Below are 49,469 nucleotides of genomic sequence, written 5' to 3'. Positions count from 1 at the left end.
TGAGTGGTTTAAACGTAATGGTATGTTTGTTAATGATATTCCTGCCGATGATACGATTGCTCGCATTATCTCTAAGATAGAACCAGAGCCCTTTCATACTTGCTTTATAAACTGGATGTCAGCAGTACATTCCCTTACTGAGGGGCAAGTCGTTGCGATTGATGGTAAAACACTTCGGGGCTCCTACAACCGAGATGACCGATCTAGTACTATCCATATGATTAGCGCCTACGCTTCGTCCAATAAGCTCGTACTTGGACAGCTCAAAACAGAAGAAAAGAGCAACGAGATCACAGCAATACCTGAGCTCATCAAACTTCTTGATATCAAAGGCGCTCTAGTCACAATTGATGCGATGGCATGCCAAACGGAAATAGCCAAAACTATCATCGAACAAGATGCTAACTACTTACTTGCGGTTAAAAATAATCAAGGAAAGTTACGCAAAGCAATAGAGCAGGCTTTTGCAAAACAACGAGTATCAAAGCCCAAAAATATCAAAATCGAGCAGGGTCACGGCCGTATTGAAGTCCGTCAAAGCTATGTGTTAAGCAGTGAAACGCTCGAAGGTAACTTCTCTCGTTGGAAAGGATTAAAATCGGTCATTATGGTGGAAAACTTCCGTTACCATAAAGGCAAAGTAGCAGAGCTAGAGTATCGATACTACATCAGCTCAAAGCAATTGAGTGCGGAGCAAGCGGCAAGCGCAGTAAGGGAGCACTGGGGTATCGAGTCAATGCACTGGGTCTTAGATGTGACGATGGCTGAGGATGCCTGCCAAATCAATAAAGACCACGGAGCCGAAAACCTAGCTTGTCTGCGCCATATAGGGTTGAATATGTTGCGCACAGAGCCGACTAAACTCAGTATCGTTGGAAAACAGAAGCGTTGTATGATGAACACAGCGATGCTAGAGGCGGTCTTGAGTGAAGGCCTAAACGCGGTGGGTAAAAATCAAACACTCATGCGGTCGCCCTGATACTCCTGCCCCTTTAAAATTCGCGGCTCTTGATTTTGGGCTAAAGCCAGCTTGCATTGCTTTAAATGAGTTGAGCGGGTATTTTTTCCGTTCATGTTGATACGAGTACCATTCACAAACGCATATTTGAGGACTCTTCCATTCTGATCTGTGCCGTTAAACGCCACAAACGTTTTGCCTTTGCTCTCAACCAAATCCGCTTTAACGCCCATATCACCAAACTGCTTGGCAATTGAAACTAGTTGGCGTTCCAACGGTGACGGCATTGTTAAACATGTGCTTACCAACTTGAAGAAACGTTCGACGTACTCGCAAGCATAAGCAATTGATTTGTTATCAACAAACTCAACGGACAAACCCTAGGCAAAAGGTCACATAATCGACAATTGAGGAAAGTTCGACTATTTACCCAATGAGAGCGACTGAATCGCTTCTGCAACAGATGAAAACTGAATTTTTGTAAGACACATTTCCGCTTTCGAAAATTCATGCTCTTGAACCAATTTGGTAACTTCCGGCAAAGTTAGCGGAGCTCCTTGAGCTTCAAACACATAACCATCACCTTCTACGCTGAGCACGAAGCACTGCCCACTACTATCTATCAGAAGGTCTGAAGCATCCCAGATTAACCCCTCCAACTCAGCGACTAAATACGGCTCAGAGTCCAAATATATTAGTTCCGAATCACCCTCTAATTTGAACAAACAAGGCCAAATAACCATTTTCCATCCCGTAAACATAACCAATGATATGGACTCCCTCTCCTCTCCCTGACACTCCGCGTGCCATACTGATTCAGTACACCGCGAAGAACTGGAGGTTATCACGCCCTACATTTAAACTATCGGCGTCGCTCTCTGAGAGTAAAGCTCATTAATCTTCTTTCCATATAAAAGTGCTTTAGGGGTCATAACCAAAAGTACGCGAAGTAGCTAAGGTTAATGCCCCGTTTTGTTAGTGCGAGTCACGTCTATTGCCACCAATGATGATGTTCAACTTTATCACCAATTTTGCTGTTAACGAATAGAACGGACGCTGGTCGTCATTAACCAAAATGCTGTTAATAGTTGTGTGGCAAAGCATCCGACGAACAACCACTCAATACCAATCAATGATGTTATATAGCCCGAACCAGCAAGGCCAAATGGCATTAGAAGTTTGAAGAGCGAGCCCGTTATACCGTTTACTCGGCCGAGAATGCTGATATCAAAGGCTTCTTGGCGGTAACTCCAAACACAGATGCTGCTATATAAACCCACAGCGGATACCCAAAAGAACCCAGCAATAAGCGCTGTTTGATTCTCCATTACCAGTGGAATAACAAACCCGATCGATTCAAGTACAATCGAGATAATGAGAAGCCATCCCAACCCCCATTTCTTACGTAGTTTATCGGCACTGAATGTACCAATGAGACCACCAAGACCAGAAGCAACGATCAGATAACTCACTCCTACAGCATTCAACCCTAAATCTGCCTTGGCATAATAGATAGCTTGAATCCAAAATACCGCGCCTGTTGTGTTAATGACCATTACAGCAAGAGTGATCAGCCACATATTCTGTTCATTACGTAGTGCTTGCCAACCTTCTTTTATGGCACTGAAAGTGCTTTGTTGGTCTTTGTTGATGGGTGTTTTTACCTCGAGTCTTTTGACCTGCCAAAAAGCCAGTAACATCAAAAGTGCTACGCCGATGAAGACGTTATGAATGGCCGCCAATAACATGATGGCTCCCGAGAGTACAGGCCCTACGGTTTCCATAAAACTGCCCAAGGAGCTCATTCGAGCTGTTGCTACATTCTGAGTGTCATGTGAAAGCGCGCTTTTCTGAATCGACATCCGCGCATTATGGTAGCCGTAGTTAAATGCCATCATTAAGAACGCGCACGGGAACAGAACCCATAATGGATCTTCAAGGAACTCAACTGCGAAGAAGGACGTGAGCACCGTTACCGCTTGACCGAGTAACATCGCCAGCGACCACTGCTTTTTATCACAGCGATCGACCCACACGCCAATAAAAAGAGCCAGTAATAGATTGGGTAGAAACTCAACGGCTCTCATCCAACCCATCCACTCAGAAGATTGGGTCAGTTCATACACCAACAACGGTAATGCAAGTGCGTAGATTTGGCTCGCAAAGCTCACAAACAGAGCACTGCTAAACAGTGTAACAAAGGTTTTATTCTTCCAGATGGAGCCATGAGACTCAGCTAACGTATTCATCTAAATGTCCTTTTTATTTTCGGTAACGCGGCTATTATTTGAAAATAAAAGATGAAGAAAAATAGAAATATAATTTTAGGATTTCACCTTTATGCGTTATTGGTTAGCTTTGGTATTTTTGCGAGACTTTGGGTTTGAGATAGGTCGATGGACACCGATTTCATTGAATGACGTAACGAAAGCGTTGAACTGCACACGTCGCAATGCTCAGTTGGTCATCAAAAGGCTGGTGGAAGAATCGATCATTGATTGGAAGTCGGGTGTTGGAAGAGGTAATTTGCCTCAGCTTCTCCTTAAAGAGCCGGTACATACAACATTAAGCGTACAAGCTAAGTTTTGGATGAATGAGGGAAAAACCGAACAGGCGTTGAAGCTAATCAGAAGCAAAGATCGTGATCAGTTTATTGCCGATTACGTTAGTCAATATCAACAGCAAGATAACGATCAGGACATTCTCCAAATCCCTTTTTATCGAGCGACACATAGTTTGATCCCCTATGAAATATCAAGGCGTACTGAGCAACATATCGCGAATTACCTCTATGCCAATCTGCTACGTTTCAATAAGGACACTGGCCAGTTGGAGGGGGATCTAGGGCAAACTTGGGAGCATACAGGAGATACGCTGAAGGTCCGACTGCGTAAATCACTTAAGTTCTGGGACGGCTCAGCACTTACTGCATTTGATGTGAAGGAATCCTTTGAGTCGATCATCTCGTCAAACTCGGTGAGTCGAGGTCTGTTCAAGCTCATTGATGAGTTTTCTGTGGTCGACGAGTACACCTTACGAATTCGTTCCAAACGTTTGTCTCACTATCTGCCAAAGTTGATGGCGAATAGTGCGTTGTCGGTTTCCAAATTGAACAGCGACGGCTCGATAGTCGGAAGTGGATCGTTTCGATTAGCAGAGCAAACCAACTACCGAACGCTAATGACTGCTTCCACTCATTATCATGGTTATCGACCTTGGTTAGATGGCGTAGAAATCTGGAACATGGGCTTGTCTGCAAAGGACTTTCAAATGAATTGCGATATTGTGCATGGCAGTTCAGCTGCGGATATTTCCGATGCATTCACACAGGTACAACAGTGGGAAGAGGGCTGTATCTACGTCTGTTTAAACAGTGCAAACAACGCATGGATGAGGTTAACAAAACATCGTCGATACATCCAAAAGTTGCTGCAATCTTTGCCAATGAACGGTGTGAGAGACACTGTGATTTATCGTCGAGCCTCAGGTATGACAAGCCTTGAGCCCTTTAAATTAGGCAAAAAAGTGGACTTATCTTCCGTAAATCAGGTGCCGCTTGAGGTGTTAACTTATCAGTTGCCTGGGCATATTGAAGCTGCTGAAAACATCACTGAGCTGCTGTGTCAGCATGGTTTAGATTCATACCTTACCGTGCTTCCATACCCTGAGTTTGACCAAGTAGCGCGACAATCGAAAGCGGATATTATTGTTTCTGGTGAGGTGTTTGATGAACATAAAGAGAGTTCTTGGCTTGGATGGCTGTTGTGCACAAACACCTTGACGGCGAGCCTGAATAAGCAATCAAAGCCTTGGTTCGAACAACAAGTATTTGATAATTTGGCTCAATCAGATGAAAGTAAGCGTGTTCAAGGTTATCAGCGAATTGAACGCGAGTTGATTCGAAAAGCGATTTATATGCCCCTGTTTCAATGCGCACAAGACATGAGAATCTCTGATAAAGTGAATGCGATGGATCTTCTTACTAATGGCTGGATCGACTTCAATCAGGTTGTTTTTAGGGGCGAACAACGCAACGACCTTACCTAACGCACTTCTTTTGGATAGCCAAAGTTAACCCATTGAGAGGGAAAGTAAAAACGAGAATAGTAGGTAGAATTACAATTTCGAAAAATGTACATCGTGACACCTTGTCGTATCACTGCCAATTGGAATTGCTAAAAATTGATGTAAATCTTTGAAATTATTGAAATTATTGAAGAATTTTGGAGCGTACTGCGGGAATCGAACCCGCATCATCAGCTTGGAAGGCTGAGGTAATAGCCATTATACGAAGTACGCTTTGCGTCGAAGACCTAGTTAATATGCCACATCTGACTGAAAAGAAAACCTTTTTTTTGGAGTTTGCGTTCAAGTGGACAGTTAAGCATCAATGTGAGTGGTTTTTCCTCATTTTTGTCTCTTCAAGCGGTTATCCAGTCCAGAAATAATCACATTTGATTATAGAAACCTTTACTCATTTCATCGCTTCTTTGCTAATGTTAAACCTTAGTAAACAGCGATTTAAAGGGATCTTCTATGCGCGTTTTTGTTCTATTGCTTTTTGGATTGTTGAGCCTGTCTCTACCAGTACAGGCTGAAAAACCCGCTTATTCAGACTCGGAGTTATTAGACCGCCCGCTCATGGAGCGTTATATTCTCGATGAATTAAAAGCCCTGCGTCAGGATCAGCAAGATTTAGAGCGTAAACTTGTTATTCAAATGACTGACCGCGAGCTGGCCGTTGCAGATAAGTCCCTCAACTACGCCAACGTCACCGTCACCTATTTCTTTTATATCATCGCCGGTGTCGCCTCACTGATCGCCTTTGTGGGCTGGCAATCGCTGCGCGAGTTTAAGCAAAACACCAAACAGATGGCCGATAAACGTCTGGAATCAATTGCCGAAGAGTACGAAAAGAAATTCAGTGCCCTTGAGCGAGATTTAAAACGCAAAACTCGTATCATTAGTGAAAACAACAAAGAAATTGAGCGCATCAATGAAATTCATAACCTGTGGCTGCGCGCACAAAGTATGCCTACCGCCGAACAGCGAATCGATGTCTATGATGAGATCCTGACCATCCGTCCTGGAGACTTGGAAGCACTAACCTATAAAGCGGATGCGGCGATGGAGATCAAGGAGTACAACTGGGCACTGAGTTTATGTAATCGAGTTCTGGAATTGGATACCAGTAACGGCCCGGCGCTGTATCAACGTGCCTGTGCGTTTTCTCGTTTAAGCATTGAGGAACAGGCAATTGAAGATTTGGAGCATGCTATCAACGCGAGTCCATCAATTCGAGAACTGATCAATACTGAGCCTGATCTGGAAGGGCTACACGGTAACCCACGTTTCGATGCCCTGCTCAATCAGTCATCAGAATAATCCTATCTATCATAGAGGCTAGAATGTCGCTTATGGGTAACAGATCGCGGTGACGCGGTCTTTACCTTCAATCTTTGACTGATACATCAGATGATCTGCATCCGATAGGGTGATTTCACCATTGTTGGTTGAATAGTGGGCACAACCTAAGCTCACTGAAGTCTGGAGCTCACCCTCGTCAAGAACCGATAACTCGCGCACGCTGGCGCAGATATTTTCCGCAATATCAACGACTTTGCCGAACTCCAACTCACATATCACAACGGCGAACTCCTCTCCGCCAATACGACCAATCAGTCCCTGCTCAGGGACAATGGCATTAGCGGCCAACGCGACCTTTCGGATCACCTCATCTCCGGTAGAATGTCCGTATCTATCATTGACCTTTTTGAAGTCATCAATATCAAAAATCATCAAGGTTACGGGTCCTTCACATGCCAGACGTTGCTTTAACTCGGAGACAAAGTGACGGCGGTTACTTAACCCCGTCAGCTGGTCCGTCTCTGATAATGTCTTTAACTCGCGGTTTGCTTGCTCCAGAGCTTTCGTTTTCACCTTCACCGTAATATTGAGTGCAACAATATAGCCGAAGGTAAAGATCCCAATGGCCAAAGCGGCGAGTGGGACTAAATAGTCAGGATAGACGGTACTGATGTACATCCAGCGATTGAAGATCTTCTGTTTATCTTCAACACCAAACGAGTTGATACCTTGTGAAATTCGTTGTTGTAGCGCTGTATTCCCTTCAGCCACTGCCGCCCTTAACTCGCCAGAATAGAGATGGCGAACCCCAATAAATTTCGGGGCTTTTTGAGATGTGTGGATATAGAAGTTAGCCACTTGTAGGTCTGCAACAAACGCATCAAGATCACCCGCAAACGCAGATTCGATCATCTGTTTGTTATTGGCAAAGCTAACCAGATTGAGATTCGGAAAATGCAGTTTGGTGAACTCTTCCTCATAACCGCCCGCAACAACCCCTACCTTATTGTCGTGCTTAGAGAGCATGAATTCATCTAGACTAGAGCCTATATGCTCTTGACTGATAAAAAGCTGAGTGTCGATAGACATAATGCCAGCGGTAAAGTCTAGGTAGCTGTCTCGTCCTTCGGACCATAGCAAACCCGCATGTACATCTGCGCGGCCATCCTTTACGGCTTCGAGTGATGATTGCCAGTCCAACAAAAGAAACTCAACGTCTATATTGTTCTTGTGACCAAACTCCTGCCAATACTCAATCAATATACCGTCAGGCTGACCTTCTTGATTAATAAATGAGAAGGGTTTCCATGCTTTTGAGTTAGCCACAACAAGCTTTTGCGGCGATTCAGCTTGCCCCCAAGAAGTAAAACTCACTAGAACCAATACACTAATAAAAAATCGAAGCACTTCCATCCTTACCATTAAGCTGACTGTTACGACTATTAAGCTATAGACCATATATCGAGGTTGGTATAGATAGTACTTTGATCAATTTCATCAATTATGATTATTGTTAAGTAATTCGCGTCAAATCTCACTAATTCAACAAATTAGCTTATTTTAAACTGTCCCATCTCATTGTTAAGTTCGTTCACTTGAGTCCGAACCTGACTCGATATATCGGAAGAGGAATTGGATATCTTCGCGACGTCCTCAACGGATAAGATGACCTCTTCCATTAAGCTCTGTATTTCGTCGGTCGCTAACGACTGTTGCTGAGCAGAACTCAATAACTCTTTCATCTGTTGGTTAAGCACTTCAATTTGATCCGTGGTTGAGTTGAGTGTCCCATACGCCAGTTCGGTATGTTCCGCACCTTCGCGAGCTAAATCCTTACTCTTGTCAATTTCGTTGACAACGGCTCTCGTCGAAGTTTGGATCGCGTTAACGATGTTGTTGATTTCTGTAGTCGATTCTGTGGTGCGCATAGCGAGTAATCGAACTTCGTCGGCAACCACAGCAAAACCTCGACCATATTCCCCTGCCCTTGCAGCTTCAATCGCCGCATTTAGCGCGAGCAAATTCGTTTGTTCCGCTAAACCTTCAATCACCTCGGTAACCCGGCCAATCGCTTCACTTTCTTTGCTGAGCTCATCCACCTGATCACTCGCTTTTTCTATTGTTGTGTGCAGCAAACCTACAGTATTTTTATTGAGATCCAACGCTTGTGAACCACGTTCGATCTGTTGTTTCGATTGAAGCAAATTAGTCACCGACTGCTCTGCTTGTATTGCAGTGTCGTTGGCAGACTGGCTCACGTCACTCACTTGCTGGCCAACTAGTGCCATAGTCGCCTTCTGACGTTCGACCTGAGAAACCGTCGCGTCGTTGGCGTCGAGCAATGACTTCATACTATCGCTGACGGTGTTCGCTTTAGTCATGACACCTTTTACTATACTGGCGAGCTCATCATTCATTCGATTGATCGAATGCATCAAACTGGCCAGCTCGTCGCTACCTTCAATTTCTAGCGAAGCTTGAGATACATCACCATCAGCGATGGACTCGGCACGTTTGGACACAATCGACACACGACGACCGATGTTTTTGCCCATGAGGTGGGCAGTCGTTACCGATACGATCACGACCAGAGCAATCGAGCCAACCAGCAAACGAATGACATTCGTGACTGAGCTAAAGATCCCTTGCCCACTCGCATCAGCTTGAGCTTGCTGCTGGTTGATCACCGCCTCGAGGCTAGCATCAAGTTGCTGTACAGCAGGAACCAGCTCGTTTGCCATCTTCTGATTTGCGATGTTCCAGTCGTTCGATTTACGAAGATTCACTACCTGATCCGCTAAGGGAAAATAGAGCTGTTGCATCTCTTTGAACAGTGACCATAGTCCTTGGTCACTGCTAGATAGCAAATCGGTCTTAGACTCGATTTCATCTACAGATTTGGCGTGGATGTTTAGAAATTCTTGATACTTGTCGAGATGGTCTTGGCTACCGTATTGAAGAAAATCTCGCATTGATGAAAGCGCGTTTGCTAACGAGGTATAGCTATCTGCATAGAGCCTGAATAGACGCTTACGCTCCCCACCCTCTTTATTCCCTGCTTCGTCATTGATTAAACCTTGCAGTTGATCGAGTGCGACCTCTGCGATAGGGGCGGCTTCAAAGATAAACAGTGAGTGAGCAGGAAGGTTTTCATCGCTATGGCTGAGCTCGGCGATTTCATTCAATGATTTGGTTACCACTGTCCATTGTGACATGACTCTTTGGTAGCTCTCTGCAACTAACAGCGTTTCTAATTGGGGGAGCGCTTCATCAACCTTGAGTATCGCTTGGGCTAAGTTGTCTCTCTGCTCAGCCCCCGTCATTTCATCCCCTCCAAGCAGCATGTACGCTCGTAGAGAAGAGACTGTAGCTTGGATAGATTGCTGAATGGAACGACCGGCATCTACGGTCGACAGATCACTCTCTAGCAACGAACGAGTCTGCGTATCGACAGTATTAATGCTGCGGAAGATTAAAAATGCGGAAACGATAAAAAGTACTGCAAGTGACAGAAAACTTAGCTGTAACTTCCCTGATATCGTGAGTTTCATCCATTAACTCCTATAGTAAGTTCAATGCTTACTATAGCGTCTTGCTCAATGTTGTTAAATAAATGTGTATCAATAAATTAAACTTTTGTATGAGCCGGTCGGTAAGTGCAAAAAAAAAGTCCCCGCTAAGCGAGGACTTCGAAATACGATATAACAGGGCTATTAAATATTTGCCGCTGCTACGTAATTCGTTAGCTCATCATTAGAGACTGTCGTGATGTACTGGTCATCTAGGTAGAAGGCTACGCTATCTTGCGACTTTTCACCACGAAGTACTTGTTGAGTACCATCAATGTATGAAATGTCCATCTGCATTGTGTTTTCGTCGATTTGCTGCATCGTTGCTTTTTCGATGTTTGCGTTGTTCGACAAAGGAACATCTTTAAGTGAGCTGTCTAAATGGCCATTCACTTTGATGTAGTTTTTGGTCGGAGTGTCTACTACCGCTGGTGATTTACCAGAAATTGGGTTGGTACCTGTCCAAAACTCAATCGCGTTGAAGACGAATAGATCGACAGTACCAGCGATACCATAGACAGGTGAAAGAAGCAGGAACATACCTTCACGACCGTAGCGGTTATCTACCACTTCTAGGTTGAATTTTGACACAAGACCCGTCGTCGCCATTTGTCCCATACAACCAGTAAGAGAAGAAACTCCTAAGCCTACTACAATAGCCATTTTTAATACGTTAGTTTTCATGTATACCACCACTTAATCAAGAAGGCGCGCATCGTACTCTTGTTTTCGGCTAAATCAATCCATCACAATAGATATTTGACACAAAATTTACTATGTTAATCTTTTGTTTTAAATAGGTTATTTCCTATAGCACAATCTATATATAGTGGTGTGGCAATACCCAACCCGCCCTCTATAGTGATCGCGCTGCTCAGATTTAGGCTCGATAACATTTTGTTTCAGAATGCAGTACAAATAATCTGCAAAATCGGGGGTTAGCCTCATCTACCACTGTTCAAATAGTAATCAGACAGTTTTATATATTCGCCCAAACCGCAAAATATCCGACCAAAATAGCCAATTATATCTTTATATAAAATCCAGATTTTTACCAAAAGCAGTGAATAAGTTCAAAATAAGCCTAACTGGTTAGTAAAAATCAGAATTGTTTGCTAGATCAACTTTTCCGTCAAAGATGTTGCGTGCTTATTTATTAAATGAATAATAGGCAACGTTACACAAATGTAACAAAACACAACACAATATAAGTATTATTTATAAAAACACCCATTTCACAGGCAGGAAAAGCATGACAAAGCGTATTTCGCTAGCCATATTGGCGAGTATATTTGCAGGTAGCGCTGCAGCATCCAACTTGGATGACAAAATCAACGAAGTCGTTGCACCTATCGTTAACCCTTTTGTAGGAATGATCTTCTCGACTATTCCGTTCCCTTTTAGTGACGTACAGGTGCCGTGGATTGTTCTTTGGTTAGTTGTTGCAGCAACTTTCTTCACAGTCTACTTAGGCTTCATTAACGTGCGTGGTTTTAAACACGCTATCGACTTGGTATCTGGTAAGTTCTCAGATCCAAAATCAAAACAAGATGGTGAGGTGTCTCACTTCCAAGCACTGACAACGGCTCTTTCGGGCACCGTAGGTTTAGGTAACATCGCTGGTGTTGCTGTGGCGGTGTCTATCGGTGGCGCTGGTGCGACATTCTGGATGATCCTTGCAGGCCTACTTGGTATGTCGAGCAAGTTTGTAGAGTGTGCACTTGGTGTTAAATACCGTAACACAAACCCAGACGGTTCTGTTTCTGGTGGCCCAATGTACTACCTAAGCAAAGGTCTGGCTAAACGTGGTAACGCCGCATTCGGTCGTACTCTTGCCGTTCTGTTCTCTGTGTTCGCAATCGGCGGTTCACTTGGTGGCGGTAACATGTTCCAAGCAAACCAAGCGTTCAAACAGGTTGTAAGTGTTACTGGTGGCGATGCTTCATTCTTTGCAGATAAAGGTTGGTTGTTTGGCCTAATCCTCGCTGTGGTCGTTGGTATCGTTATCATCGGTGGTATTAAGTCTATCGCTAAAGTGACTGAGAAGGTTGTTCCATTCATGGCAACCATCTACGTTGGTGCTGCTATCATCATTATCTTGATGAACTTTGATCGCATCGATGACGCATTCTCAGCAATCTTTAACGGCGCATTCACTGGTGAAGGTATTGCTGGTGGTGTAATCGGTGTTCTAATTCAAGGCTTCAAACGTGCGGCGTTCTCGAACGAAGCGGGTGTTGGTTCGGCGGCTATCGCTCACTCAGCGGTAAAAACAAAAGAACCAATGTCAGAAGGCTTTGTGTCGTTACTAGAACCTTTCATTGATACTGTTGTTATCTGTACTATGACGGCACTAGTTATCATCATCACAGGTTACCTAGACACAGATACAGGTCTAGCGGGTGTTGAACTAACGTCTGCGGCATTTGGTAGCGCAATTAGCTGGTTCCCTTACCTACTTGCTGTAGCAGTAATCCTATTTGCTTTCTCTACGATGATCTCTTGGTCATACTACGGTCTAAAAGCTTGGACTTACTTGTTCGGTGAGAGCAAAACTGCAGAAATCATCTTCAAAGTTAAGTTCTGTATCTTTGTTGTCATTGGTGCGGCAATGAACCTTGGTCCAGTTATCGACTTCTCAGATGCAATGATCTTTGCAATGGCTCTAGTGAACATTGTTGGTCTTTACATCCTAGTACCAGAAGTGAAACGTGACCTAGCGGATTACCTAGAACGTTTCAACGCAGGTAAAGTGTACAAAGCACAGCAACCAAAACAAAACCTAGCAGAGCAACCAGAATAATCTGACATTTCGCTCTAACTCGTTAAACAGCAGGCTTCGGTCTGCTGTTTTCGTTTAGATACACGGCTAAAAAACAGATATTTTGTATCTAAACTTGCAAACCAATCCTCTAGATCAAGCTCAATCACAAGTATAAATAACTAACTATTCATCCCGTCTTTGTTAATAAACGCGATTTTTCGCCACAACTCACGCAAGTGTAAGCCCAGCTTTACTACACAATAATCATTCTCAACACGCAACTTTTAACATCTTTGTTACACTTACCTTAAAGTGTAATGATTGAAATTGATCGCTGTTTTCATCTTTGTTTACAGGTGAAAAATACGCAGGTGGTGAATTCATCAGCAGGTTGTTTTAGTCACTAACTTAGAGATGTATGAAACTTAAGTATCTATCTGGGCTTTGATGTGCCGAAACATGGTCACTGAGTCAGACACCGTTGCTCCAAGTGCGATCCACTAATGAGTAACATAAAGGAGATAGTAATGAATGTTCAGACACTACCCATGTTACGCTTCATCGATCACGAAGGTAACGCGGTCAACCAACTTCCCGCATGGGCAGACTTAGCGACCCTAACCGATTTTTATAAAGATATGCTGCTCACCCGAACTTATGACAATAAAGCGGTGGCGCTTCAACGGACGGGGAAACTGGGGACTTACCCTTCCCATCTGGGTTCTGAGGCTTATGGTGTGGCAATTGGCCATGCGATGCATCCAAGAGATGTCTTTATTCCCTATTATCGCGATATGCCCGCAATGTGGGCACGAGGCATCGCGATGGAAAAGAACCTTCAATATTGGGGAGGCGATGAACGAGGCAGTGACTTTCATGTTGCGCCCCAAAGTGATACCCCAGAACCATGCCATGACTTACCTTTCTGCGTACCTATTGCGACTCAGTGCACCCATGCTGTTGGTGTTGCGGCAGCGCTGAAAATAGACAATCAACACCACGCAGCCCTCGTCACCTGTGGCGATGGCGCGACTTCGAAAGGTGATTTTCTTGAAAGCATCAATTGCGCTGGTGCTTGGAACCTGCCACTTGTGTTCGTCGTGAACAATAATCAATGGGCGATATCGGTACCCCGTGCGCTGCAATGTGCCGCTGATTTTCTCTCTGATAAAGCGCAAGGAGCTGGGATCCGTGGAATTACCGTCGATGGGAACGATGTTGTTGCTGTGCATGACACGGTTCTAGCGGCGTTAGATCGCGCTCGCAAAGGTAAGGGAGCGACACTAATCGAAGCCGTCAGTTACCGACTTAGTGATCATACCACCGCCGATGATGCGACGCGTTACCGGAGCGGTGACGAACTGAACCAAGCCTGGCTATATGAACCTGTTAAACGTCTCAAGACCTATCTGACTAGCCATGGCGCATGGAACGATAACCTTGAACAGGAGTGGCTCGTCTCGTGCAAACAGCAAGTCGAATTAGCAGTCGAACATTACCTATCTCTGCCACCTCAAGCGCCTGAAACTGCGTTTGATTTTCTTTATGAGCAAGCCCCCGTCGAACTGAATCAACAACGCGATGAGCTAATAAATAAAGCAATGCGCATGCAAGGAGGTAAACATGGCTGAACTCACCCTAGTCGAAGCGGTTAACCTTGCACTGCACTATGAAATGAGTCACGACTCTAGCGTCGTGGTTCTGGGCGAAGACGTCGGCGATAACGGTGGTGTATTCCGTGCCACCGTTGGCTTAAAAGAAAAATTCGGTCTTCGTCGTGTGATTGATTCCCCGCTTGCTGAAGCGCTTATTGGAGGTGTCGCAGTTGGCATGGCGAGTCAGGGCTTGCGGCCCGTTGCAGAATTCCAGTTCCAAGGGTTTGTCTTTCCTGCGTTGGAGCACCTTATGTGTCACGCGGCTCGCATGAGAAATCGAACACGTGGTCGCCTAACCTGTCCCGCCGTATTTAGGGCACCGTTTGGCGGTGGTATTCACGCTCCGGAACATCACTCTGAAAGTGTTGAAGCCCTGTTTGCTCACACTGCTGGGTTTAAAGTTGTCATCCCGTCTTCCCCACAACGCGCATATGGATTGCTATTAGCGGCGATTAGAAGCAACGATCCCGTTATGTTTTTCGAGCCAAAACGCATCTATCGTATTGTCAAATCTGATGTGATTGATAATGGAGAAGCGCTTCCCCTAGATACTTGCTTTACTCTGCGTAGAGGCAGAGACATTACTTTAGTGACATGGGGCGCTTGCGTTGTTGAGTCATTGCAAGCGGCACAAACCTTATCCTCGCAAGGAATTGAAGCGGAAGTCATTGATCTCGCCTCCATCAAACCTATTGATATGGATACCATACTATCATCGTTAGAAAAAACTGGCCGATTGCTCGTTGTGCATGAGGCCAGCAAAACGTGTGGCGTTGGGGCGGAGATTCTTGCTCGCACCGCGGAAAAAGCGATGTGTCTACTAAAAGCACCACCTAAACGTGTCACGGGATTCGATACCATAATGCCTTACTACCGTAACGAAGACTATTTTATGATTCATGAGCAAGACATCGTCTTAGCTGCACGTGAGCTTGTGGAGGGTTGGAAATGAAAACGTTTTTATTACCAGATCTTGGCGAAGGTCTAGCAGAATCCGAAATTGTCGAATGGCACATTAATGTTGGCGATTCGGTCGAGCTAGATCAAGTGGTGCTTACCGTTGAAACAGCAAAGGCGGTGGTGGAAGTACCGGCCCCCTACTCAGGCGTTGTGGTCAGTCGCCATGGTGAAGCGGGTGATGTGATAAACATCGGTGCACTGTTGCTCGAAATTGAAGAGCAACCTGAGTTAGTTGGCACCGTTGCGTCAAAACAGAAGCAACAAGACGCGGCCACTGTGGTTGGTAATGTATCGCAAACTACACACCATGTAGACGTTGACGATTTTTGGATCGGCAGCACTCACAGCCCTTCCACAGACGGACTGGTTACGGCGCTACCTTCAACACGCCTGCTGGCTAAAAAGCTCGGCGTAGACTTAAACACCGTCAGCGGTACCGGGCCGAATGGAATAATCACCGATAATGACATTTATGCCGAAGCGCGTAAGCAGAGTCCTGGCACTGAAGTGTTAAAAGGTGCACGTAGAACCATGGTGTCAACCATGTCTGAGTCGCATCACAGTGTCGCGGCAGTGACGATTACCGAAGAAGCGTCTCTGGCAAATTGGACAGCAGCGGAGGATATATCAGGGCGATTGATTCGTGCCGTTGTCTATGCCTGTCAGGAAGAACCGGCTCTGAATGCGTGGTTCGACGCAGAAACCATGACCCGCTGTGTCCATAGCCGAGTCAATATCGGTATTGCCGTTGACAGCAGTCACGGGCTCTACGTCCCCGTGTTGAAACACGCTGAGAGTTATGACGATAACGACATCCGAACATGGTTAAACGAAACCGTCCAAGGAATTAGAGAACGTAAAATTGGCCGAGACAGTTTACAGCATGCAACCATCACCCTCTCTAATTTTGGTGCCATTGCTGGCATTTTCGCCACGCCCGTTGTCTCACCACCTCAGGTCGCGATTGTTGGTGCTGGGCGTATCATCGAACGAGTGGTGATAAAAGATGGCGTTCCAGTTGCGGTTAAAGTCATGCCGCTATCGATTACTTTTGACCACCGTGCATGTACAGGCGGCGAAGCAGCAAGATTCACCAAGAAACTGGTTGAGCATTTGCAAAGTTAAACCATTAACTAACGCCGAATCTTTCGATTCGGCGTTTTTTTGGTTAAGCATTCGAATTAAGCGTCTATCTTTTCTATCAGTTCCGGTAATAGAGTAAACAAATCCCCCACCAGCCCATAGTCCGAAATTTCGAAAATAGGCGCATCAGGGTCGCTGTTAATCGCAACAATCACCTTGGAGTCTTTCATGCCTGCTAAATGCTGTATCGCCCCCGAAATGCCCACTGCGATATAGAGACGCGGTGCGACAATTTTGCCCGTCTGACCGACCTGTAAATCGTTAATAACAAAGCCCGCATCAACAGCCGCTCGTGAGGCTCCTATCGCCCCACCGAGCTTATCAGCCAAAGCTTCTACCATGGCAAAATTTTCCTTGCTGCCGACACCACGCCCACCAGAAACCACCACATCCGCATTGGATAATTCGGGGCGTTCACTTTGAATGTTGTCTCGGCTGATAAGCTCTGTTCCCTGACAATCTATCGTTAGGTCTAGATGCACAATTTCGACCGTGTTTGCCCCCTGAAGGGATATTTTTTCAAACGCAGTGCTTCTCACCGTCATGACTTTTAGATCATCATGGCTTTGTACTCGCGCTAACGCATTACCTGCGTATATCGGGCGCACTATCGTATCGCCACTTTCAATAGCAACCACGTCAGACATCATTCCAACCCCGAGCAGAGCCGCGATCCGAGGCATTATGTCTTTGCCAAAGCTCGACGACGAACAGAGCAAATAGCCATATTCAGAGGCACGACTCATCACCAATTGTGCGAGATTTTCACTTAGCTGAGATTGATACACTGGGCTATCTGCCACTAGCAACTCGTCGATTCCTTCACAACCACTGAGTTGATTGCAAATCTCATCACAAGGGTTCCCCGCCACCAATACGCTGATTTTTGCACCGGAAGAAAATCCTTTTAATTGCATCGCAGCAGTCAGCACAGATAATGTCGCCGCCGAGAGCGCATTATGATCATGCTCTGCGATAACTAATATATTGGCTTCGCTCATCACACACTCCTTATTCAATCACTTTGGCTTCATTTCTAAGTTTGTCGACCAAATCGGCGACGGTCGCAACCATGATTCCGGCTTCACGCTTAGGAGGAGCAAAAACCTCCAGCACAGTCTGAGTCGGCGAACAGTCAACATTCAAACTTTCAACGTTGACGATCTCTAATGGTTTACGCTTCGCCTTCATGATATTGGGTAGCGATGCATAACGTGGCTCGTTGAGTCTTAAGTCGGTACTTATGACGGCAGGCAGGGTTAACTTAAGCGTTTCCAGTCCACCATCCACTTCACGAATGACCGTCAGCTCATCATGAACAAGATCGATTTTGGATGCGAACGTCGCCTGAGGACACGCCATAAGACCGGCTAACATTTGCGCCACTTGGTTGTTGTCAGTATCAATAGACTGCTTGCCAACAATAACCAGCGGGGTCTGCTCTTTTTCTGCAAGCCGTTTGAGAATTCTTGCTACCGCGAGTGGCTGAAGCATCGTCTCACTGCTGACATGTATCGCTCTATCCGCGCCTAATGCGAGCGCACTGCGCAGCTGCTCTTGGCAATCATCAGTACCGATAGAGGTGACTATCACTTCACTTACCTTATCCACTTCTTTCATTCGAATCGCTTCTTCAACGGCGATCTCGCAGAAAGGATTCATTGCCATTTTAACGTTGTCGGTTTCTACACCCGATCCGTCAGCTTTGATACGTACCTTCGTGTACGGGTCAATTACGCGTTTAATCGCTACCAGAACTTTCATCGCAATCTCCGAAAAGCAAAGTGATAAATTGAGCTTAGTAAAGTTTACGTTTACGTCAACTGTAACTATATTTATTGCATGATGTTGAATCGCCGTGAAGGTTATGCAAGATGGAAAGAGAGAGTATGGACTTTGATGTCGTGATTGTCGGCGCTGGCCCCGCGGGACTTTCTGCCGCCTGTAGGCTGGCGCAATTAGCCTTGCAACATCAACAAACGCTGTCAATTTGTGTGGTAGAAAAAGGCGCTGAAGTCGGAGCACATATACTTTCTGGTGCGGTATTCGAGACCAGAGCGCTCGACGAACTCTTCCCAGACTGGCAGGTACAAGGTGCGCCTGTGACAACTCGCGTCTCCTCGGATCAATTTATCTACTGTACCAGCAAGGCAAACCATATCTCAGTACCACATTGGTTGACCCCACTTTCTTTGCGCAATGACCACAACAACTATGTGATTAGCCTAAGCAAGCTTTGCCGCTGGCTAGCGACTCAAGCAGAGAAGCTTGGGGTTGAGATTTTTCCGGGCTTTCCTGCGAGAGAAGTTTGCTACGACGAACAAGGGAATGTAACTGGCATTATCACGTCAGATATGGGACTCAACAAACAGCGAGAGCAAAAAAGCACTTTTCAAGCGGGGATTCAACTTAACGCCAAACAGACCATCTTTGCCGAAGGCGCGAGAGGCAGCTTAGGAAAAGAACTGATTAGCCACTTTAAGCTTGATAGAGTGAGTCAGCCACAACACTACGCGCTCGGTATCAAAGAGCTGTGGCGTCTAAAGGCCGATGACTCTCGTTTTAGTGCGGGCAAGGTAATTCACTCGACTGGATGGCCATTGAGCGAGTCAGATTCAAGCGGTGGCGGCTTTCTCTATCATCTCGAGGATCATTTAGTCGCCGTCGGTCTTATCACTGACCTCAACTATACCAACCCCTTTCTAAGTCCATTTGATGAATTTCAACGCATCAAACACCATCCTCAGTTTGCTCAGTTCTTGCAAGGAGCGGAGCGCATTGCCTATGGTGCAAGAGCCATTGCCAAAGGTGGGTTACTCTCTTTGCCCAAACAACAGTTCTGCGGTGGGCTACTGATTGGCTGTGAAGCAGGCACCCTTAACGCTGCCAAAATCAAAGGATGTCATACCGCCATGAAATCAGGCTTACTTGCCGCTGAAGCCGTGTTTGAAGCGATAGAACAGCAGCAGCAAGAAGCAAATTACGCACAACGGTTTACTGAGTCCTGGTTGTATGAGGAGTTGAACCAGAACCGTAACTTCTCTGGTGCCATTCATCGTTATGGAACATTATTTGGTGGCGCACTGACGCTGTTTGAGCAAAACATCTGGCAACGTCTAACGGGCACAGCACTGAGTTGGGATATTGGCGACCCACAAGCTGACTATGTCACCTTATACGAACGCTCTCGTTGTCATCCTATTCATTACGATAAACCCGACGGTCAGTTAAGCTTTGATAAGCCCTCTTCTGTGTATCTCTCTGCAACCATTCATGAAGAAGATCAGCCTTGCCATCTACTGCTGTCGGATCAACACATTCCAATAACCCATCATATGACCTTGTTCGATGAACCGAGTCAACGCTATTGCCCTGCGGGGGTCTACGAAATCGTCAATGTTGAAGGCCAGAGAAGACTACAAATCAACGCAGCCAACTGCGTTCACTGCAAAACCTGCGACATAAAGGACCCATCGCAAAACATTACGTGGGTTCCGCCCGAAAGTGGTGGTCCAAACTACACAGAGATGTGAATCGATTCCCTCACTTCCGTGTGTTGACTAACGTTCGTGGATGGCAAAGTCCATTGTCACTTTATCGTGGAAGATGCCGATTCGATTGAGGACATTGGTTAGGTTTTGTACCTCCAGCGGCGTAAGATCGTTAACAGCCAGTACATCGTTTACTCTGCGCAAATCACTGTATTCAACGATCTGGTTCATAAAACGTAGGTGCCAAATATGGTCGAAGATGTAGACCATTTCTCGATAGGTTTTTGAATCAATCTCCTGCGCATTGAGCAAGCCTTGTAATCTAATACGTGTATTGCACTCTCTGATGTCGTGCTTCAAAGCGTAGAGTCGACAGAAGATCTCCATCGGTCTTAGACACTCTTTGAGATTGATCGACATACATCCCTGCTTGCTCTCTGGATCATCATTGTAGGCAGGCAAAGGCACTTTATGCGAGAGGCAGTTTTGCGCATAGATGGGTAAAAACTCCGGATGTAAGACCAACAGCTGTTGAATATGTGACTGAATATCATCGACTAATGATGCGTCACCATACGTGGCCCGAATATCGAAAAAGACGTTCAACTCTAAAATGGTTTCTGGGGAGGCTTGCTCCACCCAACGGGTAAAGTTGTCCTGCCACTCTCTCTTACTCAGACACCACTGATGATTTGATGCCATGATCAATCCATCGCAGTAGCTATATCCTGCCTGATTGAGCATCGCGCAAACACTTTCACCTAAATGGAGGAAATAACGTCGTATCGCTTTCAGATCCTCATCGTCTGGTGTCTCAAACACGATGGCATTGTCCTGATCCGAAAACAGTGTCATATCGTGACGAGCATTGCTGCCAAACGAAACAAACGAGAATGGCACTGGCGGCGGCCCGATATCTTTAATTGTCAGTTCGACAAAACGACAAATAGCGGCATCGTAGGTACAACCAATCAAGCTACGCAAATGATCGGAGCGTGTGCCTGCGGCAATCATTTCACGAATCAGGTCTGTTAGCCTGTTCAAAGATTCAACCACATGGCTATGACTGTCACTACTCTCTATATCAGTAATGATACTGTTGCTCGTTTTACGATAATCACAACTCGGGTTTACCGAGCCGAAACTCGCCCCATACACTTTACGCACAATCGGGCGGAACGAAACAACATGACCAAGTTTTTCTGATAGGAAGATGCGTGAGGTACTCAAAATGATATCGATAGTACGGCCACTCTTCGTCACGATTTGGGCATCGAACTCGGCAGGCTCACTGTGATGATTGAACAGTTGTAGCAAGTGATTTAACACACGACGATTTTGTGGATGGTCGGAAAACAGCTCTTGCCAAATAGTGCGTGATTTGAGTTCCGTATCGGTATAACCCAATAGTTGGTGCAACCGAGTATTAGAAAATATTATCTTGCCATCAGCCTCAAGGATGTAGCCCTCATTTGACGACTCTACCAGCGCTTTATACCGGTTTTTTGCTTCGTGAAGTGCAATTTCGGCACGCTTTTTCTTCTTTTCAATCGCCTTTGACTGACCAATAACGTACAAGAGAATCACCACCAATCCGAGCGTAATGCCAACAAAAACTCGGTATAAGGTGCTCTCTAATTTATCTATCTCCTGCTCGACGTCTTGAAAATAGACGCCAGTGCCAATAATCCACTGCCACTCTTCAACGCCTTCGACGTAGGTCATCTTAGGCGCGGTGATCGACGCGTCATCCTTCCACTGCCATTGGTATTCGAGATAACCCTGCTGAGACGCTTTGACCAGTTTGACGATTTCGACAAAAATGGGGAAACCTGTACTGTTTTCACTTTCGTAGTAGTTGGTCAGGTCTTGGTTGGTTAAGTCACTCCTATAGGGGTGCATCACCATGTTGGGTTGCATATCTGTAATAAAGAAATAATCTTTATTTTCAGGCCCATAGCGCATCGCACGAATTTCCATCGCCGCCTTTTTCTGCGCTTCCTCGAGGCTGAGTATTCCACGCTGCTCTAAGTCAACATAGCTGTCGACGATACTCACCGCGGTTGACGTCAGCTCTTTTAGCATCTGGCGCTTTTGGTTGAGCATCGACTCTTCCACCAAAGGTAGAATGACATAGATAATTGCCGTGACAAACAGCGTAATCGCAACCACGGTAGGAACAACGATCCTTAGACTAAAGTTACTCAGCGTCGATTGATGTTCGCTCTGATGTGTACTCAAACCAACAAAGTAGTCGGCAAGCTCAGTTTCGTCCAATACCTCCGACAGATCTTGGTCATGACATGTGTCGTGATATTTTGCGGTAAACGAGTCGTTGGTAAAATCTGCGCGAGTGGGTAAATAGCCATGGTAATCGTCGCGAATATGCGTTTCTAACACGTTTTTAATCTGTTGAAGGGTATATCTGTCGCCAAACTCAGTAATCGCCTCTGTCAGCGCTTCTTTGCAGTGACGAAATCGTCTATGTGAATAGGGATCGAATTCTACCCCATCCGCCATGGTGTCACTGTGCTCTTCGCCATTGTAGTCAAAGAAGCCATCAATCCAGCGATGAATCTCTTCGGCTCTGACACCGTGCAGCTTCTCTGTACGGTCAGCATGTTCAGATATTTTCATTTGGTTTCAATTAACCCAATTTCATATTAATAAATTGTTAAAAAGTGCGGCCTGCGTTGCATTTTTACTAACATCCAATTTCCCAGCTTATGACTTCGCCCGCTTAATTAACTCAAATCAATATTTGCCCCATAACCCTTTCTTAGTATGGCTGCCATGTTTGATTGAATTTTTGACAAGCTAGCTTACTCGCTAACTTGTCTTCATTAGCGAAGTAACCCCATGTTTCCCTCTTTATCAAACATAAAGGTGCTTGGTAGCGTCTGGGATGTCGTCTCGTATTGATCGAAGGTCAGTATACCAAGTGAAAGCGGAACTCTAATTGACATGGTTCAACTTCGAAACATAACAAAGGAAGACTGAATGTCTAACACAAATAAAACCTTTTACAGGGATATGCGTCGCAAGGCGCAGGAATTTGAAAGCCGAGAAGAATTTCTAAACCATGATTTGACTATCATGAGCTTTCGTCGCTGGGGTATCCATTTACCTTCTCGCGACTACAGCATCGAGATAGAAGACTGGGTACCTGCACTCGCAGCGACGATAGGTAAAGTGGTAATGGTTACAGCTATGGTTGCCGCTTTTGCCGCTCAGTTTGGATTGTCACCTGAGTTCGTCGCGGAAAACGTACGCTATGAACTGCTCATCGCTGGCGCTCTGTTTGTTATCCTTTTTTCCGCCATTCTTAACCCCAATGCTAACTTAGCCGGTACTCATGGCCCAATGATACCGCTCATTCCGCTTATTGCTGCGGCTGGAGGACACCCTCTCGCACTCGGTCTCATGGTATGTGCATTTGGTTTGATTCTTGCCTTTACCAAAGGCGGTTCAAAGCTGATGACGCTAACCGGTGTCGGTGTCCGAGGTGGGCTATTGATCTATCTTGGTGCCGTCGGCTTGCTCGGTCAGATCAATAAAACGGAAGCATGGGCCGCAAGTACTGACCAAGGCTATATTTCATTTGCTGTGATTGGTGTAACGGTGATGGTCTACGCCTACCTCGCTAAAATCAACAAACGTTGGCTGGCCATTCCACTCTGTTCTGCTTTAGCGGGCATCGTCGCTTATGTTATGGGTGCTGAGTTTGCTTTTACTACCGAACCAGGATTACCACATTTCAGCCCATTCTACTGGTGGGGTGAGAATACGGGTTGGCAATTGGGTTGGCCGAACTTAGAGCATTTTATTGCCGTCACACCATTTGCACTTTTAGCGGTTGCAATGTGGTCACCAGACTACCTTGGCCACCGTGTATTCCAAGAGCTTAACTACCCGAAAGAAGCAAAAGGCGTGCTGATGGACGTCGATGACACTATGGTCGGTGCATCTATCCGTCAAGGTGTCGGTGCTCTATTGGGTGGTGGTAACCTTGCCTCTTCTTGGGGTACATATATGATCCCAGCCGCCATTGCAAAGCGTCCAATTCCTGGAGGGGCGCTACTTACCGGCTTAATGTGTATTGCCGCATCCATCATTGGTTATCCGATGGATCTAGCGATGTGGGAACCCGTGTTGCGCGTTGCTCTGATCGTTGGTGTGTTTCTACCACTTCTCGAAGCGGGTATGCAGATGATCCACAAACATAAAGATTCATTAAGTGCTGGTATTTGTATCTTCGCTTGTGCCTTTGTTAACCCAGTGTTTGGTTGGGCAACCACAATGCTGCTGGATAACATGGGGCTGATTGGTGACCATGAACGTGCCAAGACTCTATCGGCAAAAGACAAGTACTTGATCCCTGGCGCCGCCTTCATCGTCTGTGTCGGCTCTCTTGCTTTCGTTGGTCAGTTACCAGGGATTCCTGCGCTGATCGGCCACTAATCATCGTCATAAGGCATAGATGGGCGCCCGTCTATGCCTTTTTCTGCAATCTCAATCAGTTCCTCGTCACGCGACTGCTTCTTGTTCCTCAATTTGAGCGCTTATCGTACCGTGTTGCACAACGATTAAGCACTAACGCCTCAAACCCATAACTCAACAAACCATCCAAGCCACGCCTCATCGATTTAACTCAGTATCCACACACGTCAGAAACAAAAATTCAACACTTTTGAAAAATATTCAAATTAAGTTGAAAAAGAGATTCCAATCACACTTCATTCGGTTATAATTCGCGCCCATTATGCCTTGTGTTGATAAACGCAAACTTAATTTGAACAAATCGTCTGTTAACCGATCCTCATTGTGAGGACAACTGAGAAGAAAAATGAGCAAGATTGATAAAGCTATGCGCATCCTGCTAGCGGGATTCTGTATCAACCTTTGTCTTGGCATCCTGTATGCTTGGAGTGTATTCAACAAAGCACTAGTCACTGAATCTGGTTGGACCGCGGCTGAAGCATCAGCACCATACGCGACAGCAACCATCACTTTCTCTATCTGTCTTCTTGTTGCTGGCATCTTGCAAGACCGTATGGGTCCACGTCTTATTCTAATCCTTGGTACTGTGCTAACAGGCCTAGGTATGATCGCGTCTGGCTTTGTCGACTCACCACTGATGCTAAACATCACTTTCGGTGTTATCACTGGCGCTGGTATCGGCTTTGGTTATGCTTGTCTGTCTCCTTCTGCGATGAAGTGGTTCCACGCGTCGAAGAAAGGTATGGTTAACGGCATCATTGCAGCAGGTTTTGGTCTAGCGGCAATTTACCTTGCTCCAGTAACCTCTGCACTCATTAACAGCATGGGCATCCAAACCAGCTTTATGGTTTTGGGCGTTGGTATTCTTGCTATCGCAGTACCTCTTGCAGCAACAATCAACAACCCACCTGCGGGCTACACACCAACAGAACCAAAAGTAAAACAAGGTCAAGCACCTAAAGCCGTTAAGAAATCTGATGACCTAACTTGGAAAGCAATGCTGAAAACACCACAGTTTTACTCACTGTGGATCATGTATGCATTTGCTGCGTCAGTAGGCCTAATGATCATCGGTAACATTACAACGATTGCTAGTGTTCAGGCTAACCTACCAAATGCGGTATACCTTGCCTCTATCCTAGCGATATTTAACTCTGGCGGTCGTGTTGCTGCTGGTATGCTGGCTGACAAAATTGGTGGCGTACGTACTCTGCTGCTTGCTTTCGTACTACAAGGCATCAATATGGTTCTGTTCGCAACGTTCAAAACAGAATTTACACTGATCATTGGTACGGCAATCGCGGCAATTGGTTACGGTACGCTGCTAGCTGTATTCCCTACGCTTACCGCTGAGTTCTACGGTCTGAAAAACTACGGCACTAACTATGGCGTACTTTACACAGCATGGGGTATTGGTGGTGCAATCGGTGCAGCAGTCGTTGGTTTCTCTATGACTAACGGCACAGGCTACACGCTAGCTTACACTATCTCAGCAGCAATGATGGCCGTTTGTATTGTGCTTTCATTCATCACTAAGCCACTCTCAGAAGCGAAGATCGCTGAGCTAAAACACGCTTAATAGATTGAATTGCTGATAGAAAGGCTTAACCTTAGGGTTAAGCCTTTTTTGTATGTATTGATCATGTCTGAGATTGTTGAACTCGCACCCGACTATTATCTACGTAACCGTTATTTAACGCAAAGTCTCCTCTGTTGCCTGCTAACATCGATATTGTTTCAATTAATTGACGATGTTGAACCATGTTTTATTTGCTAAGTTGATGGGCTTCTGCTGCAATTAAGCCAATATTGAATGAGCACAATTATCCAGATGAATTTACGTACATTTTTCATGTTTGCTGTTGTTTTAAGCTTCGCGGGCTGTGCGACATACGCCGGACTTAATTATGACGACCTATTTGGACAGGCGAGTGTTCAAGAGCGTCGTAGCGATTTAAACAGTGTAGAAAGTGATTTCTTCTTATCTGAAGTCAAACCGATCATTGATAACCGCTGCGTGGTTTGTCATGCCTGTTATGACGCACCCTGCCAACTGAAACTCTCTTCAGTTGATGGTATCGACAGGGGCTCAAGTAAAGAACTAATTTATCAAGGTACTCGCCTTACCGCCGCAACGCCTCATCGTCTTTTCGAAGATGCGCAAACGACACAGCAGTGGCGAGAGTTTGGTTTTCATCCAGTGCTTAATGAGCGTGTGCAAAACCCGACCGCAAACCTAGAAGCGGGCTTAATTGCGCGCATGCTCGCTCAAAAAGAGGCACATCCCCTGCCAGATCAAAAACAACTGGAGGGTTTCGACTTTGCAATCGACCGCAGTCAGGTCTGCCCTACCATTGAAGAATACGATCAGTACCTAACAGACTATCCGACTTGGGGCATGCCTTATGGTATGCCAAACCTCAGTTCACATGAGTACGCGACGTTAACCAGTTGGCTGCAAAATGGCGCGATCATGAACAAATCGATACCACTGACTGACCAGCAAGCTCAATTAGTGAATGAATACGAGACATTGCTCAACAAGAGCCCACGTAAGGTGCAGCTGACTGCTCGTTACATCTATGAGCACCTGTTTTTGTCGCATCTCTATTTTTCTGACCTCAATGAAGAAACACCACGTTTCTTCACCTTGGTTCGCTCATCGACACCACCGGGCCAGCCCGTCCAACGAATTGCTACGCGTCGTCCTTACGATGATCCTGGCGTTCAACGAGTGTATTACCGCCTAATTCCTGAGCAAGGCACCATCGTTGATAAAACCCACATGCCATTCGCCTTGAACGAACAACGGATGAGAGATTGGAAAGAGTGGTTCATCGACGCCAACTACAAAGTTACTCAACTACCAAGTTACGATGTAGAAGTTGCTGCAAACCCTATGAGCGCATTTATCGATCTGCCAGTGAAAGCACGTTTTAAATTTATGCTCGATAATTCCCAAAACACCATCAATGCCTTTATTAAAGGGCCAGTGTGTCGTGGACAACTCGCGCTCAACGTTATCAATGACAGATTTTGGGTGTTCTTCCTTGACCCAGACAAAGCCGATCTGCCGGAAGTGAATGAATTTTACCGCTCTCAAGCAGACAACTTAAAACTGCCCGGAGAGTTAGAAAGTAATGCTTTGCCCGTGACCAACTGGGTCTCCTATTCACGTCAGCAAGCGCGTTACCTTGAGGCTAAATCTGAGTTTATCAACCAATGGTTTGAAGGCGGTAAATACCTAACTACCGACATTATCTGGACGGGAAACGGCACTAACCCTAATGCAGCACTCACAGTATTCCGCCATTTTGATAGCGCATCCGTGGTTCAAGGTATGGTTGGTGAACCACCAAAAACAGCGTGGATACTGGATTATTCCCTGCTCGAACGTATTCACTATCTGTTGGTCGCTGGGTTTGACGTATATGGCAACTTTGGCCACCAATTGATGACACGTATGTTTATGGATTTCTTGCGCCTTGAAGGGGAAAGTAACTTTATCGCACTCTTACCAAAAGCGATGCGTCACCAAGAACACTCAAGCTGGTACCAAGACCAAAGCACCCAACTTAGTGACTTCTTACAGCGTAATGTTAAACCGTTCGATCAACCAACTCAGGTTCCATACCACACGGATGATCCCAAAGCCGAGCTTTATGACATTCTTCGCACTCAGCTCTCCCCTGTGCTCAGTAATCGTTACGATATAGAGCAAACCGGTTTTAGCGCTAAGAATGAAGCACTACTGAAAAGCATCAGTGACATCAAAGGAGCAGGGTTACTCGTTATACCGCAAATTGTAATGATGATGATTGAATCCAATCACGGAGAAGAACAACTCTTCACTCTGCTCCATAACAATGCGCATACGAATATTTCCAGTCTGTTTGATGAAGAGAGCAATCGTGATCCAGCAAATGATGACTTAACTTTGGTGCGTGGAGTGATCGGTAGCTATCCCGCTGCGTATCTATCCTTTAAAGAAGAACAAATCCCCCAACTGGTGCAAATGTTGAAAAATATCCGCACCGAAGAGGACTATGTTAAGTTGTTGGATACGTTCGCAATTCGACGCAGCTCAACCCAGTTTTGGCCTTTTAGCGACCGGGTTCATGCTTGGTATAAGGAAAATCAGCCTATCGAATTTGGTCTTCTTGACTACAATAGATTTGAGAATAGGTAGAACCGTTCAACTGCGCAGACAACGCATACGGAGGTAACTATGGGTATTAACGATAGCATCAGAGCCTTGGAGCAACAGATTTATGTCGCCTGTTCCGAAGGAGACTACGACACCGTCAAAATGCTTGAGCATCAATTGGACAGCCTGAGAAACAAGGCAGAACATCCGTTTGATGACGATCCATACGCTCCAGAAGGGAAGCTTTTTCCTGAAGATGACTGGTACTAAACGAGATAAACGCCTCACAAATCGTGAGGCGTTTTTTTAGCGACTCTTAAACGCGTCCTTATCGATATTGTGTTTTTTCATTCTCAGGTAAAGCTTTTTGCGCGGGACTTGCAGATACGCTGCTGACTCACTGATTCGACCCGAGTGCAGAAACAACGCATCTTCGATAACTCGTTTTTCAAAATCATCAACCAATTCGTCCAAAGGCAATTGGGCTTCGGCAGAAGTATTGTGACTATCCTTGCCAGCCAGTTTAATTATTCCAACCGAGTAGAGCTCAGCCACATTTCGCAGCTCTCTAACGTTTCCCGGCCATTCATGTGCTAGCAGTAGATCCATATATTTTGCTTCTACTTCGGGTAAGTGTTTTGCCAATTTCCGGCAACTGGACTTAAGGTAATGGTGGAACAACACTTCGATGTCATCCGGGCGCTTTCTTAGTGGTGGGACTTCAATCTCCACTTGATTGAGAACGTAATAAAGCTCTGCCACTAGTTTATTCGCCACGACAAGTTGTTGAGGGTTTTGCTCAAATATCGCGATGACACGTCCGTGCTGACCCTTTCTCTCTTTATCAATCATATGTTGTGCAAACACGCGTTGACACTGCTCTGAAAATCGTTCAGGACTATCAATGATTAAGGTTCCAGAAACAAACGAATAGAGCTTGGCACTCAATTCCTCACAGGCCATAGCATCGTTTGCCGATAACAATTCGAGTTCACCACCCGATTGCGACATATCATGTATCAGGTTCGCGACTAAGTGTCTGCCGACACCCATCTCGCCATAGACCACCACATGATTACGTAACCTAGAAAACTGAGAGACACTGTAGCGGATATGATTCAACTGCGCAGACTTGCCCAACAAAGATCGTTTTATGGTCGATTCCATCTCCCTCTTTTGGTCGATATAGACTTTTCGTTGCTCGAGATGCTGGCGTACCGTTTCGACGAGTTTGGCAGGGTCGATCGGCTTTTCAACAAACTCACACGCCCCTTCTTTAACCGCTTCGACAGCCATTGGGATATCACCATGTCCAGTGACAACAATAACGGGTAGCCACTTATCAAACTGCTTAATCTGGCTTAACAACTCGAGTCCATGCATCTGTGGCATATACATATCGAGTAACACAACGCCCAACCAATCAGGTGATAAATAACCCATCGCTTGAGTAGGGTCTGCGACGGTTTTTGCTGCAATGCCTGCAATGCTCATCAAGTGCTGGTAAGCGTCGAGTACATCCTGATCATCATCGACCAACAGTAAAGAATAGTTAAACTCTTGCATGTGATAACTCCAAAACAACCAAGGCCCCTTTGTCTAAACGGGATGCCAAATAGATCCGCCCTGAATATTTCTCAACCAAAGATCGACTAATACTGAGCCCCAAGCCTAAGCCCACCTCTTTGGTGGTGGTAAACGGTGTGAATAGCTTGTCTATAATGAAAGGCTTAAAGCCACAACCACTATCGGATATCGCTATCACATGGTGAGATGTATTCGAGAATAGCTTTTCAATTCGAATTTCTTGGCCATGCCGATTTGACTCAGCAATGGCGTCACAACCATTGACCAGTATGTTGACCATGACCTGCTCAAGGGCTAATGCATTGCCATAGACATACAGTGGTTCGGTGATCAAATTGCATATGTTCGTTGCTTGCCGCTTGGCTTTAGGGCCAACAATTGAGATGGCTTGCATGACGATATCAGTAAGCAGTAAATTGTTCGTGACTTGATCAGTGTCCGACTTTTTGGCAAAGGTTCGCAGGCTTTTTATAATTTCACTCATTCTTGCTGACAACTGAGCCACTTGCTCAATGGAACGACTAGTCGAGGTTAAATTACCGGAATCAGTAGAAAGTTTGGCGCTATAGAGGTAGGTCGATATTGCATTCAGTGGCTGGTTTAGCTCGTGAGCTAAACATGTCATCGTCTGACCGACAACCGCCATTTTCGCCGCTTGGATCAACTCATCTTGGGCTTGTTTTAAAGTGAGTTCCGCCTTTTCTCGCTCAACAATCTCTTCAGACAAAAGGCGGTTTTTCTCGACCAAATCTGCCGTTCTGTCATTGACCATCTTCTGAAGTTCTATCGCCGTTAACTCTTGTTGTGTCACATCGGTGATTGTCACAATGACTTTATGTAATTGACCATGAGAGAAAAGGTGAAAATCGAAATGAAGATAACACTCTCTCTCGCCATCTAATGGCAAGGTAAGCGCATCATTTCCAGTGGTAAAAAGTGCCTGACCCGTGACAAATACTTTTGCTAATTGCTTGCGGTTTTGATTACGAAACGACTGCCACAGTAGCTTGTGCTCGACTGTCCCTTGGATCGCCAGTAGTTTTTGGGCGCTAAAATTTGCAGATTCAACATACCCTGCGAGATCACACGTCAATAGACTGGCAGATGTATTATTGATCAAACCAACCGCATTCGTTCTTTGTAACTCTTCGACACTTGCCCCGTAGTCAATCAGCTTTTGACTTAGTTGGCCGATTTCATCGGCACCGTCAACCACAATCCGATGACTAAAATCGCCTTTGATGATCGCATCAATACTTGAGCTCAGTGCGTTCAAACGGGCGACCACACGGCGATTTATAAAGTAGTAGGTGACAAACAAAGACAAAAGGATAGAGATGCCAAAGCACACCAATAACACAATGTTTCCATCGGAGACCAAGTTAGCCGTTCGCGCTTTCACATCAATAAAGCTGGCGTCGGCATATTTAATAATCTGACCAATCTGCTGATGAATCGCACCGAGCAACTTTTCGATCTCGCTTTTAATTTCGATGATACGTGCGTTTAGTATCACCCCTTCCGACAGCAACAACGAAAACACATCATCACTTACATATAGCACCTGCAACTCTTGCAACAATTGCTGATAGGAAATGCTGGAAGGCAGAGTTAACAAGGGTTCACTCGTGGCGATTAACTCCGCGATGTTGAATTGAATAACGGTTGAGGCATTTTTAATCTGTTCCAAGTTTTGCGCCTGCAACGACTCTGTGGTTAGCACGAAGATATTCGATTCAAGATCCAACACACTTTGTATCACCCGTAGTTGTTCGAGAGTGGCTTTATGCTTTTCTGAACTACCTCCTCGAGTCAACTGCCAGTAAAACTCTTGCCGAAATGACACCAACTCAGCATGGATATCTTGATGTAACCAGTTGATTTGCTCCGCTAGCTTGGCGACTTTACGCCTTTGCTGAACTCGATCGAACACAAAATGAGTGTATTGTTCTAATGTCTGCTCTAACTGCGCATATAAACTCAACAGTTCGTCACTGTCATTGTTCTCAAGTTTGAGTGGTTGAAAATTGGATAACTTCAGCTGAATAGAGTTAAGTAACTTATCGAGTTCATTTCTCTGGCGGTTTAATTCAATCTTGTTGGTTGATGTAGAAAGCAATTGAACTCGGGAACGAATTTCACTACTGCGACTCTCCAACAAGTAACTCGTGTTGTACGTAGGAACACTGGTGTCGAGTAGACGACTCACCTGCTGGTCGAGCCGATACCAAGTTACCCATGCTAATACACAGACGAAGGTAAGCAGCAAAGTCGTAAAGGTAAACGCCACCACCAATCTAGAACCGATCGTTTTACATATTTTCATTGGCGATCTCTACTTGCAACTCGTGAAACATCTCTTCAACTCGCTGCAGCCCCTCCTCATATAAAGTGGCGAAACGATAGCTAAACTCCACCAGCAAGGCTTGTTCTTCGCCATCTTCTAAGGTAGAGGCATCACGTTGCGAACTGATGAGGTTGGCTAACTCATTCACTTCTTGCTCCGTGACTGGAATGGTAAAAAGCTGGTTTAGTAGCTGATGAGCAACCTCAAGCCTTGCGGCATCATTACTATGGATTTGCACATATTGAGATAGACCTAACCAGATATCTTGTAATTCTGGTAAGCGTTTGGTGATTGCTTCATCAAAAAGAATATTGAGCAACTTCTCGCGCTTCATCACCTTCTTGAAGTCGAGCGGAGGGTTAGTGCCAAGATAGAGAGCAGGGTCGTAGATGGATCGTTTGGTTAAACTCGATTGAAGGATTCGCTGCTGTACATCATCTGACAATGCCAGTTCAACAAATCGAATCGCTTCAGCGGTCTTCGTCGCGTTTTTGGCAATCCCGAGATAAGTAGGCATCAACGTAAAGTCAGGGTCATAGGTGAATCCTACATAGGCGAACTGCCTCTGTTGCGATATAGCATTGCTGTCTATGGTCGGTCCAATACCAAACTGCCCTTTCGAGACATAGTCACTTACGCCAAAACTGCGTGATGAAATAGTCCCTAAATTGGCGCCTATGTTTAGTATTGTCGCCCAGCCTTGCTGCCAACCATGGCGGGCAAGTATGCTCTCCAGCATCAACTGTGTGGTGGCTGAGCGACTCGGTGTACTCATGGTGATATGCCCAAAATAAGCAAAGGACGAGAGTTCTGAAAATCGAGTGGGGATTGGCAATTTATTCGCCGCTAGATACTCTCGGTTCCATACAATTCCCGCTCCAGAGTAACCAATACTGAGCACTTTGTTTTTAATCGGAAATAAAAATGGCTCTAGCCACTGTGGAGGGTTTTGCTCCAGCGCTAGCGATGCAAGTTGATCCCTTTTATCGAGCGCCTCGAACAGGAATGGTGATGAGCTCAAAACAACATCAACACCTTGTATATAGCTCCTGTTAAGCAACTGCATTGCAGACTGGCTACGGCGATGAATAAGCTCAATATCCGCGTCTGGATTCTGTTGTTTGTATTTCGCAATTAACTCGTTCACCGGCTCACTTGAGAAGGTCGTTAAAATCGAAAACTGTTCCTTACCCGCGAGCACGATCGAACTAAATCCGATCAGACCGATGACCAATGTCGCCATTTCTATTGAACAAAACCGCCAGCCCTTCATGTTATCCCTCTCGATTTATGCGCTGAATGTCTAATTTCCTTCACAAAGCGATCATTTTCGCCGTCACTCTGTGAGTCACCGATGACGCATTTCCGCGTCTGACCTAGGAACATTCAATCACTAATGAAACGAATTTCACTGGCTAGAGTGACATTTTTATCCCAGCCAAATGTATTAGTTGAGTCACTTTTAGCTCAAATTCGCCATTTTGCGTTTTGTTCACTTATCTCCCATCATCCTCAAAACAGACGATCACTTGCTCATTTTGCATACCAAGTACGCTATCGTCGCGAAACGCTCCTCGGGCGATTTTAAGAGGGAAGGAAGATGAAAAAGACTAAAATCATCGCAACGCTCGGACCCGAGATGCCGGATCAAAACCAGATTGAAGAGATGTTGTGTGCCGGTGTTGATGTCGTCAGGCTTGACTACCCTCAACTTCTCAAATGTCCTGCTGCCAAAGTCATGTATCGAGTTGGGCGCTGAGCGATAACGTCAAATTACTCGAAAAGGTAGGCACTACGAATATAAGCCGCTTAGTGCAAATTGCGCCAACTTAATTTACCACTTGATGGCGTTTGTGCACCGCCGTCCTTTACCCATGTTGCTCGTCACTTTTTGTGGGACTGGCCTGTCAGAAGACAGGCCTTTTTTTAGTTAGCACGGTGGCACACATTTATTCATCACTCAATATCAGTTAAAATATGCAAAATCTAAAAATGCTGCTTTCTACGTTATATTTATCGAAACCTTGTAACAAGTAGCCACATCCCGACTTAAACTAGGTCCACATAGAGGATTTTATGCTACCTGACATCGAAATCTGCCGCACTACTCCGTTACTTCCTATAAGCAAAGTTGCACAGCGAGCTGGACTGAAAGCCGATGAGTACCAAAGCCAAGGTGAACATAAGGCAAAAGTCAGTTTATCTAGCCTAAAACGCCTTGTATCTAAGAAGACGGGTAAACTGATTGTCGTCACCGCTATCACCCCAACGCCACTTGGCGAAGGTAAGACTGTCACGACCATTGGACTTGCCCAAGGCTTGGCTCAACTTAATCATTCAGCAATGGCGTGTATCAGGCAGCCTTCTATGGGCCTGTTTTTGGCGTCAAGGGCGGGGCTGCGGGAGGCGGCTATTCGCAAGTTGCTCCCATGGAAGAGTTGAATCTCCACCTCACAGGAGATATTCACGCGGTCACGGCGGCGCATAACTTAGCCGCTGCTGCCATCGATGCTCGCATTTATCATGAGCAAAGACTGGGATACGAAGATTTCGAACAACGCAGTGGTTTGAAAGCATTAAAAATCGATCCTCAAAATGTGGTTTGGAAAAGGGTCATGGATCACAACGACCGAGCGTTACGCATGGTAACTGTGGGTCAAAATGAAGCTGGGAAAAACATTAATGGATTTGAGCGCTGCGATGGATTTGATATTTCAGCAGCCTCAGAGTTAATGGCCATTCTCGCCTTAGCCAGTGATTTAAAAGATCTTCGTTCACGTATTGGTCGAATCGTCGTCGCCTATGATTTGTCTGGTCAACCGGTGACGACAGAAGATCTACAAGTAGCGGGCGCAATGGCAGTGAGCATGAAAGAAGCCATCGAACCCACCTTGATGCAAACTCTAGAGGGGGTCCCGACTCTCATTCATGCAGGGCCATTTGCTAACATCGCCCACGGTAACTCGTCAATCATTGCGGATAATATCGCTACAAAGCTGGCACAATTTACGGTCACTGAAGGCGGTTTTGGCTCGGATATGGGCTTTGAAAAAGCCTGTAACATTAAAGCGCAGGTTGCCAACAAATCTCCTGATTGCGCAGTTATCGTCACGACGCTTCGCGGCCTTAAAGCTAACTCAGGTCAGTATGATCTAAAACCAGGCCAAGCGATTCCACAGAGCCTTTACAGTGACGATCAAGACGCGCTCCTTGCTGGTTTCGAAAACTTGAAATGGCATATTAATAATGTCAATAAATACGGTATTCCGGCCGTAGTTGCCATTAATCGCTTTCCTCAGGATAGTGACTCCGAATTACTAACGCTAAAAGCCATGGTGGAAGCGTTGCCAAATGACGTACAAGTTGCCGTCAGTGAAGGTTTTAGCAAAGGTGGTGCGGGCACGCTAGAGTTAGCCCATAAAGTGATCCACCAGTGCGAGAAGCCATCCCACTTCTCTCCTTTATACCGTTTTGAACAAACCACTGAAGAGAAACTTATGGCCGTCGCCGAAGTTGGCTATGGTGCAACGAGGCTACTACTGAGTGACGTCGCCAAGCAGCAGTTGGCTCAACTCAAAGCACACGGACTTGATGACCTTGCCGTTTGTTTGGCAAAAACGCCACTTTCGATCTCGACGGATTCAAGTGTTAAAGGCGCCCCCGATAATTTTGATGTCCTCGTAAGGGAACTGAAACTGTGCGCAGGAGCGGGCTTTATTTATGCCCTATGTGGCAACGTGATGACGATGCCAGGCCTTCCGGAAAAACCGGCATTTATGAATCTCGACCTTGATGAAAATGGTCACATTATTGGATTAAGCTAAACGGGCGTAGTCCCTGCCCACTTCACACTCTAAGGCTAAGTTATTCAATCTTAGCCTTTTTTCTTTAATGTATTGGCCTCACTCCATGAAGTTCGCTTGAAGATCATGTACCATTAACTCATCACTCTCAAAGATTGGACGTATTCATGGAAGCAGAACTACTGGAAATTAAGAACTTCCTTTCTCAATACCCTCCATTTGATGAGCTCGAAGATGAAGTCCTCAGCTACGTCACTCAACATATCGAAATCTCTTACTATCGAGAGGATACCCCCATCATTCACTTTGGTGATGAAATCCATGATCTTTACATGGTACGCAGTGGGGTGGTTGAAATATATCGACGCAAAGGTGAGCTCTACAACCGAATTGATGAAGGTGCAGTATTCGGTCAGATGGGACTACTGACCAACAATAAGGTTCGCTTCCCAGCGAAAGCCATCAAAGACACCCTACTCTACTGTATTCCAGAAGCGGTCTTTCAGCACTTGTATGAGCAGCACGAAGCCTTTGCAGACTTTGTCGAAGTAGAAGATAACGCACGCCTGAGGCAGACCGTCTCAAACAGTAAAGAGCAAAACGATCTTACTACATCAAAGGTAAGAAACTTGCTTAACAGCATCGCACCAACGATTCATAAGACGGAATCAATCCAGAATGCAGCGATAAAAATGGCAGAAGACAATGTCTCTTCGCTGCTAATTATTGATCCCGAAGTGGCTGAGGATGATGATGACGACAACAGCCCTTTAGTTGGAATCATTACTGATAGAGACTTATGTACCCGCGTGCTAGCTCAAGGGCTCAACCCCAACGACGACGTTGCTAGCGTAATGACGACTGAAGTCATCTCACTTGATCACAACGCCTATGTCTACGAAGCGATGCTGACGATGTTGCGATACAACGTTCATCATCTTCCTGTCCTCAAGGACAAGCAGCCCATTGGCGTCATCGAAGCAACGGATATTGTTCGTTACGAATCGCAAAATTCACTTCTGTTGGTCAGCAGTATCTTCCAGCAACAATCGATTGATGAACTCTCGGTATTATCTGAGCAAGTGAAAGACAGCTTTGTTCGCCTCGTCAATGAAGACGCAAACTCTCACATGGTTGGCAGTGCGATGTCCGTAATTGGACGTAGCTTTAAACAGCGTATTATCGAACTTGTAGAGCAAGAATTAGGTGAGCCACCGATACCCTATTGCTTTGTGGCTCTAGGCTCAATGGGGCGCGATGAGCAACTGCTCGTCACTGACCAAGATAACGCTATCATCCTCGATAACACCTTCGTCAAAGAGAAACATGACGGCTACTTTGCGCAACTGGCAAACCGTGTATGTGAAGGATTGGATAAATGTGGCTACAGTTACTGTACTGGCGATATCATGGCAACGAATCCAGACTGGCGTATGACTCGAACCGAATGGGAAGAGTGCTTTGCGGATTGGATAGATGACCCCAACCCTAAAGCGTTACTCAACGCTTCGATTTTCTTTGACCTTGATGGTGTATATGGACGTCTAAAATGGGCGGAACAGCTCAGCGGTTTTATTGTACGTAGAGCACGTAGAAACAATCGTTTCCTTGCCTGTTTAGCCCGCAATGCAATGAATCGAACTCCTCCGCTGGGCTTCTTTAAGAGTTTTGTGATGGAAAAAGATGGCCAACACAAAAATTCAATCAACCTTAAACGACGTGGCACCGCGCCGTTAGCGGATCTTATTCGCGTCCATGCCCTCGCCGTCGGCTCGCGGTCAAAGAATTCGTTTGAACGTCTGGATGACATCCATGAGGCGGGTATTTTACCTAAAGGCAAAGCGAGAGACCTCCGTGATGCACTTGAGTTTATCTCCATCGTTCGTATTCGCCACCAAGCGCTGGACGTCGAAAATGAAATCGAGCCAGACAACAACATTGAACCAGAAAACTTATCGGATTTTGAGCGCCGTAACCTCAAGGACGCATTCCAAATTCTAAGCAATGCTCAGAACTTCCTTAAGTTCCGTTATCAAGCCAGTAATAACTTTAAGTGAGGTGACGATGCTTAACAAAATCATATCTCCCCCTTCGATCGACTGGCCGGCAAAGTTTGCTCAAAAATTGCGCACGACAACAACCGCTGCTTTACAACAGTACTATACGGCTGGGGTTCCGTTGCCCAATACACCATTGGAAGAAATTACATTTCTGGCGATGGACTTTGAAACCACAGGCTTAAACTCCGACCAAGATGACATTATTACCATCGGAACCGTTCCCTTTAACTTGAATCGCATTTTTATAAATCAAGCGAAGCATTGGACGGTTAAACCTCGTAAGCAGTTAGCGCAAGAATCGGTCGTCATCCATGGAATCACCCACTCTGACGTTCTTGATGCACCTGATCTATCTGTCATCTATGACCAGATCTTGGCACAGATGGAAGGGAAAATAGTGGTGGTTCACTACCAGCGTATTGAACGTGAGTTTTTCGATAAAGCTCTGATGGCTCGAATTAACGAAGGAATAGAATTTCCCGCGGTAGATACCATGCAGATTGAAACTCTCCTACAGAAAAAGCTTGCTGGTGGGATAGTCAACAAACTCAAGGGTCGCAAACCAGCGTCAGTCAGGCTCGGAGCGAGTCGAACCCGCTATGGTTTGCCTCAATACACACCCCATCATGCCCTTACCGATGCCGTTGCAACAGCGGAGTTGCTACAAGCACAGATTGCCCATCACTATCAGTCAGATATGCCGATCAGCCAGTTGTGGATTTGATCTTCTACGGGTCTATACAATCACAAAGCGGCCCAAATCAAGGACCGTTCGTATAACTAAAACTCGCGACCCTGTTTTCGTTCCAAACACGAGTTAACTTCACTGAGTGGCTTTTACGGTAACTAGAAAAGCTCTAAAGACGTTTCATCTAAGAACATGTTTGGCGTAATGTCTTTAACAAACTCTGCCACTTGCTTGTCTAATTCAGCTTGTTCTTCTTTAGTGATGAGTGTTTTAAACACAGGGCGACCTTCTTCATCTGCTAATGGGTACCCATATTCGTCAAGTATATGCTCTTCTGTTATGAGATCTGCCGGTGTCTCTTCGCCACCCAAAGCACCAGATAAGCGATTATAGTAATAGGCTTTCTTAACGTCTGGGTGAATGAAAGTCTGCCCTAAACTATCCTTTTTCCCTTGAGAGTAGGCATAGTAGAAGCTGGTTGCAGCAGCGTAACCCAGTTTGATTGCTTTGTTGTTCCATTTGAAAGCCTCGTCCAATGTCTCAGGCTCTAAGAGGTAATAATATAAAGACTGCATCGCAGGGGCGTAGCCTTGGTTGGCTGCGAGTTTTAGGTATTTTATTTTTTCTTCAGTCGATTCCCAAACCACGCTAGAATTTAAAAACCTATACCCATCATTAGGTATAGCTCTGGAGTATATTTCCCTATATTTCTTATATTTATAGATGGGGACTATTTCCCACCAAGGTTTACCTCGTAGAATTAGTTGGTACATTGCTTTTCCATTCCCTTGGGATGCTTGTTTTTCCCATTGGGGAATGGCTTTATCTGTCCAAGCTTCATCACATGGCCATCCAAGATACTTACAAGGGCTATTGCCATTTCCCGCCAATACGTCCATAGCCCAAGGGTCGCCCATATTGGCGGCTTTTAAAAAGGTCTGCCCCGCTTCAAACTGCTGGCGGTTTTTATACTGTGTAACACCTAGCCAGTAAGTCGCGTACGCACTGCCTTGGTCTGATTGTTGTTGAAAAATCTGCTCGGCTTGTGGGTACTGTTTTTGGTTAAACAGTCGGATTCCTTGTTCAACAGGTGTCATCGCCCACACGTTGCTGCTGCAAACGACGAGGAGAATAAAGATTGATACACATTTTTTCATGGTTTATCTCTTATGGTAGTCAGTAACAAAGCCGCTTCAATGAGCGGCTTTGTGGGGGACTAAAAGAGCTCTAAAGAGGTTTCATCTAAGAACATGTTTGGCGTAATATCTTTAACAAACTCTTCCACTTGCTTATCTAATTCAGCTTGTTCTTCTTTAGTGATGAGTACTTCAAACACCGGCCTACCATTTTCATCAACGACAGGGCGCTGATCTTTTACGCGCATCCTTTCGGTAATTCTTAAATCATCCTCTTTCTCGCCGCCTAAAGCTCCCGATATCTTATTGTAGTAATAGGCTTTTTTAACATCAGGATGAATAAATGTATTTCCTGAACTATCTTTTTTCCCTTGAGAATAGGCATGGTAGAGACTGGTTGCAGCATCAGGGTAGCCCAGTTTGATTGCTTTGATGTTCCACTTTAGCGCTTCATCCAAAGTCTCAGGCTTCAAAAAAAAGTAGTACAAGGACAGCATCGCGGGGGCGTGGCCCTGGTTGGCTGCGAGTTTTAGATACGGTAATTTGTCTTCAAACGATGCCCAGTATGTATTGTAATCGAGGAATTGATAACCACCATTGGGAATTGCATTGCTAACCAATTCTTTGTATTTAGTCTGGCGATAATAAGGGATATATTCCCACCACTCTCTTTTGGTTATTTTTAGGGCAAAAGCAGCCTTTCCATCGCCATTTTGGGCGAGTTCTTTCCATCCTTGTTGAGCTTTAGGGAGCCACTTTTCATCACAAGGCCAACCAAGGTAGCTACATGGTGTATTTACATATAACTTACCTCCTCCCATAACACCCATTGCCCAAGGGTCACCCATTTGGGCTGCTTTTAAAAAGGTTTGCCCCGCTTCAAACTGCTGACGATTTTTATACTGTGCCATCGCAAGCCAAAATGTCGCGTAAGCACTGCCTTGGTTTGATTGTTGTTGAAAAATCTGCTCAGCTTGTGGGTACTGTTTTTGGTTAAACAGTCGGATCCCTTGTTCAACAGGTGTCATCGCCCACAGCTTACCACTGCACAAGAGTAGGAAAATAAATAACGTTTGTTTCATGGTTTATCTCTTATGGTAGTCAGTAACAAAGCCGCTTCAATGAGCGGCTTTGTGGGGGGGGGGACTAAAAGAGTTCTAAAGACGTTTCATCTAAGAACATGTTTGGCGTAATGTCTTTAACAAACTCTGCCACTTGCTTGTCTAATTCAGCTTGTTCTTCTTTAGTGATGAGTGTTTTAAACACAGGGCGGCCTTCTTCATCTGCTAATGGTGAGCCATATTCATCATATACATGTTCCTGTGTAATTGAGTAAGCCTTTTTCTCTTCCCCCCCTAATGCGCCAGATAAGCGATTGTAGTAATAGGTTTTTTTAACATCACGTTGGATGATTATGTTGCCATTACTATCTTTTTTACCTTGAGAATAGGCATAGTAGAGACTGGTTGCAGCATCAGCGTAACCCAATTTGATTGCTTTGAGGTTCCACTTTAGCGCTTCATCCAAAGTCTCAGGCTCCAACAAAAAGTAATACAAGGACAGCATCGCGGGGGCGTAGCCTTGGTTGGCTGCGATTTTTAGGTATTTTATTTTTTCCTCTACATCCTTCCAATACGAACTGTATTTTAGAAATCCGTAACCTTGATTATTAATTGCTACTTCATAGATCTCTCGGTGTCTTTTGTACTTATAAATAGGAATAAACTCCCACCATTTTATTTGCTTAATTGCGAGGGCGAACATAGCTTTTCCATTTTCGTTAGCGGCTTGTTTTTCCCAGCCATCTATAGCTTTAGATTTCCAACTAGGGTCACATGGCCAACCTAAATAACTACAAGGGCTATTTCCGTTAAGCTCTTTTCCTGCTAATACGCCCATAGCCCATGGGTCGCCCATATTGGCGGCTTTTAAAAAGGTCTGCCCCGCTTCAAACTGCTGGCGGTTTTTATACTGTGTGACACCTAGCCAGTATGTCGCGTAAGCACTGCCTTGGTCTGATTGTTGTTGAAAAATCTGCTCGGCTTGTGGGTACTGTTTTTGGTTAAACAGTCGGATCCCTTGTTCAACAGGTGTTATTGCCCACAGCTTACCGCTGCACAAGAGCAGGAAAATAAATAACGTTTTTTTCATGGTTTATCTCTCTGGTAACCAATTACTTAGCTGATAGCCGCGCAGTTTAAATTGTTCAAGTTGTTCGATATCATCCTCAGGGAGCACCGCATATTCCGTTTTCATTCGCGCTCGGGCTGGGTACGATTTTTCTAGGATTTTATGTTCCTTAGTTAACCAGTGAATGTACTCGCGCAAGTCTGCGTAATCATCGTCTAATGTTTCCATGTATCTGTTTTTATTTGTATCATTTGGATTTTCATAAGGCTGTGAAAAGGCCTTGTTAAAAAAATCTCTTAAGCTCAGGACATTTTTGGCGTAGCGTTGCCATTGCTCTGCTTTATTAAGCTCAGTGGGGTGTGGTAAGCCCATACGTTGCAGGGCATTTTCAAAGCGCTTGATTTGCCCTGTATCGGCTCGGTTTGCTCCTAACCAATTGAGTATTTGATTGATCGCTTTGCGCTGATTTTGATTTCTGGTGGCGGCTTCTAATTGCTTATCTTCTATGTAGCCTATGCCCAAACTAAACTCGGGTATTGAGTTGTAATTTATCAACACCGACAATAACTTAGCCAATGTTTCCGCAGGCATATTGGTGATCCACTGCTGATTTTCTTGTTGGTGCTCTTTTGAAAGCAAAAAGTTAGCCACAAAGTAGGCACTTTCTTGGTCGGTGGCTTGCTTCTCCATATCATCAATGATGTTAAATGGCAGCATCATCACTTGGCCAATGGTTAAGCCAAAGGCAGCGGCGACCGTCAGCACTTTATTGAATTCGGCAAAACTGTTGACTTTGCCTGACTCATCGAAAAACTCAAATCGCTGAAACCCTTTATTATTCATCACGCCAAGCAGCGCAGCAAAGAAGTCATCTGCGGCTTTCGGGTTCAGTTCAGTGGCAAATTTCCCACCGAATCCTACCCCAGCCGTGGCCGCCATCGCCGTAATAAAGATAAAACGGCCGTTATTGAACGTGCACTGGAATACACCATCATACCCAATCCCCGCCGAGACTTTAAAGTCAGAACTGACTTTAAACAGGTTTTGTGTTGCGCTTTTTTGATCTTTTGCCCAATCTAGCTTACAGCTCAGAGTGCCCCCCGCTTCCAAACCAGCAAAGGCTTTTGCTTGCGCAGTAGCTCCTGCCGCAAGGGGACTGTTTCGGTTGCCTTCCTGCCCTAAGCCGGACACATTGTAATTGGTATAGTCACTTCTGCTTGGTACTGTTCCTTTGATGCCGAGAGGGCGAACTTCTTGCTCTCCTGAAGATTCTTCCATATTGCCGATGTGTATTTGCGTGGCAACTTTTAAGCTTGCTGCGAGCACACCATAGACTTTACCTTCAAATTCAAGCACAGCAGAGCCAATGTTTTCTGTATGTCGTTTTTGGTTACCACGGGTACGATAAGGGATATCCAATGCCATGCCGCCGCTGGCTGGCAGCCTGAGTTTTATCTTTTGCTCTGCACTGGCGAGAGAAAAATCGCTTTGAAACTCGGCTTTTAATGTGCCTTTGTGGAAGGTGTCTTGGTCAATAGCGGTACTGGCACTGTAAGCAAAACGAGCAAATTGCGCTCCTCCGCTGGTTTCTGTCATTGCGCTAATACCAAACGTTTCATTTTGGTACTCTTTGCTACTCCAAGGGAAAATAACATCGCTAATATTCGCCCAGTTAATCGATTTTTCAAATTTTAAAGAGCGAAGAACAGCGTCAGAAGAGCCACCAAGTGCCTGCTCAAAGGCTTTAGATAGTGACTCTTTTTGTCGGCTGACAGACGTTGCTAAATTTAGGTTAACAATGGAAGTGCATTTTTTGTTATCGGCTACATCGTGCGACAGTACCGGACTATCGGAAAGGATATATAGCAGCTTATCTGGCTTGGAAGAGAGTGCACACTCAACAATCGTCCTTTGGTTCGCTCCGTTGTTGGCATAGATATGGTTGTCTAAGTTTTTCGGTTTCCATAGTGCTTCATTGAGCACCACACGCCGATCCGAGGCTTCTTGTGTTGGAACGTCACCAACAAAGGTAATGGAGGTTCTCTGGTAATCAAAGTAAGGATTGTTGGCGCGGCTTTGCGCGGTGACCAGTAAAGCGTCGCAACGTTCTTGGGCCTTTTCAGCAAACACAAATAGCCGCTTAACGTAATTGCTGTAGTTTTCGTTTTGCCCAAATCGTTCAGAGAAATCTCGAATACGAACCGCGACTTCCTGAAGTAAAACGAGGTTCAATATATAGGCACTGTAGTAACCGAGCTCGCTGTGAATAGGCGTCTCTCTATTGAGCTTCTCTAAGCCAAGGAGCAATTTGTCGATGCTTGGACGATGGTTCTCAAGGTGCTGGCGAAGAAACTCGACATTTTGCCAACCTTGAAAGAGTTGCTGTTCGCTTAGGCACTGTTCTTTTATGTATGTTCCGGTCTGATTTAAACGATGCACAGCCGCAAAAAAGTGGCGGTATTTAATGTTGTTTTGGTTATTCGCGGTAAAGAACGCCAATGGTTTCCATTCTATTCGCTGGCTATTGAGTTTTGTTAGAACAGAATGAGCGTGTGTGACCCAGTAGTCATAGCCGTTGTAAGCCTCTTCCAGCGAAGGAATTTTGCTGTTGGTTTTTAGATCTTTACTATTAAGAGAGTCATCCAATCCAATCGATTTTCTCTCTTTATGAAGGGTTGCCAACGCGTCGTAAATTTGCAGTTCGACATTAGAGCTATAGAATCCATGCTGCTTTGAAAACTTATATGTATGGCCTTTATCGTTAATGGTAGTTTTGGCTGCATGACCGATGGCTTGTTGCTCAAACTTATTGATCGCTTCATCCAGGTCTTCGATCAGTTCTTGCTGTAACTTACGTAATTGTTTGACCCTGAGTGATTGGGCGCCTTCAATCGCATCTTGCTTGAGCATCACTTCGCCAAACGCCCCCTGTATAGGGACGAGGCTACCGATTGCTTCGCTTTCGATTTTCTCAATGGCTTTAGAGTAAGTCTGTTCGATACGATCAATATCGGCCGTTACGTTGATGAGATTAATCTCTATATCATCATCTGGGAAAGTTAGCTCATTATGGTTGTAGGCTTTGTGCAATGCGGCTCTCTCTAGCAGTGCCTTACGATAGGCCGCGGCTTTTGGGGCGCTAATCTGGTTTAGGAACACTTCATGGGTAATGCTGTTGAATTGATCCATTACACCTAGTTTGGTCAACTGTGCGAGCACCGTTTGTTTATCGCCATTTAATGCTTGTTGGCAACGCTCATTATCTTCGGTGACGTATTTTTTTGCCTCTTCTGTTAAGAGTATTAGCATTTGTTTTTTTGTGTGTGGGTGCTCAGGGACATAAAGAGCATCGACATATTTGGGGGTGGAGCATTGAGTGAGTATTAACTGGTTGTTTGAAAAGGTTTGTTTTTCTGCACGTTCACCTGAAGTGTTATCGATTTCTTCGGGCAGAATTAGCTTGTTACCATCGAAAATTAGGTCGATATCTTTAATCTGCTGAGCGTTAAGTTGGTGCAATGTTGCCACTTCGGTATTGTAGTATTTGGCAAGCTGAGAGAGGGTTTCTCCTCGTCGTATCACGTGTGTTTTCATGCGAGTAATTCCTTGACGAGTTTGGTCGTAATAAGAGTATTTGAGGCGTGGCTGTTTTGACTCTCCACGCTGTCTAATGAATAGCGGTTCGACACTAAAGGGGATAAATGTGCACAGTGAGCGAGTCCCAAAATACCATCAATCTCATTTTGTTCTCCATACTGAGCAATCTTGGCAAAGGTGGAGGGGGAGTAGAATCTCAGCAGGTATAACCGCCCGTTTTCACTCGTCACCGTGATGTTTTTTTGCAGAGACGCCATCGCTTGATCTGGGGTAACTTGTTGTGAAAAAGTGAAAACGACGCCACTAGTCGCCCACTCAGAGTCTGTTTCCCATCTTTGCCAAATCGCGCTTTTAGGCGCTACTCGGATACAAATAGGACTTAAATCTATCTGATGCTGCCAGTTTGTGCCTAAGTACAGCGGAAACCACTGTTGTTCATTTTCAGCGCATACTTTTTTTGCGTCTGGCACTCGAATGGTATCCAGAATTAGGTAGCTATAATTATTCGACTTCATGATTTGTACACTCACAATTTGTTTTAGCGCAGCTGCCATCTGTGCGTTTTTGGCATAACTCAGCTCCAGAGATATCGAGAGTTGCTAGCGTAGTTAGCAAGCTCGACATCGTGGATGTTGTCGGTGCCGCCAAAAGCGGCTCCGGTGCTTGCTGCAAGTCTAATCCCATTGGGAGTGCGGCTTTTAGTCCTCCGTAGCCACTGCCACTGCCTGGACTACCACCGGAGTTTATATTGATTTTCGCGCCAACTAGGCTAACGCTAGAAGCATCCATTTTGATAAAACTGCCACCGGCTTTTAGGGTTAGCTCTGCCCCCGCTTCGATAACTATTTTGAGACCAGCGTTAAGGTGAACTTCATTACCTACCTCTATCGCGTAGATTTCTCCCACTTTTTGGTGGAAGCTCCCTTTCACAATCGAGGTGGCATCTTGTTTGACCAAAGTGCGGCTTTCACCCTCCACGGTGAGGTTGTGGTGGTTTTTAATCTGAGTGAAGTGGTCGTTATCGATTGTGATATGTTGGTCGTGCTTGACATGAGTGGTCATATCATTCAGCACTATCGAGTCAAAATCCTTCTGCGCATGAAGATAGACTTGCTCTTGGTCTGCTTGGTCTTCAAAACTCAGTTCGTTAAAGCCTTGTCCTTGGTGGGTCTCACTGCGCAGGACGGTTTTGGTTTTGTTCTTGGGCAGTACATAAGGTGGTTTATTGACTGCATGATAGGTGCGCCCCGTGATGATGGGCTGATCAGGGTCACCATTAAGAAATGAGACAATCACTTCGTGACCAATGCGAGGCAAAGCGACCATGCCATATTGGCTGCCCGCCCAACCTTGAGAGACTCGCACCCAACATGAACGATGTTCAGGGTTTCTCTCTTCGCGATCCCAGTGGAAATGGACTTTCACGCGACCATGTTCGTCACAGAAGATTTCCTCTCCCTCAGGGCCGACGACGGTGGCGATCATGGGGCCATCGACTCTAGGTTTGGTCTCGGGCTGCGCTTGCCAATTGAGATGAGCTGGGATGGCTTGCCATTGGTTGGCGTAGGTCGTCTTGCCTTGAGTGCCCTCTTCCTCGAGTGCTTGAGCCTGTTCGCCTTGGTGATTGACTTGAACCAGCAGCCAAGGGCGGTTAAAGGATGTGTTGAGGTGGTCACTCAAGGTAAATTTATACCCTGAACGGAGCAAAAATTCGTTGCTTTTGCCTTTGGCTAACAGGGCGTCACGGCGCAGATAACTCAAGCGAGTGCGGGTGAAGGCGATGCCATTTGGGTCATCTTTGTAGCGACCTGGCGCATCAAAGTGCACGTAAGTGGGTTGTTGATAATCCATCTCCGTGCCGTGAGCCAATTGGCTAAAGGAATAAGCCGGGTTTTTAAAGCTGTAGTCTTTGAGTTCTACCTCACTGACGTGGGCCTTGGATTGATAAGAAAAATCTTGGATATAGGGCACATCGCTGACACCACCCGCTAACCCGTTGTACGGAATAGGCTGAGGTAAGGAGGGCAGCAGCACAGTGGCATCACTGAACAGCAAGGTGTGTTTTCCGGCTTCATGAATAAAGCTGTAGACCATGCCTTCTTCCGCGGCGAGGCGGTGGAGAAAGTCGAGGTCACTTTCACGGTATTGGACACAAAACTCACGTTGAGCAGGCTCGCGTTGCAGTGAAAAGGCATAGTCATGAATGCCCATCTCCTGCAATAGCGTCTCGATGATGTCAGGTGTGGTCTTATGTTGGAAAATCCGGCTGTTGTGGCGCAGCGAGAGACGTTCCAGCGCAGGTACCAGCGTCAAGGCATAGCGAGTATGGTGATGACCAATGTCACCCTGCGTGAACGCGCGGGCTATCCCATGTACGCGCTGCACCAACACTTGGTTGCGGTACATGCGCAGCTCGACCTGCCGATCCACCACTTGGTCTGCGGTTAAGTCATGCCGACGGCTGGCTAAGGTGATTTGATAACAAAAACCGTAACAAGGTCGATGATGAAACACGCTGGCAGACAAGGACTCTTGCCCATCGAACTGAGTCACAACCAAGGCATCATCGCCGAGTCCTTCTATATCTATGGTGTACGCCAATGTCGCCATACGTCTCTCCTATCGTTAACACCAAGCACAAAAACCTTAAATACAAATTACCGCGACAACGGTAATTTGGGGTTAAGGCTTTCAGGAGGCTTCCTGTAGGAAGCCTCTGAAAATCAAAGTGATTAAGCTTCGATAGGTTTACGCCAATCGTCTGAACCAGACGTACCTGCGTTGACGTGATCCCAAGTGATCTTACGGTACGACATTGAGACCGTTAGATTTTGCGTGAAGTCGGACATCGACGGATCTTGACAGTGTGGCATCTCACACTGGATATCGACGATAGACGCGTTTTCTAGCTTAGTGGTGAAGAAGTTCTCTTGTTTGCCTTCGATAGAAGTGCGGTACCATTTAAGCTCGACGTTCTTCATCTTCTCACCAGAAGAAAGCGCGTTGTACAGCAGTGGTACGGCTTTGTTGAGAGTGACAGTAAACTTGAAAGGTTTATGGACGCGTTGACCAGAAGGTTGACCAGATTGTGGATCGGTCGGAACCGAAATGACGTGGTCAAACTTCTGAACCAGCATCTCGTCTTCGTGACCTTCTACATAAGAGTCACCGATAGAGTCAGCCGTACAGGCGCCCGCCGTGATCAGACCCTGAGTTTCACCGTCGATAGAAATATAACATGGAGTTGGCATAGTAAAATCCTTAGAGGTTGTGTGTAATAACACTTACTCTTAGTCAAAAAGCGTGCCAAAATGAAAATGTATATATTTCAACAATTTAAGCATTTGTTAATATACAAGCTGAGCAACTTTTTGCTCGAATCGAGCAAGATCTTGCTCAGGTCGAGCAAAAAGTTGCCCGGAAGCAAGAAATGCACCGAGGAGACTGTGAACCATCACAAATGATGAAAAATCAGAAAATACCCCACTGCTACAGAGGGGTCGTTCGCAACAGTAAGGTTTGCTATCCAGTGCGTTGCGAACACGTTAAGTGATAGGAGCTGGCCCA

At 45.5% G+C, this 49,469-nt stretch carries 33 protein-coding genes, 1 tRNA gene and 2 pseudogenes; 16 read left to right on the top strand and 20 right to left on the bottom strand.

The genetic code is table 11. From position 1 onward, the window contains the following. The coding region (locus DA100_RS19580) for an ISAs1 family transposase (protein ID WP_138973662.1) at window positions 1–979 on the top strand (979 nt) is incomplete at its 5' end. On the opposite strand, the pseudogene DA100_RS19575 reads toward DA100_RS19580, so the two are convergent. The 3 genes and pseudogenes from DA100_RS19575 to DA100_RS19565 all read right to left on the bottom strand — a co-directional run. Then, window positions 980–1,232: pseudogene (locus DA100_RS19575) on the bottom strand (hypothetical protein); the annotation flags it as partial. A 148-nt stretch (window positions 1,233–1,380) separates the two neighbouring features. Next, the gene (locus DA100_RS19570) at window positions 1,381–1,701 is read right to left on the bottom strand and encodes a DUF4144 family protein (RefSeq protein WP_138973661.1); all 321 of its coding nucleotides are present in this window, start codon (window positions 1,699–1,701) and stop codon (window positions 1,381–1,383) included. Window positions 1,702–1,995: 294 nt separating this feature from the next. Next, window positions 1,996–3,207, bottom strand: a complete 1,212-nt coding sequence (locus DA100_RS19565; protein ID WP_138973660.1) for an MFS transporter — start codon at window positions 3,205–3,207, stop codon at window positions 1,996–1,998. A 91-nt stretch (window positions 3,208–3,298) separates the two neighbouring features. On the opposite strand from DA100_RS19565, the gene DA100_RS19560 reads away from it, so the two are divergent. Continuing rightward, a complete protein-coding gene (locus DA100_RS19560; protein WP_138973659.1) occupies window positions 3,299–5,005 on the top strand; it encodes an ABC transporter substrate-binding protein in 1,707 nt (568 codons plus the stop codon). A 177-nt stretch (window positions 5,006–5,182) separates the two neighbouring features. Here DA100_RS19560 and DA100_RS19555 read toward each other — a convergent pair. Then, window positions 5,183–5,257 (bottom strand) — tRNA-Gly (locus DA100_RS19555). A 237-nt stretch (window positions 5,258–5,494) separates the two neighbouring features. Between DA100_RS19555 and DA100_RS19550 the strand changes: the two genes are divergently transcribed. After that, window positions 5,495–6,343, top strand: a complete 849-nt coding sequence (locus DA100_RS19550; protein ID WP_138973658.1) for a hypothetical protein — start codon at window positions 5,495–5,497, stop codon at window positions 6,341–6,343. A 30-nt stretch (window positions 6,344–6,373) separates the two neighbouring features. Here DA100_RS19550 and DA100_RS19545 read toward each other — a convergent pair whose 3' ends face one another. The 3 genes from DA100_RS19545 to DA100_RS19535 all read right to left on the bottom strand — a co-directional run bounded on the left by DA100_RS19545 (window position 6,374) and on the right by DA100_RS19535 (window position 10,578). Beyond that, on the bottom strand, window positions 6,374–7,732 hold the full coding sequence (locus DA100_RS19545) for a sensor domain-containing diguanylate cyclase (protein ID WP_240800971.1): 1,359 nt from the start codon (window positions 7,730–7,732) through the stop codon (window positions 6,374–6,376). Between the two features lie 143 nt (window positions 7,733–7,875). Then, window positions 7,876–9,876 (bottom strand): methyl-accepting chemotaxis protein, encoded by a 2,001-nt coding sequence (locus DA100_RS19540; protein WP_138973657.1) that lies wholly within the window; start codon window positions 9,874–9,876, stop codon window positions 7,876–7,878. 162 nt (window positions 9,877–10,038) lie between these two features. Beyond that, complete coding sequence (locus DA100_RS19535) at window positions 10,039–10,578, bottom strand: DUF3332 domain-containing protein (RefSeq protein WP_138973656.1); 540 nt, start codon at window positions 10,576–10,578, stop codon at window positions 10,039–10,041. A gap of 568 nt (window positions 10,579–11,146) precedes the next feature. Between DA100_RS19535 and DA100_RS19530 the strand changes: the two genes are divergently transcribed. The 4 genes from DA100_RS19530 (at window position 11,147) to DA100_RS19515 (ending at window position 16,398) form a co-directional block, all read left to right on the top strand. Then, window positions 11,147–12,697 carry an alanine/glycine:cation symporter family protein gene (locus DA100_RS19530; RefSeq protein ID WP_138973655.1) on the top strand — a complete coding sequence of 517 codons (1,551 nt, stop codon included), beginning with the start codon at window positions 11,147–11,149 and terminating at the stop codon, window positions 12,695–12,697. Window positions 12,698–13,185: 488 nt separating this feature from the next. Next, window positions 13,186–14,289, top strand: a complete 1,104-nt coding sequence (pdhA, locus tag DA100_RS19525) for a pyruvate dehydrogenase (acetyl-transferring) E1 component subunit alpha (protein ID WP_138973654.1) — start codon at window positions 13,186–13,188, stop codon at window positions 14,287–14,289. Then, window positions 14,282–15,265 carry an alpha-ketoacid dehydrogenase subunit beta gene (locus tag DA100_RS19520; RefSeq protein WP_138973653.1) on the top strand — a complete coding sequence of 328 codons (984 nt, stop codon included), beginning with the start codon at window positions 14,282–14,284 and terminating at the stop codon, window positions 15,263–15,265. Before pdhA ends, DA100_RS19520 begins: the two co-directional genes overlap by 8 nt. After that, the gene (locus tag DA100_RS19515; protein ID WP_138973652.1) at window positions 15,262–16,398 is read left to right on the top strand and encodes a dihydrolipoamide acetyltransferase family protein; all 1,137 of its coding nucleotides are present in this window, start codon (window positions 15,262–15,264) and stop codon (window positions 16,396–16,398) included. The genes DA100_RS19520 and DA100_RS19515 overlap by 4 nt, the downstream gene beginning before the upstream one ends. Window positions 16,399–16,454: 56 nt before the next feature. Here the strand turns inward: DA100_RS19515 and DA100_RS19510 are convergent, their stop codons facing one another. Beyond that, window positions 16,455–17,417 carry an FAD-binding protein gene (locus DA100_RS19510; protein ID WP_138973651.1) on the bottom strand — a complete coding sequence of 321 codons (963 nt, stop codon included), beginning with the start codon at window positions 17,415–17,417 and terminating at the stop codon, window positions 16,455–16,457. 10 nt (window positions 17,418–17,427) lie between these two features. Further along, a complete protein-coding gene (locus DA100_RS19505; RefSeq protein WP_138973650.1) occupies window positions 17,428–18,180 on the bottom strand; it encodes an electron transfer flavoprotein subunit beta/FixA family protein in 753 nt (250 codons plus the stop codon). A gap of 110 nt (window positions 18,181–18,290) precedes the next feature. Here DA100_RS19505 and DA100_RS19500 point away from each other — a divergent pair, with 110 nt between their 5' ends. Then, on the top strand, window positions 18,291–19,949 hold the full coding sequence (locus DA100_RS19500) for an electron transfer flavoprotein-ubiquinone oxidoreductase (protein WP_138973649.1): 1,659 nt from the start codon (window positions 18,291–18,293) through the stop codon (window positions 19,947–19,949). Between the two features lie 27 nt (window positions 19,950–19,976). Here the strand turns inward: DA100_RS19500 and DA100_RS19495 are convergent, their stop codons facing one another. After that, entirely contained in the window at window positions 19,977–22,544 is a 2,568-nt protein-coding gene (locus DA100_RS19495; RefSeq protein ID WP_138973648.1) for a DUF294 nucleotidyltransferase-like domain-containing protein, read from the bottom strand. Window positions 22,545–22,907: 363 nt separating this feature from the next. On the opposite strand from DA100_RS19495, the gene DA100_RS19490 reads away from it, so the two are divergent. From DA100_RS19490 to DA100_RS19475, 4 genes are all read left to right on the top strand, one after another. After that, a complete protein-coding gene (locus tag DA100_RS19490; RefSeq protein WP_138973647.1) occupies window positions 22,908–24,368 on the top strand; it encodes a DUF3360 family protein in 1,461 nt (486 codons plus the stop codon). A 385-nt stretch (window positions 24,369–24,753) separates the two neighbouring features. Then, window positions 24,754–25,986 (top strand): OFA family MFS transporter, encoded by a 1,233-nt coding sequence (locus DA100_RS19485; RefSeq protein ID WP_138973646.1) that lies wholly within the window; start codon window positions 24,754–24,756, stop codon window positions 25,984–25,986. Between the two features lie 252 nt (window positions 25,987–26,238). Next, window positions 26,239–28,596, top strand: a complete 2,358-nt coding sequence (locus DA100_RS19480; protein WP_138973663.1) for a fatty acid cis/trans isomerase — start codon at window positions 26,239–26,241, stop codon at window positions 28,594–28,596. A 39-nt stretch (window positions 28,597–28,635) separates the two neighbouring features. Beyond that, window positions 28,636–28,824 (top strand): hypothetical protein, encoded by a 189-nt coding sequence (locus DA100_RS19475; protein ID WP_006879632.1) that lies wholly within the window; start codon window positions 28,636–28,638, stop codon window positions 28,822–28,824. Window positions 28,825–28,860: 36 nt separating this feature from the next. On the opposite strand, the gene DA100_RS19470 is transcribed toward DA100_RS19475, so the two are convergent. Genes DA100_RS19470 through DA100_RS19460 form a run of 3 tightly spaced genes read right to left on the bottom strand, consistent with a single transcriptional unit; the run spans window position 28,861 to window position 33,761 of the window. Beyond that, window positions 28,861–30,120, bottom strand: a complete 1,260-nt coding sequence (locus DA100_RS19470) for a sigma-54 dependent transcriptional regulator (protein ID WP_138973645.1) — start codon at window positions 30,118–30,120, stop codon at window positions 28,861–28,863. Beyond that, entirely contained in the window at window positions 30,107–32,467 is a 2,361-nt protein-coding gene (locus DA100_RS19465; RefSeq protein ID WP_138973644.1) for an ATP-binding protein, read from the bottom strand. The genes DA100_RS19470 and DA100_RS19465 overlap by 14 nt, the downstream gene beginning before the upstream one ends. After that, window positions 32,454–33,761: an ABC transporter substrate-binding protein gene (locus tag DA100_RS19460; protein ID WP_138973643.1), complete on the bottom strand. Its 1,308-nt coding sequence runs from the start codon at window positions 33,759–33,761 to the stop codon at window positions 32,454–32,456. The genes DA100_RS19465 and DA100_RS19460 overlap by 14 nt, the downstream gene beginning before the upstream one ends. A gap of 327 nt (window positions 33,762–34,088) precedes the next feature. Between DA100_RS19460 and DA100_RS19455 the strand changes: the two genes are divergently transcribed. The 4 genes and pseudogenes from DA100_RS19455 to DA100_RS19440 all read left to right on the top strand — a co-directional run bounded on the left by DA100_RS19455 (window position 34,089) and on the right by DA100_RS19440 (window position 39,075). Further along, window positions 34,089–34,247 (top strand): pyruvate kinase, encoded by a 159-nt coding sequence (locus DA100_RS19455; RefSeq protein ID WP_138973642.1) that lies wholly within the window; start codon window positions 34,089–34,091, stop codon window positions 34,245–34,247. A gap of 317 nt (window positions 34,248–34,564) precedes the next feature. Continuing rightward, window positions 34,565–36,312: pseudogene (locus DA100_RS19450) on the top strand (formate--tetrahydrofolate ligase). A 146-nt stretch (window positions 36,313–36,458) separates the two neighbouring features. Beyond that, window positions 36,459–38,348, top strand: a complete 1,890-nt coding sequence (locus DA100_RS19445; protein ID WP_138973641.1) for a DUF294 nucleotidyltransferase-like domain-containing protein — start codon at window positions 36,459–36,461, stop codon at window positions 38,346–38,348. A 7-nt stretch (window positions 38,349–38,355) separates the two neighbouring features. After that, on the top strand, window positions 38,356–39,075 hold the full coding sequence (locus tag DA100_RS19440) for a 3'-5' exonuclease (RefSeq protein ID WP_138973640.1): 720 nt from the start codon (window positions 38,356–38,358) through the stop codon (window positions 39,073–39,075). Between the two features lie 122 nt (window positions 39,076–39,197). On the opposite strand, the gene DA100_RS19435 is transcribed toward DA100_RS19440, so the two are convergent. The 7 genes from DA100_RS19435 to DA100_RS19405 form a co-directional block, all read right to left on the bottom strand. Then, window positions 39,198–40,196, bottom strand: a complete 999-nt coding sequence (locus DA100_RS19435; RefSeq protein WP_138973639.1) for a sel1 repeat family protein — start codon at window positions 40,194–40,196, stop codon at window positions 39,198–39,200. Between the two features lie 59 nt (window positions 40,197–40,255). Next, window positions 40,256–41,257, bottom strand: coding sequence for a sel1 repeat family protein (locus tag DA100_RS19430; protein WP_138973638.1), 1,002 nt, complete (start codon window positions 41,255–41,257; stop codon window positions 40,256–40,258). A gap of 64 nt (window positions 41,258–41,321) precedes the next feature. Further along, complete coding sequence (locus DA100_RS19425; protein WP_138973637.1) at window positions 41,322–42,326, bottom strand: sel1 repeat family protein; 1,005 nt, start codon at window positions 42,324–42,326, stop codon at window positions 41,322–41,324. Window positions 42,327–42,329: 3 nt separating this feature from the next. Continuing rightward, entirely contained in the window at window positions 42,330–45,899 is a 3,570-nt protein-coding gene (locus DA100_RS19420; RefSeq protein ID WP_138973636.1) for a LysM domain-containing protein, read from the bottom strand. Further along, window positions 45,896–46,417, bottom strand: a complete 522-nt coding sequence (locus DA100_RS19415; protein ID WP_138973635.1) for a DUF4123 domain-containing protein — start codon at window positions 46,415–46,417, stop codon at window positions 45,896–45,898. The genes DA100_RS19420 and DA100_RS19415 overlap by 4 nt, the downstream gene beginning before the upstream one ends. Next, window positions 46,404–48,512, bottom strand: a complete 2,109-nt coding sequence (locus DA100_RS19410) for a type VI secretion system tip protein VgrG (RefSeq protein WP_138973634.1) — start codon at window positions 48,510–48,512, stop codon at window positions 46,404–46,406. Before DA100_RS19410 ends, DA100_RS19415 begins: the two co-directional genes overlap by 14 nt. 122 nt (window positions 48,513–48,634) lie before the next feature. Beyond that, complete coding sequence (locus DA100_RS19405; protein ID WP_138972011.1) at window positions 48,635–49,153, bottom strand: Hcp family type VI secretion system effector; 519 nt, start codon at window positions 49,151–49,153, stop codon at window positions 48,635–48,637. Between the last annotated feature and the right edge of the window lie 316 nt (window positions 49,154–49,469).

The sequence above is a fragment of the Vibrio sp. Hep-1b-8 genome (assembly GCF_006124995.1).
Lineage (GTDB): Bacteria > Pseudomonadota > Gammaproteobacteria > Enterobacterales > Vibrionaceae > Vibrio.
The sequence above is the reverse complement of the archived record's forward strand: the minus strand, read 5'-3'. Positions and strand labels throughout refer to the sequence as shown.

Excerpts from the sequence above, each read along its gene's own strand:
- DA100_RS19570 (WP_138973661.1), bottom strand. The coding sequence starts at position 1,701 with ATGGTTATTTGGCCTTGTTTGTTCAAATTAGAGGGTGATTCGGAACTA.
- DA100_RS19565 (WP_138973660.1), bottom strand. The coding sequence starts at position 3,207 with ATGAATACGTTAGCTGAGTCTCATGGCTCCATCTGGAAGAATAAAACC.
- DA100_RS19560 (WP_138973659.1), top strand. The coding sequence starts at position 3,299 with ATGCGTTATTGGTTAGCTTTGGTATTTTTGCGAGACTTTGGGTTTGAG.
- DA100_RS19550 (WP_138973658.1), top strand. The coding sequence starts at position 5,495 with ATGCGCGTTTTTGTTCTATTGCTTTTTGGATTGTTGAGCCTGTCTCTA.
- DA100_RS19540 (WP_138973657.1), bottom strand. The coding sequence starts at position 9,876 with ATGAAACTCACGATATCAGGGAAGTTACAGCTAAGTTTTCTGTCACTT.
- DA100_RS19535 (WP_138973656.1), bottom strand. The coding sequence starts at position 10,578 with ATGAAAACTAACGTATTAAAAATGGCTATTGTAGTAGGCTTAGGAGTT.
- DA100_RS19530 (WP_138973655.1), top strand. The coding sequence starts at position 11,147 with ATGACAAAGCGTATTTCGCTAGCCATATTGGCGAGTATATTTGCAGGT.
- pdhA (WP_138973654.1), top strand. The coding sequence starts at position 13,186 with ATGAATGTTCAGACACTACCCATGTTACGCTTCATCGATCACGAAGGT.
- DA100_RS19520 (WP_138973653.1), top strand. The coding sequence starts at position 14,282 with ATGGCTGAACTCACCCTAGTCGAAGCGGTTAACCTTGCACTGCACTAT.
- DA100_RS19515 (WP_138973652.1), top strand. The coding sequence starts at position 15,262 with ATGAAAACGTTTTTATTACCAGATCTTGGCGAAGGTCTAGCAGAATCC.
- DA100_RS19510 (WP_138973651.1), bottom strand. The coding sequence starts at position 17,417 with ATGAGCGAAGCCAATATATTAGTTATCGCAGAGCATGATCATAATGCG.
- DA100_RS19505 (WP_138973650.1), bottom strand. The coding sequence starts at position 18,180 with ATGAAAGTTCTGGTAGCGATTAAACGCGTAATTGACCCGTACACGAAG.
- DA100_RS19500 (WP_138973649.1), top strand. The coding sequence starts at position 18,291 with ATGGAAAGAGAGAGTATGGACTTTGATGTCGTGATTGTCGGCGCTGGC.
- DA100_RS19495 (WP_138973648.1), bottom strand. The coding sequence starts at position 22,544 with ATGAAAATATCTGAACATGCTGACCGTACAGAGAAGCTGCACGGTGTC.
- DA100_RS19490 (WP_138973647.1), top strand. The coding sequence starts at position 22,908 with ATGTCTAACACAAATAAAACCTTTTACAGGGATATGCGTCGCAAGGCG.
- DA100_RS19485 (WP_138973646.1), top strand. The coding sequence starts at position 24,754 with ATGAGCAAGATTGATAAAGCTATGCGCATCCTGCTAGCGGGATTCTGT.
- DA100_RS19480 (WP_138973663.1), top strand. The coding sequence starts at position 26,239 with ATGAATTTACGTACATTTTTCATGTTTGCTGTTGTTTTAAGCTTCGCG.
- DA100_RS19475 (WP_006879632.1), top strand. The coding sequence starts at position 28,636 with ATGGGTATTAACGATAGCATCAGAGCCTTGGAGCAACAGATTTATGTC.
- DA100_RS19470 (WP_138973645.1), bottom strand. The coding sequence starts at position 30,120 with ATGCAAGAGTTTAACTATTCTTTACTGTTGGTCGATGATGATCAGGAT.
- DA100_RS19465 (WP_138973644.1), bottom strand. The coding sequence starts at position 32,467 with ATGAAAATATGTAAAACGATCGGTTCTAGATTGGTGGTGGCGTTTACC.
- DA100_RS19460 (WP_138973643.1), bottom strand. The coding sequence starts at position 33,761 with ATGAAGGGCTGGCGGTTTTGTTCAATAGAAATGGCGACATTGGTCATC.
- DA100_RS19455 (WP_138973642.1), top strand. The coding sequence starts at position 34,089 with ATGAAAAAGACTAAAATCATCGCAACGCTCGGACCCGAGATGCCGGAT.
- DA100_RS19445 (WP_138973641.1), top strand. The coding sequence starts at position 36,459 with ATGGAAGCAGAACTACTGGAAATTAAGAACTTCCTTTCTCAATACCCT.
- DA100_RS19440 (WP_138973640.1), top strand. The coding sequence starts at position 38,356 with ATGCTTAACAAAATCATATCTCCCCCTTCGATCGACTGGCCGGCAAAG.
- DA100_RS19435 (WP_138973639.1), bottom strand. The coding sequence starts at position 40,196 with ATGAAAAAATGTGTATCAATCTTTATTCTCCTCGTCGTTTGCAGCAGC.
- DA100_RS19430 (WP_138973638.1), bottom strand. The coding sequence starts at position 41,257 with ATGAAACAAACGTTATTTATTTTCCTACTCTTGTGCAGTGGTAAGCTG.
- DA100_RS19425 (WP_138973637.1), bottom strand. The coding sequence starts at position 42,326 with ATGAAAAAAACGTTATTTATTTTCCTGCTCTTGTGCAGCGGTAAGCTG.
- DA100_RS19420 (WP_138973636.1), bottom strand. The coding sequence starts at position 45,899 with ATGAAAACACACGTGATACGACGAGGAGAAACCCTCTCTCAGCTTGCC.
- DA100_RS19415 (WP_138973635.1), bottom strand. The coding sequence starts at position 46,417 with ATGAAGTCGAATAATTATAGCTACCTAATTCTGGATACCATTCGAGTG.
- DA100_RS19410 (WP_138973634.1), bottom strand. The coding sequence starts at position 48,512 with ATGGCGACATTGGCGTACACCATAGATATAGAAGGACTCGGCGATGAT.
- DA100_RS19405 (WP_138972011.1), bottom strand. The coding sequence starts at position 49,153 with ATGCCAACTCCATGTTATATTTCTATCGACGGTGAAACTCAGGGTCTG.